Consider the following 56067-nt stretch of genomic DNA (forward strand, 5'->3'; position numbering starts at 1 on the left):
TGGCTAGACCTTGAAAATTTGGAGGACCGCATGCGCTTGACCACGCGAAGCCGGTATGGAACGCGATTGCTGCTCGATATTGCCTTGAATCAGGACAGAGGTTGGGTCAATACGACGGATATTGCCAGGCGTCAGAAAATTTCACAGAAATACATCGAAAAATTGATCACGGGTCTGCGGCGTGGCGGGCTCATCGAGAGCAAGCGCGGTCCTTTTGGCGGTCACAAGCTGGCCAAGCCTGCCATGGACATCACTGTCGGGGACGTGGTGCGCTCCCTTGAAGAAAAAGTGGCCCTGACCCAGTGTGCCGAAGGGGAGCCCATCTGCGGGGAGTGTTCCCTGGCTGGCGAATGCGTGACGCAGTTTGTCTGGATCGAAGCCAGCAATGTGCTCATGCAGACTCTTGACTCCTACCGCCTAGGGGAACTGGTCGCCCGCAAGGGATAGGACCTTACGTTTGTCGTGTTTGCGGCCGCAAGCTTTCCCGGTTGGGTGGCTTGCGGCCGTTTTTTTATTTTCCGGTTTTGAGCAGGATGAGTTCGCCAGGGCTTCTCTTGGGCACAAAATGGGTACCGGCTTCGTCCCGGTAGTATTTGATGGAGCCGTCCGCCGGCAGATCCACGATGCGAACGTCCTCGGCGGGTTTGCCCAGGGCCAGCACTAGGCTGATTTCTAGTTCCGGAGCCAGAGCGAAATGGGCGCGCAGCTTTTCCCGGTCCATGGCGCCGACCATGCAGCCGCCGAGTCCCTTTTCCACCGCTCCCAGCAGCATGGTCTGGCCCATGATGCCCAGATCGAACTTAGCGAAATCCCAATCCGTGGCCGTGTTGAGCATGACTATGTATGCCGCGGGGCGCTCCGTCGGCGCGGGTCCACCCCAGTCCTTCAGATAGGCGGCCCATTTCAGGCAGCCGAAGATGGCGTCGTTATCCTGCGGCGAAGTGCTCAGAATGAAGCGCAGGGGCTGTTTGTTGGCGGCCGAGGGGCAGATTCGGGCCAGGTCCACGAGTTCTTCGAGGGTGGACATGGGGATGGCGACGGAGTTGTCGAATCTGCGATAGCTGCGGTTTTTGAGGGCAAGATCCTTGAGCATGCGGGCCTCCTTTTGGGATGTAAGAAAGATGAATAGGTTTTATTTTTCGGAGGGCGGCGGGTCGGTCCGGAGGCATGGCCGGGCCGGAACTCCCTCGCCGGCCTCGTAGAGCCGCATCATTGCGTGCTCGGGCACGATACGGCGCTTCGGCCGGGGGAGCAATGATGCGGCAAACGATGCCTGGCTCAGTCAGACAGCCGACCCGCCCCTGCCCCCGGACCGATCCGCCTTGAGCTTCGCGCGGAGGAACTTTTTTTGCCTTTGTTTGAGTTCTCTTCAAAAAAGTCGCGAAGGAACCTCGGCGTCATTCCCGCGAAGGCGGGAATCCATTCTTTTCAAATGGTTAAAGACATGGCCTCTCTTCTTCAAGGGGATGACGCTTTTTTACCGTGACGCCTATGTATCGTAGATACCCTCGAAACGCGCTTTGTATGCCTGAAACGTACCTTCCTCGATGGCCTTCCTGGCGTCTGTGACCACGGTCAGGAAGAATGCCAGGTTGTGGATGGTGTTGAGGCGATATGACAGGATTTCCTGGGCCTGGTAAAGGTGGCGCAGGTAGGCCTTGCTGAAGTTGCGGCAGGTGTAGCAGGAGCATTCGGGATCAAGGGCGCTGTCGTCCTCGGTGTACTGGGCGCGCTTGATGTTGACCTTCCCCTGCGAGGTGAAGAGGGTGCCGTTGCGGGCGTTGCGGGTGGGCATGACGCAATCGAACATGTCGATGCCGGCGTCGATGCCGCGCACGATGTCCAGCGGAGTGCCCACGCCCATGAGGTAGCGCGGTTTGTCCGCCGGCAGGAACGGGGCGCTGTGGTAAAGGATGTCCAACATTTCCGGCTTGGACTCGCCGACGCTAAGCCCCCCCAGCGCGTAGCCGTCGAAGGGGATGTCGATAAGCTGGCGGATGCTTTCCTCGCGCAGGTCCTTGAAGAATCCTCCCTGACCGATGCCGAAGAGGAGCTGGTCTCCGCTGCCCTGGGGATAGGCTTCGCGGCAACGCCTTGCCCAGCGCGTGGTCAGCCCCAGGGATTTTTTGGTGTACTCGTAGTCCGCCCCGTAGGGGACGCATTCGTCGAGAACCATCATGATGTCCGAGCCCAGGTTTTTCTGGATGGAGATGGCCTTTTCGGGCGAGAAAAAATGCTTGGAGCCGTCGATGTGCGAGGAGAAAGCCACGCCGTCCTCGGAGAGCTTGCGCAGGCCCGAGAGGCTAAAAACCTGGAAGCCGCCGGAGTCGGTCAGGATGGGCCGGTCCCAGTTCATGAATTTGTGCAGCCCGCCGCGCCTAGCGATCATCTCGTCGCCGGGGCGCATGCACAGGTGGTAGGTGTTGCCGAGGATGATGCGCGCGCCGAGGTCTTTTAGATCCTGGGGGCAGACCGCCTTGACCGTGCCCTGTGTGCCCACGGGCATGAAAATGGGGGTAGGGATGACGCCGTGGGCGGTGTGCAGTTCGCCGGTGCGGGCTTTGCCGTCGGTGCTGTGTAGAGTGAATTTTCCGATATGCATGTTCACGCTTTGTGTTACGTTACGGGTGAAGCGGAGCGGGAAACAACCCCGGTCCGCGGACAAAGGTCGGCGAGTTCGCAGGCATCGCAGAGGGGTTTGCGGGCAGCACAGACCTCACGGCCAAAAAGGACCAGGTAGTGGTTGACCGCTCCCCAGCTTTCCTGCGGGAAAAGTTTGAGCAGATCCTGTTCGACCTTGTCCGGGTTGGTTTGCCGGGTCAACCCGAGACGAAAGCTGATCCGCTTGACATGGGTGTCCACGGCGATGCCCGCGTGCACGCCGTAAGCGTTGGACAGGACCACGTTGGCCGTCTTGCGGGCCACACCGGCCAGGGTCAGCATTTCTTCCATGGTCCTCGGCACCTGACCGCCGAAGTGGGTCACGATGCGCACTGCCGAGGCGTGCAGGTTTTTGGCCTTGTTGCGGAAAAACCCGGTGGAGCGGATTACGCTCTCGATCTGAGCGGGATCGGCCGTGGCCATCTGCTCCACGGTTCTCCAGGTGGCAAAGAGCTTTGGTGTGACCATGTTGACACGCGCATCCGTGCATTGGGCCGACAGGATCGTGGCCACGAGCAGCTCCCATGGCGTGGACCAGGAAAGCTCGGTCCGGGGCCTGGGATACCGCCGGGCCAGTCGCTCGCGAACGGCCCGGGCTCGTGCGGTGATGGATGAAACTCTCATGCGATGCTCCACGTGCAGACGTGTCTGAAGACGCCGAGCCTTGCCTGACAGTTTTTTTTCGCAACCTCAAGTTTTTTGCATGGAGGTAAAAATGGGACAGATTCTGGTCTACATGACGTTTCCGGATCAAAAGACCGCCACGCGGATAGGGCGGGCCTTGCTCGAAAAGCGCCTGGTCGCCTGCGTCAACATCCTGCCGCAGGTCCAGTCCATGTATTGGTGGGAAGACGAGATCCAGCACGAGACCGAGGTGATCGTGCTGGCCAAGACGGCCCAGACCCTGTTCGAGCCGCTCAAAACTTGCGTTCTCGGCCTGCATCCTTATGAAGTACCTTGTATAGTGGCATTGGCGCTGGGCCATGGCCACGAGCCTTTTTTGCAGTGGGTTGACAAACAGACCCGTGACCGTTTGGAGAAATGCCCCCAAAATGAGTTGACTGGGTTAAAAAAACGTTCATAGCAATGCGCAACGCATAATTGAGGAGGCTACCCCTTTTCGTGAGGTTTCATATACTGACTTTTGGATGCCAGATGAATGTGGCGGACGCCGACTGGTTGACCCAATCTTTGGTCTCCAGAGGCTGGACCGAGGCGGGCGAATCCGACGCCCAGGTTTTCGTGGTCACGACGTGCAGCGTGCGGGAAAAGCCCGAACAGAAAGTGTATTCCCTGCTCGGCCGGCTGAAGAGCTACGCCGACCGGAGTCCGGATGTTTTCGTGGCCGTGGGCGGCTGCGTGGCTCAGCAGATCGGCGAGGAATTCTGGAACCGTTTTCCTTTCGTTCGCCTGGTTTTCGGCACCGACGGAACGGCCATGGTGCCCCAGGCTCTGGAGCGGCTGGCCAACGACCCTGCGCTACGGATAAGCCTGCTTGATTTTCTGGACCATTATCCCGAACGCGAACAGCCCGAAGGCGGTACTGTCCAGGCTCAGGCCTTTGTGAACATCATGCAGGGGTGCGATAATTTTTGCGCCTACTGCATCGTGCCTTTCACCAGGGGACGGCAGAAATCGCGCAGCTCGGACGCCGTGGTGGCCGAATGCGAGGCCCTGGTGCGTCGTGGCGCGCGCGAACTGACCCTTTTGGGGCAGAACGTGAACAGCTACGGCCAGGACAAGCATGGCGACGGAACATCCTTTGCGTCGCTCCTGGAGCGGATATCCGCCATTCCCGGCCTCATGCGCCTCAAATTCACGACATCGCATCCCAAGGACATCGCCCCGGAGGTTGTGACCGCATTCGGCAAACTGCCCAATCTTTGCCCGCAGCTGCATCTGCCCGTGCAGTCCGGGTCCGACGCAGTCCTGAAGGCCATGGGGCGCAAATACACACGGGCGCGTTACCTGGACACGATCCGCGAGCTGCGCCGGGTTTGCCCGCAAATTACCCTGACCACGGACATCATTGTCGGTTTTCCGGGCGAGACTCTTCAGGATTTTGAAGATACTCTGGAACTTATGCGTGAAGTGCGGTACGAATCCAGCTTCTCCTTCAAGTATTCGGACCGGCCGGGGGTGCGCGCCGAAAAGATGGATTTCAAGGTGCCCGAAGAAGAGAAGTCGCGGCGTCTCGCGGTGCTGCAGGAGATGCAGGACCGAATCACCGTCGAGGAGTTGGCCGCGCAGGTGGGGTCGATGGCCGAAGTGCTGGTCGAAGGGCCGAGCAAGATGCAGGACAGTGAGTATATTTTTTGGAGAGGCCGTGACGGGGGCGGACGGATTGTCAATTTCTCATCGCCCATACCTTGCCTGACTGGCAGAATGGTTCGCGTGCGCATCGTGGACGCGAAGAAACACTCCCTCGTGGGAGAGATTCGAGGTGAACCGTGGTAGACATGATGGTTTTCGGATTGGCACTGGACGAGGATTCGCAGATGCCCATCCTTATTTTAAAGGACACATCGGAAGATATCATTTTTCCCATCTGGATCGGCGCCATGGAGGCCATGTCCATTTCCATGGCCCTGAACAAGGTCGCCGTACCCAGACCCATGACTCACGACTTGATTTTGACCATACTGGAGAAGATGGAAACCCGGCTGGTCGCGGTGGAGATCATCTCCATCCACGAAGGCACCTATTATGCCGAACTTGTGTTGCAAGGCGAGACCGGCGAGCGCCGCGTCGATTGCCGTCCTTCGGATTCCATCGCCCTGGCCCTCAGAGCCCAGGTGCCCATCCGTGTTTCGGAGGAAGTCATCGCTTTGAACAAGACGTTGCAGAAAGGCGTTTTTCAGGAGGTTGTCACGGGCGAGGACAGCGACAAGTGGACGGACATCCTCTCCAAGTACAGCCTGGACGATCTCAAGTACAAGATGTGACGCGGCTGTGATCGATCTGCATACCCATTCGAGCTTTAGCGACGGGGAACTGATCCCGGCTGAATTGGCGCGTCGGGCCAAGGTGGCCGGGTACCGGGCCATAGCCATCACCGACCACGCCGACGCCTCCAATATGGATTTTGCGTTGCCGCGCGTGGCCGCCATGGCGAAGGAGTATTCCATCTACATGGATATCGTCATTGTGGCGGGGGTCGAGCTGACGCACGTGCCGTCCGCCCTCATGGAGCAGGAGGTGCGCCGCGCCCGCGCTCTGGGCGCGGGAATTGTCGTGGCCCATGGAGAGACCATTGTCGAACCGGTGGAGGCAGGTACGAACCTTGCGGCCATCATGGCCGGCGTGGACGTGCTGGCCCATCCCGGGCTGATCACGGAAGAAGAGGTTCGGCTGGCGGCTGAAAAGGGCGTGCGGCTTGAAATCACGACCCGGGCCGGACACGGATACACCAATGGGCACGTCCTGGCCCTGGCCCGTGCGCATGGCGCCAAACTGGTTGTCAATAACGATGCCCATTCTTCGCGGGATCTGACCTGCGCGGAGCTGCGCCGCAAGATCGCGCTCGGGTGCGGCATGACCCCCGAAGAATATCGGCAGGCGGACGCAGAGGCCTGGGCTCTTGTGTCCCGGAGCCTTTGCCTGTAGTGAACCGAAAATTTGTTGTGCCCTATATAATCTCGTAGTGTAAAAGGTGACAGATATGGAAGCAGTAGCTCAAACGGGCGTTGTTGAGCAGATGAATGTTACGCAGCCGATCGATTCCATTCAATCTCTTGGCGCCGCCACGCAGCTCGGCGGTATGTCGCAGATGGGATTCTGGGACATGATTTCTAACGCGACCGTGGTTGTGCAGGGTGTCATGACCCTCTTGGCCATCATGTCGCTTATCAGCTGGTCGATCATTTTTTTCAAGATAATCCAGATCAATGTCGGGCGGCGTAAAGCCCTCCGCGAACGGGCGCTGTTCCAGAACGCCACGAATCTGGCCGACGGAGTGCAGACCTTGCGCGAGCAGGGCAACTCGGCCCTGTACCCCATAGCCAAGCGGGGCTTGCAGGAGTTTCGCCGCCTGGAGCAATCCGTCATTCATCCCAACCTGAAGTTCCGCGTCGCCGGCGACAACCTGCGCCGGGTGCTCGAACAAGGGGTGAGCGAAGGGCTTGGAGAAATGTCCAGGTCTTTGTCCTTTTTGGCGACATGTGCCAATGCGGCCCCGTTTATCGGTCTTTTCGGTACTGTCTGGGGCATCATGAACTCGTTTCATGCCATCGGACAGATGAAAACGGCGGCTCTGGCCGCAGTCGCGCCCGGTATTTCCGAGGCCCTTGTAGCCACTGCCATCGGTCTGGCCGTGGCCATTCCGGCGACCATCGCTTACAATACCTTTCTGGGCATGATCACCACCGTGCATACGGAGATGGAGTGCTTCGCCAGCGAATTTTTGAATCGCGCCCAGCTTGAACTCCCATGGATGAACAAGCGGAGTGAATAAATCATGCAGGTAAATTCAGGAAAAGGCTTTCTGGCGGAGATCAACGTCACGCCTTTTGTGGACGTCATGCTGGTGCTGCTCATCATTTTCATGGTGACTGCGCCCATGCTGACCCAGGGTGTTGAAGTCGACCTGCCTGAAACCAAGGCTGTTGAGACCCTGCCTGAGGACAGCGACACTGTGGTGTTGCACGTGCTCAAAGACGGGACCATCAAGCTCGACAAGTATGAGGTCAAGGTCGATGAACTGGGCAACTATCTCAAAAGAATGGAATTTGAGAAAGGGAAACTGCTTTATCTGCAGGCCGACAAGGATGTGGCGTACGGCGTTGTCGTCAAGGTGATGGCGGAAGTCAGGGCCGCAGGCGTGCAAAAGCTGGGAGTCGTGGCAGAACCTGAGGAAGAGAACCCCTAGGATAAGGCGTTTTTGTGTTTAATTCGCTACGTCATTTGAGTTGGGTTTTCTCCATTGTGCTGCATTTGGTCGTGCTGCTCGGCGGAGCCTATGTGTCCACGGACACCCATATTAAACTTAATCTGAACAAAAGAATGTACGAGGTCGACCTGGTCGGCCCTCCGAATAAAGGCAAGCCGGGGGCCAAGAGCGCGCGCAAAAAGGCCCCCGAAGTCGCCGAGGCTCCTCAAAAACCCGAAGCCAAGGATGCCAAGACCGTAAAGGCTCCGGATGAGCCCAAAAAGCCGGAGAAGAAAGCTGCCCCAAGCGAGACAGCCAAGGCGATTCCTTCAGACACGGTGAACGCCACCAAGGTGGCCGAGGCCAAGCCCGAGGAGCCGAAGAAGCCGGAGCCGAAGAAGGAAGAGCCCAAAAAGGAAGAGCCGAAGAAGGAAGAACCCAAGAAGACCGCCAAGGAAGAACCGAAAAGCGAGCCGAAAGCCGAGAAGAAGCCGACCAAGGAAGAAATCCTGGCGCAGGCTCTGGGCGAGGCGACCAAGGTCGCCAAGTCTTCTACCAAGAGCGGGGCGGACGGAGCGGCGAAAGGCACTGCCACGAGCGGCTCCAAGGATGCCTTGGCCGATGCTCTGGCAGATCTTGGGCGCGAAGTCTCGGGGCGCGGCACGCGCGGGGACGGGACCGCCGAGGATGGCGATGGCGAAGGAGTGTCTTCGGGCAGTCTGGATCAATACTATGCCACGCAGGTCATTCGGGCCATTCGCCAGAATTGGAGATTTCCGCGTCTGTCGAACGTTGTGCTGGCCACGACCGTTGAGCTCAAGGTGAACAAGGCCGGTGATATTCTGAGCTCGCGTATGCTGAACGGGTCCGGGCGGTCCGATTTTGACGCGTCGGTCATGCGCGCTATCGAGGATACCAAGAAATTGCCTCCTTTGCCTGAAACATTGGACGCGACTCTGGCCATAACATTTTATAATACGGAAAATTGAGCAGGAGCCTGTCTTGATAAAAAAAATCCTTCTCATTCTGCTGGCGCTGCTGGCGTTCTCCGCGTCTGCCCTGGCCGCCGGAGTGCTGAACATCGACATTTATGGACCGGGACAGTCCCGGGTCAATCTTTTCGTGGCCGAGGCGCTGTCCAAGGACGGTTCGGGCCCGGTGGGAGCCATCCCCGGCAACGCGCCGTCGGAATTGCAGCAGCGCATTCATGCCAACTGCGCCTTTTTGCCATTTTTCAACATGCTCTCCGGAAAGGATATCGTCGGTGGCCCCAATCCCGGCGGCTATGTGGCGCAGAGCATCGACTTCAACAAGTTTCAGCTCGCGCGCACCGACGTGCTGGTCACGGCTGCCTGGGCGCCCCGCCCTGGCGGAGTCGGCGAGGTGGAGCTGCGCGCCTATGAGGTCTACACGGGCCGCCTGATTGTGGGCAAAGGCTATGGCGTAGCGAACAATCAACAGATTCCCGAGGTGGCGGCGCGGTTTTGCGCGGACCTGATGGAGGCTTTGACCGGGCAGGGGGATTTCTTCCGTTCGAACATCGCCTTCGTCAAGAAGGAAGGGCAGCGCAAGCAGGTTTACATGGCCACGGCCCAGGGCCTCAATCTGCAGAAGATCACCAACCTGGACGGGATCGCGGTCAGTCCTGCCTGGTCCCACGACGGTCAAAAGCTGGTTTTTGTCTTTCTGGACAAGAAGTATCACAATCTGTGCGTCTGGGATCGACAGACCAGAACCCTGGATAAAAAGAGGCTCCCCGGAAATACCCTTATCGCGCCTGCCTTCACCAAGACCGGCAATGTGGCGATCAGTCTCGACATGCGCGGAAATCCGGACATTTACGAGCTGAATTCCGAATACAAGGTCGTGCGTCCTCTCGAGGAGAACTGGGGTATTGACATCGGGCCGGATTTTGATCGGTCTGGCGAGAAAATGGTGTTTGTTTCCAATAGGTTAGGAAATCCGCATGTATTTTTGAAAAATATGGTCACAGGACAGAGCAAACGCATCTCCCTGACTGGAAAATACAATACCGGTCCAAGCATCAGTCCCGACGGTTCTCAGGTTGTTTTTGCCCAGATGGTGAACGGAAATCATAAATTATTTCTGGTGGATTTGGCTTCCGGGCACGAGCGCCAGTTGACATTTGGCCCCGGTAGTGATGAAGATCCCACTTGGTCTCCTGATGGTTATTTCATAGCTTTTGCGTCAAACAGATCCGGCCCGAGCAAGATCTACCTGACGACCAAACATGGAGACGAACCTATTTTGATTCCAACCGGACCAGGGGAAGCTACTTCTCCGGCCTGGGGGAAATTATAGTGGCTGAGGCGTGTTTTTTTTTCGTTAATGGAGGAAGTTATGAAGAAGTTAGGCGTTTTTGGATTGATCGTTTTGGTTTTTTGTTTGGCCATGGCTGGCGGTTGCTCCAAAAAAGTGAGCTCCACCCCTGCTGGCGCGACTGCTGCTGGCGCTGGAGACGGTTCCGGTGCACAGGGTGGTTTGACCGCAGAGCAGCTCGAAGCGCAGCGCCTTGCTGAATTGCAGCGTCAGGCTATCGAAAAGATTGGTGCAGACAAGATTTATTTTGCTTTTGATTCTAACGAGTTGACTCAGGAATCCCGCCAGGTTTTGACGGATAAGGCCGAGCTGTTGAAGGCCAATCCTGCACTGTCCCTGCTGATCGAAGGACATTGCGACGAACGCGGAACCAACGAGTACAACTTGGCTCTTGGCGAGCGCAGAGCCCGTGCTGCGTATGAATTCCTGGTCCTGCTGGGAATTGATTCGTCCAAGTTGCAGATCATCAGCTACGGCGAAGAATACCCCGCTGTTCAGGGTTCCAACGAAGACGCTTGGGGCAAGAACAGACGCGACGAATTCAAAGCCAGTGCTAACTAGTTTTAATTGAATTCTAAAGGTTGGGGCAATCCCACCCTTTTTTAAGCCCCGGTTCGCCGGGGCTTTTTTCGTGGTGCGCCCGGGAGGGCGCCTGATGAGTTGGAGCTTTGGGAGTGATGGGAGCTATGGGAGTGATGGGAGCTATGGGAGTGATGGGAGCTAGGAGCTATGAGAGTGATGGGAGGCATGGGACGTATGGTGCCGATCAAGAATGGCCATCCTCAATCCATGGGTCTCAGAAGCCATATACGCCTCATCGAACCCATGACTCCCATCAGTTCCATTCTTCCCATTCTCTTTAGTCCAGCCTGACCTTCCAGCGTTTTTCAAGCACATCCTGAGGCAGTTCCCAGATGTGTTCGTGCAGTTTTTTCATACGCTGTCCGTCATACAGGAGTTCTTTCTTTTCTTTCTTGCTGAGCGCCTGGGGGCCGTTGTCCATGGCTTTATCCAGGATGCCGTCGCGGCGTCGTTCTATATCCGGGGACAGGGCGCGTGATCCGCGCAGCAGGCTGAGGTGCAATGTGTTGACTCTCGGAACCACGGCCGCTCTCAGAAATCCCTCCTCGGGTGGAATGCCGAAACTGGTTCTGTCTTCGGCGATGCTCTGCATATAGTTTCCTATATCCTCGTATTCGCGAGGCAGCCGGACTTCTTCCGGCGTCGTGAAGATCCGCATGCTGCGGAAAATTCGGCCAAGTTCGGCCCGGCTGGTGAGCATGGAGACCGGAATGGAGAGCAGCAGGGAAATGACCAGTGGCGAACTCCACCAGAAAAAGACCCGGTTGATCTGAAACATGGCCACTCCCCAGATAAGGCCTAGCAGCGTTCCGCCGCCGTGGAAGCGCAGGGCGTCCCAGAAGCGCGTGCCTTCGTCGTCGCGCTGCTGTGTGCCCCAGCCGATGCCCATGCCCATGAGGGTCAGGAAAACGTACTTGCTGTGAAAGAGCATTCGCACCGGGGCCAGCAAGGTGGACAGGACGACCTCTGTCAGGATGCTCCCGCACAGGGCGAAAAATCCGCCGAACTGTTTGCGACGCCCTTTGATGAGAGCCAGGAGCAGGGCGCAGACCTTGGGCAGGAAAAGAATCACGGCCGTGCCCGCCAAGAGCAGCAGTGCCGGCGTGGGATCCCAGACGGGCCAGACGGGGAAGAGGGATTTGGAGGGCGTGAAGTAGTCGGGCTGGACCATGGCCTCGGTCACTGCCGCCGCAGTAGCCAGGGCCAGGAACAGAAACCAGAGCAGGGCCGAGCCGTACGCCATGACCCCGTTCAGAAAGAGGGCGCGGTGACCGGGAAAGATGCCGCGGGTGAAGACCAGCCGCAGATGCTGCAGGTTGCCCTGGCACCAGCGGCGATCGCGCTTGAGTTCCGTCAGCAGATTGGGCGGAACCTCCTCGTAGCTGCCCTCAAGATCATAGGCCAGCCAGACCGAGTATCCGGCACGGCGCATGAGGGCGGATTCCACAAAGTCATGGGAAAGGATGTCGCCGCCCAGCGGCGGTTTGCCCGGCAAGCGCGTCAGGGCGCAATGCTTCATGAAGGGCTTGACCCGGATAATGGCGTTGTGTCCCCAGAACTGCGCGTCTCCCAAAAACCAGTGGTGCAGGCCTGCCGCGTACATGGGCCCATAGGCCCTGTTGGCGAACTGCTGGGCGCGGGCGATGAGGGTCTCGCGACCTGTGCAGGCCGGAGCTGTCTGCAGGATGCCGACGTTGCGCCTGCGTTCCATGATGCGCACCATGCGGATGAGCGTTTCGCCGGACATGACGGAGTCGGCGTCAAAGACGATCATGTAGGTGTAATGGGCGCCGTAGCGGCGGCAGAAATCGGCGACGTTGCCGCTTTTGCGTTTCAGATTGACGCGCCGACGACGGTAGAAAATGTGACCATGCGCGGAGAGGTCATCGCATAGCCTGCTCCAGGCCGCCTGTTCCTGCACCCAGCGGTCCGGATCGTTCGAATCGCTCAGGATGTGAATGTCGAACCTGTCCGCCGCGCCAAGCCTGACCAGGGAGCGCCAGACGGCCTGGATGCCGGCCATGATCCGTTCCGGGTCCTCGTTGCAGACGGGGAAGAGGATGGCGGTCTTGACGTGAGCGCGGATGGGCGCGTCGAGTTCCCCGCGCGAGCGTGTCACGGCGAAGCGGTCGTCTTTTTTGAGCAGGGTCCAGAATCCGGCCAGGGCAGTCCAGAAACCGAGCGAGATCCAGATGAAAAGCACGCAATAGACAAAGATGATGCTCGCTTCGAGATAGGTGGTGCCCCGGTGCGGGAGGAGCGAACCCATGACGCTGGCGGCAACCAGGGCCGGAGTCAGGACCAGGATCAGGAGAAGAAGTCTGCGACGGCTGGCGATCTTGCGCCAGGGTTCGTTCAAAAATTCTCGTTTCATGAAGTTCCTTGGTGAAGCGGCCGGACCATGGCGACTTAAGGCATGGCGCGGCTTTATGAAAGTCCGGGCAATCCGCCTGGCGAGTGTTATAAAAAAACGAAGTTGCGTAAACCGTTGCTAGCGCAAGGTCGCGTCGAGAATATAGAGTCCTGCGAGCAGGAGCGCGTACTGAAAAATATCGATCAGGCGCGTGTTGAAAAAGTACGCGGTCATGCTCCAAAGAGGCCGCCCAAGGCGCAAAAACACGCGCACCCAGGGCCGCCTGTCCATCTCTTCGGGTTTCATGTGCATGCGTTGCAGTGGTGGTCCCGGCACCACGAAAAGAGGAATCGGCTGTTCGGCCAGGAGCTCCCGGAGGATGGTCATGGCTCTGGCTTCGGCCTGGGACGGGTTGTTGCCGGGGTCTTCCGCCAGCGCGGTCAGCGTCATCAGGGCCAGTTCGTGGCGGCTTTTCTCCGGCAACGGAAGATGCCGCAGATAGGCCGCGATCCTGCGGCCCGCTGCTTCCAGCCTGGTCTCGAGGATCGTGGCCGCTGTCTCGACTGGAGGGCGGAAGACGCCTGAATTGCAGGCGTCGTACGGCAGAGGAGGCTCCGTGGTTTTGTTTTTCATCAGAGTTTGATGGCGTAGGTCCATGTTTCGGTCAGCGGGGTTACGCCGTGTTGCAGGATTGCCCGCATTTCGATGCTTGGCCTTTTGTCCGGCAGGACCATGGAAAGGGCGGAAGCCGAATCGGGTTCGATTTCAAATACCAGACGCCAGCTGTCGGTGACAGGATTTTTATAGACGCGTTTTTCCAGAAGCTTGCCGCCCATTCCGACCCAGACGTTGGCGTCCAGGGCCGCGTCGTCCGGCAGATCCTCAAGCTTGCCGCCCTTGAACTCAAGCACGAACAGTCTGGAGTTGGCCGTTTTTCCTTTTCCGGTGCGCGTGAAGATGACCTGCCCCTCGGGAGAGGTCACGCGTTTGGGCGGCGCCCAGCGAAGCCTGTAGTCAAAGGCGATGGGTTGCCCCGGCTGCGGAGTTGAGTCGGGAGTCCAGAAGGTGACGATGTTGTCGTGAATCTCCTCCGGTGAGGGAATCTGCACCAGATGAAGTTTGCCTGGTCCCCAGTCGCCCTTGGGTTCGATCCAGGCGCTGGGTCTGGCCTCGTATTTGGCCTCAAGGTCGAGGTAGTTCGCATAATCCGTGTCGCGCTGCATGAGGCCCATGCCACGAATGTTGGGTGCGCTGAAGACATTGACGGACAGGGATTTGGGGTTTTGCAGCGGCCGCCATATCCATTCGTTGTTGTCGAACGCAGCCATGAGGCCGTCGGAGTCATGGACTTCGGGTCTGAAGTCGTCGCTCACGCGAGGATTGGAGTTCTCCCCGAAGATGAACATGCTGGTCAGGGGCGCGATCCCCAGCTTGGCCACCGGTTCGCGTAAAAAGAGAATGGACTCGACGTCGAGCACGGTTTCCGCCCCGGTCGTGATTTCGAAACGATAGGCTCCGGCTACGCGGCGGGAGTCCAGCAGCGCGTAGACGGTGATGGACTTGTCCTTCTTGCCGGGTTTTACGATCCAGAATTCCTTGAAAAAAGGAAACTCCTCGCCGGAAGGCTCCGCCGTGTCGATGGCCAGTCCACGGGCGGACAGGCCGTAGTTCTGCCCCTTGCCCACGGCCCTGAAATAGCTGGCCCCAAGAAAGACCAGAAACTCATCCAGATAGTTCTTGGTATTGATGGCGGTGTGGATGCGAAATCCGGCATATCCCATTTCCGTCGGGATCTGCGCGGCAAAGTTGTTCTTTCCGTAATCGAAAGCCCCGGTATCAAAGGCCAGGCGGGTGGGGACATTCTTTTCCACCACGTTGACGGCTATGGTGCGGTCATAGAACAGCCCCGGATGGAAGAATTGCAGTTCAAAGGGCAGCTTGTCCGCGCGCCACAGGCTCTTTTCCGGGACAAAGCGAATGTCCCGCCATTGGTCGTACGAGATGGTCTTAAGGACCTCGGGCACCTGTCCGGCGTTGTCTTCATACGGCTTGGCCGCGAGCGCTTGCGCCATGGTCGCGACATCCTGCAGCCCAAAGCCTGGCGCCTGGGTCTGGGCCTGGGTCTGGGCGTGGGACAGAACGGTGGATAAAAAGAGGAAAAGTCCGGCCATAAAGCCGAACAATCCGTTATGTCTGAACATGCTTGGTTCTCCTGCTGGGAAATGTTGCCCATCACGGGTCGGGCAATTTTCGGTATTTCCACTTGTGCTTTTCGTTGACGCTCGTCAAGAGCTAAGAAATATCTCGCCAGCCCTTGACATCCGTGGCTTGCGCCATTCGTTTCGCTGTACTTTACACGAAAAAGGGCGTGCCTCAAGCACGAGAAGTTTGGAGCGGGAAGAGAGGCCCGGCCGGAAACGTGTCGGAGGGATTGATTCCGGCCAGGCCGAGGGGTTTTATGATTGCTGTCTGCGGTGATCGACTCGCCCTTTGGCGATGAGCTCTTCGAGGTTGAATTTTCTGACCCGGTAACCCATCTGGCGGGGCGTGAGGTTCAGTTCCCGGGCGGCCTTGTACTGAATCCAGGCGTTTCGTTTGAGCGCCGCCAGGACTTCCCGGCGTTCGGTTTCCTTGAGCGGCTGGCAATAATCTTCCTGCTCGGGATGAGCGGGCGGTTCTGGAGCGTGCCTGGCCGGTCCGGGCCGGTGTGTTTCAGGCGTGAGGAACCCGCGCACCAGCTCCGCTTCCACCGGCTTGTCGTCGGTCAGGATGACCAGCCGCTCCACCAGGTTTTCCAATTCGCGCACGTTGCCGGGCCAGTCATAGGCCAGCAGCAGGTCGAGGGCGCCCGTGGTCAGGGTCAGGCTGCGGCCGTATTCGCGTTCCATCTCCTTTTGAAAATGATTGAGGAGGCGCGGAATATCTTCCTTGCGCTCCCGGACCGCCGGCACATGCACAGGGAAGACGTTCAGGCGGTAGTACAGGTCTTCGCGGAAAAGCCCGTGGCCGACGAGGGCTTCCAATTCGCGGTTGGTGGCGCTGATGATGCGCACATCGACTTTGCGCGTCTTGTTGCTGCCGATGCGTTCGAACTCTCGTTCCTGGAGCACGCGCAGCAGCTTGGATTGCAGAGTGAGGGGCAACTCCCCGATTTCATCAAGAAAAATCGTGCCCAGGTGCGCATCTTCAAAACGGCCCGGTTTCGTGCTGTTGGCTCCGGTGAAAGCCCCTTTCTCGTAGCCGAAGAGTTCGGCTTCAAGCAGATTTTCAGGGATGGCGGCGCAGTTGACCTTGATGAAGGGGTGGGTCTTGCGGTCCGACAGCTCATGAATGATCCGCCCGATGAGGGTCTTGCCCGTTCCCGATTCCCCGAGGAGCAGCACCGTGGCTTTGGTGATGGCGACTTTGGCTACGTATTGTTCCACTTCCAGCATGGCCTGGCTCTTGCCGACGATGTAGGGGCCGTGGTTCTCCCGGGCGATCTGGTATTTGAGGGAGGTGTTCTCCTGCTTGAGAGCGGCCTCTCTTTTTTTTACTTTTTCGTTAAGACTTAAGAATTGAGAAATGAGGGTGGCCACCACGGTCAGAAACTCCGTGTCGGCATCGAGTTGTTCCTGACCCGTGAAGACGCGGTCCACGTTCATGACCCCGATGGGACTGCCGTGCAGCAGAATGGGCACGCCTACAAACGATATGCGCTCCTGGCTGATGCGCCGCGTGCCGGTCTTGTCCAGAAAGAGGGGCTCAAGGGAGATGTCCGGGACCACGTATGGCTTGGCCGTGCGAAAAATGATTCCCGTGATGCCTTCGTCCATGCGATAGACGCCGCGCTGCTTTTCCAGGGCCGAGAGGCCGTAGGAAGTGGAGATGGCCAGACGGCCCGAGAGGGGGTCGTACAGGGTGACCGTGGCCCTGCGCATGCTCATGGTGTCGGACAGGATTTTCAGAATTGATTCCAGAGCGCTTTCCAGGTCCAGGGCCTGATCGATGACCTTGCTGATGGCCAGCAGGACGCGCAATTCTGTGGAACAGGTTGAGGTGCTCATGGAGGCTGTCAAGCAACAAGGATGCCGCAATGGTCAACGCAAACGAAGCTATGGTCTGTCCAAGACTTTGTTGCCAAATGGAAAGATAAAATATTTTAATATTAGATGGTTAAAGCGTAAACTGGGGGGCTGGAAGATTGGGCTGCATGGAAAGAATTTTTCTGAATCGATGGCTGTGCTCCATCATAATTTACTTTTTTGTAATTTCATTCCGAATTGTTGGTGGTTAATTTGGGATGGTTTAAACAAAATTGATTAATTTTTCTTCGTGGCATCTGCAGAGCCGGCCCCTTGGCATTGCGCAGGTTCGATATCGCGCAGCAATTTTGTGGCGGCAGTGTGGTCGAGGTCGTTTCGCAGCGTGTCCAGGCAAGCGGCTATGGCCGCAAGCTTGGGTTGGTCATGGGTAAAGCTCGGGTTCGCATGAGCATTGTCGACGGCAGCAAGCACGTCGCGGATGGTGATGTTGGCGCTGTCGCGGGCTGGCTGCAGTTGGGGCGTTTCGTCCCCTTCGGGCTGAACACGGTGCAGGAGGTGCGTGTGAACCAGCATGTTGATCATTTCGGAGGTTTCACTGCGGGACATGTCAAACTCCGAGGCAATGATTTCTTCGCTTAAGCTCGGTTCATCGCGGTGAAAGCGCTGCACGATCTCATGGCAGATCGCCAGCGCCAGCAGCCTGGTTTGCGCCATGCTCCGCTCGCGCCATTTCGGCTCTGCCGCGACGGTGTCTGAATGGGGAAAGAAGTGGGCGATCTCGGCCCCGAAGAGAACGATATGCCAGCTCAGTTGCAGCCAGATCAAAAAGAGGGGCAGGGCCGCGAAGCTGCCGTAAATGGCATTGTAGCTGGCCACGTTGATTTGAAAAGCGATGTAGCTGACTTGCAGGAGCTGGTACGCCGATCCTGCCAGGATGCCGGCCAGCAGTGCGCCTGCGAACTGGACACGGGTATTGGGCATGATCAGGTAGAGGAGGGTGAAGAGGGCCCAGAGCAGCAGGTAGGGGGCGAAGCCCAGGCCCAGGGAGACTGCCGGGTCGAGCATGCCGGGCATGCCGACTTGGTTGGAAATGGCCCGCACCTGGGATGCGATGAAGACCGTGGCGCTGCCGGACAAGATCAGGAGCAGGGGGGCGATGAGCATGATGGCCAGGTAGTCGCTCAGCCTGCGCGACATCGAGCGCGAGGGGACAGCCCATATTCGATTGAAATTTTGTTCGATTCTGCCAAGAACCTTGATCACGGACCAGAACAGGATGATGACGCCGATGCCGGCGATGAGCCCTCCCTTTGTGTTGTCGAGCATGTTGCGGGCGAAGGCGATGACCTGCAGGACCACCTCCTGCTGCGCGGCAAAATTGCGGAGCAGTTCTTTTTCAAGCAGCTGTTCAAGTCCGAAGCCTTTGGCGATGCCAAAAGCCATGGCCGCGAGCGGCACCAGAGACAGGAGGGTGTAGAAGGTCAGGGCGGATGCCTGCAGGGAACCCTGGCGGTTTTGAAAATCCCGGGTCGCGAAGAGGAGGGTCCGCAGCAGGCGGATCACGAACCACGGAGCAGGCGTGTCTTCGCGCCGGGCATGCACGATGGACCTCGTCACGAAGTGCTCGCCCCTGGCCAAAAGGTTGTTGAAATATTCCATGGGCGCAAGTCCGGTTTGTTTCAGGTTTGGCGATCAATACCAACCCTGTGGCCACAACGGGCCGTAGTGTCAACCGGGCAGCAAGGAATGAAGCGTCATCAGGGATGATTTCGCTTCCCTCCCCCCCCCTCCAAAAAAAACCAAGGCCTTGCGCGGGGCAAGGCCTTGGTGATGCAGGGATGGTGAGTTAATATTAGCCGAGAATGGCTTTCAAGTCTTCGTCCGGGGTGGTCAGGGGCTTGATATCGAAGTTTTCGACCAGCACGTTCAGCACCGTCGGGGTGATGAAGGCGGGCAGGGTGGGCCCGAGGCGGATACCCTTGATGCCGAGGCTTAAGAGGGTCAGCAGGATGGCCACGGCTTTCTGCTCGTACCAGGACAGCACCATCGAAAGGGGCAGGTCGTTCACGCCGCAGCCGAAAGCTCCGGCCAGGGCCGAGGCGATCTGGATGGCGGAGTAGGCGTCGTTGCACTGGCCGATGTCCAGAAGGCGCGGGATGCCGCCGATGTCGCCGAGCTTCTTGTCGAAGAAGCGAAACTTGCCGCAGGCCAGGGTCAGCACGATGCAATCCTGAGGAACCTTTTCCACGAATTCCGTGTAGTAGTTGCGGCCTGGCTTGGCCCCGTCGCAACCCGCCACGAGGAAGAAGTGGCGGATGTCGCCGCTCTTGACCGCCGCGATGACCTTGTCGGCAACGCCGAGGACCGCATTGCGGGCAAAGCCGGTCAAAACGCTGCCCTTGTCCTCATCGGCCGCGAATCCGGGCATCTCAAGGGCCTTTTCAATGACCGTGGAGAAGTCCTTGCCCACGTGGGTCACGCCGGGCCAGCCGACCAGGCCGGTGGTGAAGATGTTGCCCTTGTAGGACTCGACCGGCTTCTGGATGCAGTTGGTGGTCATCAGGATCGCACCGGGAAATTCGGAAAATTCCTTTTGCTGGTTCTGCCAGGCGGTACCGTAATGACCATGGAAGTGCGGGTGTTTTTTGAGTTCCGGGTAGCCGTGGCAGGGCAGCATCTCGCCGTGGGTGTAGATGCTTATGCCCTTGCCGGCGGTCTGCTCCAGGAGCAGCCCCAAGTCTTTCAGATCATGGCCGGAAACCAGGATGGCCTTGCCCTTCTTTGGTCCGAGGGGAACTTCCGTGGGTACGGGGTGGCCGTAGGTGCCGGTGTTGCCGCCGTCGAGGAGTTCCATGGCCTTGAGGTTGATCTGGCCACACTCCATGCACAGACCGACAAGCTCGTCCACGCCCAGGTTTTCGAGGCTCTTGACCAGAGCGCGCTGCACGAATTCGTATACGCTCTCGTCTTCATGACCGAGAATGGCCGCGTGGTCGGCGTAGGCTGCCACGCCTTTGAGCCCGTAGATAAGAATCTGCTTCAGGGAGCGCAGGTCTTCATGGGCTTCCAGCGCCTCGGAGATGCCGTGCTGCTCGCCCTGGGCGACCAAGCCTTCCAGGGTGGCGGCCGGGGTGAAGGTGGCGGCGGGGTTGTCCACGGTCAGGCCGGCCCGGAGCTTGATGGCTTCACGGTGGGCTACGGCTTCATTGATGAGCACCTGAAAACGTGCCGGGTCGAAATCCACATTGGTCAGGGTCGAGAACACGCCTTCATTGATGAAGCGGTTCACGGCCGCATCGGACACGCCTTTGGCCCGGGCCTGCGCCGTGACCAGGGAGAGCCCTTGCAAGGCGTAGATGAGAAGATCCTGCAGGGCTGCGACGTCGGGCTGCTTGCCGCATACGCCGACCTTGGTGCATCCGGTTCCTTTGGCGGTCTGTTCACACTGATTGCAAAACATGAGGGGTAGCCTCCATTGTTGGGGGGGTGTTGTCGTTTCCGTTGAGAAGGGGTTTACGGGGAAGGATGCGCAGAAGCTTTGACGCAGATCAAAAAATGTGACTTTTTCGGGCGCGATGACCGTGGTCTTTGTGAATGATTGCTCTATCTTGACAAAGGCGTCACGGCGGAACAGATGATTCTGACACGGTCATAAACGATAATGGAGTGCCCATGGACCCGATGAATTTCAATTTCCTGTGTTCCGAACCGGCCGCGCCTGTTGGCCGCAGCGTCGGGATTATCGGTGCGGGCCCTTCGGGTCTGGCCGCCACGGGCTATCTGTCCTGTCTTGGGTACCAGGTCGAGGTTTACGACAAGTTGCCCAAGCCGGGAGGTCTCATGCTTTTCGGTATTCCCGGCTACCGCATCCCCAAGGAGCGCATAGATCTGGGCGCGCGCAATCTTGAGAGAAAGGCGGGGGTCATCTTTCACACCCACACCAAGATCTGTTGCAGCGGACCCTTGCATGACGAGGAGGGGGACCATTTCTGCCGCGAGATTCTGGGCTTCGGCGACATGGTCAAAAAGCACGACGCCATCATGATCTGCACGGGCTCTTGGCGTTCACGCAAGCTCGGCATTCCAGGCGAGACACTGCCCGGCGTTTTCTCGGGCCTTGAATTTCTTTTCCCTATCCGCGCCGTCAAATACAGCGCGCCCAACGTGAAGCTGCCCGATGTCGCGGGCAAGACCGTGGCCGTCATCGGCGCGGGGCATTCGGCCGTGGACGTGGCCCACAGCGCGGTGCATCTCGGAGCAGCCAAGGTCTATCATATCTATCGGCGCACCAGCCGCGAAGCGCCGTGCGGAGCCTTCGAGATCGAGCAGCTGCGGCAGATGGGCGTGGAGTGGCTGGATCGCACCACGCCGCTTCGGGTCCTGGGCGGAGGCACGGTCGAGGGGCTGGAGATTTCCCGTCCCGGTCAGAACGGGACGGAGGTTTCGGTCCTGCCCGTGGATCTGGTGGTTGCCGCCATCGGCGAGACGGCCACACCGCCGTTCGCCAAGGAGCTTGGCCTTGAGGACGTGCGCAAGGGCGAGGTGCGTTGGCTGCACATGACCGCCATCGAGAACGTGTTCGTGGCCGGCGACGCCTTGAGCGGCCCGAGCAAGATCGGCAAGGCGGTCTACAGCGGCCTGCGCGCGGCCCGTTCCTTGGCCAACTGGCTGGATCTCAAAGCCCAGGACAGGCTCGACGCCTATGACTACAACGACCTCGTGACCAACGAGGCCGGATTCGGGAGGCAGGCATGAGCGGCCAGAAGACCCTGTACATCGACTACAGCCTGTGCATCGGCTGCGAGACCTGCGAATACGTGTGCCGCTTCACCAACGACACCTCGCGCATCCACATGACCCGGACCATCGACGGGGTCATGGTGCCGCTGTATTGCCAGCACTGCGAAAACCCCAAGTGCGCCAACGCCTGCCCGCGCGGGGCGCTCAAAAGGGACAAGGACGGGGCGATCATCCTGCAGTCCATGCTCTGCCGGGGCTGCCAGACCAAGAACTGCATCCTGGCCTGTCCGCATAGCGCCATGTTTGAGACCGATCGCGGGGTCATGGTCGCCAAGTGCGACATGTGCGCCCAGCGCCGCCAGGTGGGCATGGGACCGGCCTGTGTGGAGATGTGCCCGTGCGCGGCCATTCGCTACGTGGACCGCGATGAGATCCCTGCTCTGGAAACGGAGAAATCGAAACTGGCGCATCAGAAAGTGCTTGATCATCTGAAGCTGCCGGGAAAAGAATAGGGCCTGGCGTGGAAGGGGCAGACAGAGGCTGGAAGAGATTCCGGCCTTTTCTTTTTTTGCAAAGTTTCCATGATGTTGCCCCGCTACCAATGAAAACCGTGCCGGGTTTTGATGTTCTGAATGTGGCATTCATTATGCTTGGCTACTCCGTCAATCAGTCCAGACCTTGATTTTTAAGACATTTCGACTTTTTTTTGCACAGCCTGTCCTGCACAAGTGCTCAGGTGTACTGCACCCCACGCGCGCGCTCTTTTCTGATCAAAGGGCGAGTCTCAACAGTTCATGATTTTTTGCGAGGAATCCCGTGCGTTTCACCCTGCCGTCACCTGCCGTGTTCCAACGTCTGATCCAATCGGCATTTCTGATTTTTTGCCTGTATTCGGGCTGGAAATTCTACCACTTCGTGCAGTGGATGACAGGCCACAGCGAAATCCCGGTAACCAGGCCTGCCTCCGTCGAAGCCTTTCTGCCCATCGCGGCCCTGATGGGTCTGCGGCGCCTGCTCGAAAGCGGGGTGTGGGATGTGGTCCATCCCGCGGGGCTGGCCATTTTCCTCGCGGCGCTGGGCATGGCCCTGCTCCTGCGCAAGGGTTTTTGCGGCTACGTCTGTCCGGTGGGCCTTGCATCCGGGCTGCTCAACCGTCTGGGCCGGAAGCTGAGGCTCTCCAGGGTTCCCGGCCCGCGCGTCGATGCGCTGCTGCACGCTCCCAAATATGCGCTGCTGGCCTTTTTTCTGTACACGGTTTTCGTGGGCATGGATTTACGGGCCGTGGAGCAGTTCGCTTCCAATCCGTACAATTTCGTGGCCGACGCCCGCATGCTGCACTTTTTTCTCGATCCTTCGTCGCTGACCCTGATGGTCCTGGCCGGACTGGCCGTGCTCGGAGTCCTTCTGCGCAGCGCGTGGTGCCGCTATCTCTGCCCCTACGGAGCGCTGCTGGGCCTCTTGAGTTGGGGCAGCCCCGTGCGCATCCGCCGCGACAAGGACGCCTGCGTGCAGTGCGGCCGCTGCAGCGCGTCCTGTCCCGGCGGCATCCCGGTGCACCTGAGGGACGACGTGCGCAGCCCGGAATGCGTGGGCTGCATGCGCTGCCAGTCCGTCTGTCCGGTGCCCGGCTGCGTGACCCTGCGCGCCTGGGGCAGAGACGTGCCGTTCTGGAGCATTGGACTGGGATGCGTGGCCTTGCTCCTCGCGGTTTGGCTGTTGGCCGATTCCCAGGGATTGTGGCATCAGAATCTGCCCGAAAACATGCTGCGCATGCTGTATCGCCAGGCCTTCTAGAAAATGCGGATCAGCCTTTCATTCCTTTTTTCACCGACTTGACGAGTCGGCCAAAGGCCTTGTCTTTCTTTCGTTTGTCCAGCGACGACATCTCGTTGAATTCCGCTTCCTTCTTGAGTTTGAGGTAGCTTGCATAGCGCTCCTCCTCAAGGTCGCCGCGTTCGATGGCGGCCCTGACGGCGCAGCCGGGCTCGTGCCGGTGCGTGCAGTCGGCATACCGGCAGTCCGAGGCCAGGGCGGCCATCTCCCCGAAACCCATGTCGACGCAGTCCCCCGCCCCGAGGATGCCCAGCTCCCGCATGCCGGGCGTGTCGATGAGCATGGCCCCGGATTCAAGCAGGATGAGCTGGCGGCGGGTGGTCGTGTGGGTGCCTTCGCCCGTGGCGCTGACGGCCCGGGTCGCATAGGCGTCCAGGCCCATGAGGCGGTTGACGAGCGTCGTCTTGCCCACGCCCGAGGAGCCGAGCAGGCAGCAGGTCTTTCCGGGGGCAAGGGCGCCCCGGAGTTCGCCAAGTCCGGCGCCGGTCACGCTGCTCAGGGCGATGATCCGGGCCGTGGTCACGGAGGCGATGATCGCAAGCCGGTGTTCGAGCTCCTCTTCCGTCAGCAGGTCCGTTTTGGTCAGGAGGACAATCGGTTCCACCTGTCCGTCCGCGGCCATGATCAGGTACCGCTCCAGCCGGTTGGGATTGAAGTCGAAATGGCCCGACTGGACAATGAAGGCCATGTCGACGTTGGCGGCGATCATCTGCTCATTGGCCCTGCCGCCCGCAGCCCTGCGCCGAAGGAAGGTCTTGCGCGGGAAGACCTGGTGGATGATGGCGGCTCTGCCCTGGTCGTAATACTGCGCCGCGACCCAGTCCCCGACGCTAGGCAGATCCGTCGTCCTCTCGCTCTGGTATAAGAGCTTCCCGGACAGCTCCGCCGGTACGTCGCCGGACTCGTTTCTGAGGCAATACGAGCTGCGGTCGACCGCGCAGACGCGGGCGATGGCGCAGCCCTCGGGCTGTGATTCAGGGGCATGGGCCGCAAACCATGGGTCGAAGCCGAGGCGTTCCGGGATCATGGCAGGTCTCACCAGTTTTGTTTTTCACAGATCAGGCCGTGAGTGGCGAAATAGCGGCCCCCTTCCATGTCCATCATGACCATGTCGGTCTTGGCGTGCTCGTTGTCGCTCTCCAGCCATTCGGCCCAGGCCTGCTTATGGCAGCCCATGTCGAAAGCCTCGCGCAGGGTCAGCCCCGTGCATTGCAGCCACATCTCCCGCCACCACTGCAGGGTGAAGAAGTTCATGCCGTCCACCCAGTAGGGGCGCAGGTCGTCCGGCACGGCGTCGAAGGCGCGGCGCAGGCCGGGGACGCCGACCGCAAGCAGGCCTCCGGGTCTGAGCAGGGGAAGCAGGTGCGTGGTCAAGAAAGCCGAGTCCGCGGCGAAGTAGTGCCAGGCATCGATACTGACCACAATGTCGAAGGACTCCGGCTCGAAGGGCAGGGCGCGGGCCTCGCAGTGCACGGCCGTGACCCGGCCCGAGAGGCCGGCCTCGGCGAAGCGCCGGGCGTTGTCTTCGGCCGGGATCCACAGGTCGGCGGCGGTCACGGTGCAGCCATAGCCTTTGGCCAGGGCCATGGAGGTCAGACCCATGCCGCAGCCAAGGTCCAGCACGCGGGCATTGGCCGGCAGGTCGATCCTGGTGAGCAGTTCGTCCAGGATGCGCAGGCAGTTGGGCCCCATCATGGTCTGGAGCTGGAAATGGCGGGAAAAAAGTGTGGTCGAGTCAAAGGTCATGATCGCATCTCCGTGTTTGTTTGATCGGGGAGTATACGACTGCGATGCGTCCGTCCCGCCCCTGGACGGTTATGAAACAAAAAAGCGCCATGGGACGGTCCCATGGCGCTGCGTTCACCTTCCGGTGCTCCGTGCGCGGAGAATTTTGGCGATGGTCTTGGGGGACAGGTAGAACTGTTCCGCCAGTTCCCGCACTCCCGTGCCCCGGGCGTGCCGGGCATGGATCTCGCGGTTTCTGGCCGTTATGTTCGCGCGTGTCTGCGTCTCTTCTCCCCAGGCTTTTTTGCGGTCATCCCGGCGCGGGATGTACACGCACTGCCCATCGATATACTTCTGCACGGCCTCCAGAATGGTCTTCGGCAAAACTTCCGTGGCGTTGGTGTAGCCCATGATGCTCCTCCTCGTGATGAATCAATTGAGGACGGGGCAGGGGCCACGGCCCGGCTAGATCACCGGGCGTCGCCCCTGCGGAGCGTGCCGACAAAATCCAATGATGCGCTGAACATCCAATCTCCGGGGTTGAGGGTTATTGATGGGCCTCGTGTTTCAGGCAGGATCCCGCATAGCGCGGGGAGGGGAGGTTGTCACCTCCCGAGGGCGAGTCGTCCGGGCCGTCGGGAAGCCGCTGGAATGCCTGGGCGGGGATCCGGTTGATCCGCACTCCTAAATGCTTTGACCATCCTTCTCGCCGACCAGCAGGAAATGCTTCGGCAATTCGTCAAATACATTCACGTTCTTGAAACCGGCATTGAGCAGTTGTTCCATGACCTGTTCAGGCGCGCATCTGATTTCCGTTGGCGGACCCTCGGCCATGCTCTGCTTTTTCCAATCGACGATGAAAACGGTCCCGCTGGGCTTCAATGTTCTGAACGCCTCCGCAAGTAGCAGGGTCGGGTTGTCCAGTTCATGATGAAGATTGATCGTAAACACGACGTCGGCGATTTCGTCGTCCAGGGGAATCGAGTTCTCCTCGCTTTGGACCGGGATGATTCCTGGAAAATTTGGAACGATGTTTTCATGCATCCAGTTGAGCATCACCTCGGACACATCGCAGGCATACATTTTAGAAGGCTTGGCGTGCTGAAGAAAGGCCACGCTGAAAAAGGCCGTTCCTGCGCCTATTTCGAGAAGCACGTCTGCTTTGGGTCTGTTCAGCTTGTTCCAGATATAGGCTGGCGGGATGTCCTGGAGCCGCAAAGGGTTGTTCAGTTTTTCCAGTTTTTTGGGATCGAATTTTTTTTCGTGCACTAGATTTCCTTACGTCTCAAAATTAAATTTAGCCCGTGGAGATATCCAGCCACTATGAAGCTGCAGCGGATAGTGGTCAGGAACTGCTACTGGTTGGACGACCCGTGCTCTTGGACCATCCGGATACTGTCCCAATGTTGATGCCCCCACGTGATAACCTGCTTCGCAGTCTCAAGAAGCGCTCCCGGGGGAAAGTGGGAATATTGAGTGCCATACCGTATTTGGTTCGGGTATTTTGAGGCCCCGCGAGATTCTCCTTCAAGGACTTGTCCCACCGTTCCCGAAGTTCCAGATTGAATGGGCTTGCCGCGAATATCCGTAGCACGGACCCAATGAGTTTCTTCATGTATGACAAATGGAACTTCGCAGTCGCAGAAGTCCTTGAGCAATAACGACAAGTTGTGAGAGCGTTTCCGAATGGTCTCCGGCGGAAAGCCGGCCCGCTCGAGAAGAGCCTTCATCGCGATCTCACATGCAAGGAGACTGAGGTAGGAAACTGCTTGAAAAGAATCAAAGTCTCCATCAGAATCTCGGAGCACGGCATCAGCGGCCGATACCAGCTTCTCGCTCAAATCCATATTGTAAACTGTCATTGCGTTGCTCGATTTACCAGCCCAACAGTTCTATTATCCAAGCCTCACCAAGCCGACATTCCATCGTTATTGATGCATCGTCTTCAAATCAATGCGCAGGAACAGCCTTGATCTTAACGTTCAGCGCAGTCAGTATTTTGCTTACGGTTTCGTAGCGGGGCTTGGAGCCAGGGCGCAGAGCCTTGTACAGGCTCTCACGGCCAAGTCCGGAGTCTTGCGCCAACTTGGTCATGCCGCGCGCGCGGGCCACGTCCGCGACGGCTCGCAGGAACATGTCCGGGTCCGGGTCTTCCATCGCGGCGGTGAGATATTCCGCGATGACCTCTTCGTTGTCGAGATAATCCACCACGTCGAAGCGCTCGAATTTTGTCATATCCATATTATTTCTCCATCAATTTTCGGGCTCGGAGGATATCCTTGCCTTGAGTAGACTTTTCCCCGCCAGCCAGCAGGAAGACGACTGTCTCCCCATTCCGGGTGAAGTACAAACGGTATCCCGGTCCGTGATGCACGCGCAATTCGAATAGCCCGCCGCCAAGGGTTTTGTAGTCTCCAAGGTTGCCTAGCTCGACATTCCGGATGCGGTTGAAAATGCGGGCCTGCGCAGCCTTGTCACGCAGGGATCGCAACCACGAGTCAAACAGGGAGGATCGGTACACCGTGTTCATGCTTATATGTGTATTCATTTGGATACAGATGGTCAAGCCTTCTTGGCTTTCTCTGACCAATTATTCGGAGGAGCATTTTCCCCCGGAATGGGTGATTGGGGTCATTTGAATAGCGGTCGAATGGAGAAGGGGTTCGCGGCTCTGGGCGGAGAAAATGAGGCTCGAGTGGAAGGGTTCAAGGCGGCGCGACCGACTCATCGGGCGCGCCGTCTTGAAGTGGTGTAAAGGCAGGGACGTTGCCTTCTCTATTTGCCGAGCGTCCCCATGATCCCGCGCACTGCCGCGGGCAGGTCGGCGGGGAGGACGATGATTTTGGAGTTGTTGTTCTCGGCCATCTTGCGCATGGCGTCCACGTAGCGCTGGCCCAGCAGGAAGACCAGCGGCAGTTCGCCGCCCTTGGTGGCTTCGGCCACCTTGACGATGGCCTCCCGGTCCGCTTCGGCCAGCACGACCTTGGCCTCGGCGTCGCGGCGGGATGCTTCCAGGCGACCGTCGGCCTGCAGGATGGCCGCCGACTTGTCGCCCTCGGCCCTGGTCACGGTGGCGCGCCGGGCGCGTTCGGCCGCGGCCTGTTCTTCCATGGCGTGCTGCATGGTGTCGGAGGGGTTGATGTCCTGGATTTCCACGGTCTTGAGCATGATGCCCCAGTCCGAGATATCATCGGAGATGGTTTCTTTAAGTCTGGCTTTGATCCTGTCCCGGGAGGACAGGGCGTCGTCGAGGTCCATTTCACCGACAATGGACCTGAGCGAGGTCTGCACCAGAGTCTGGATGGCCATGCGGTAGTCTTCCACCCCGTAGACTGCTTTTTCCGGGGACACGATGTTGATGTAGGCCACGGCGTTGGTGATGATGACCGCGTTGTCGCGGGTGATGACCTCCTGCGAGGGGATGTCCATGACGATGTCCTTAGTCGTCACCTTGTAGGCCACGGTGTCCATGTAAGGAATGATGATGTTCAAGCCCGGGGCCAGGGTGCTGTGGTACTTGCCCAGGCGCTGGACGACGAACTTGAAGCCCTGGGGCACGATGCGCACGCCCATGCTGATGGTGATGATGACCAAGAGAAGCAGGAAAGCGACTACGATAAGTCCTGGACTGAACATAATGATCTCCTAGAGGGCTTGTTTGTTGTTTTTCGGGGCGACCACAAGTGTGTTGCCCGATACGTCGCGGATCTGGACCCGGTCTCCCAGTTGCACGGGTTCGTCACAGATGAAGGACCACTCGTCGGAGCCGAGCAGGGGTTTGGAGAAGCGCACGACGCCGCGCCGATCGCCCTCTGGCGTGCGGATGACCTGGCCGGTTTCGCCCAGCAGTGCCTCGCGGGACATGCCGGCGCGGGTTTTGTCCAGCATGCGCGGCTTCATGACCACAAACCAGAACGTGGCCAAAAGTGCGGAGAATATGGCCCAGAGCAACAGTTGCATGGTCAGGCTCAAGGCCGGGGCAAGCCAGACCAGACCGCCCACGGCCAGCGCGGCCAGTCCGAACCAGACAATGGTGAAACTTGGAATGAAAATCTCGGCGATGATGAGGATCATGCCGAAAACAAGCCAATGCCAATACTGTAGGTCCATGAGTTCTCCCGCAAAAGTGATTCGTTTCCGCCTGCCTGAGTGCTAGCAGGGTCCGGGAAGCAAATCCAGCACCATGTTCAACTTTCGCTTGGGCACGGGATGTCGGAGGCGGCCAACAATCCCTTATGACTTCATGTTGACAAATCCCGCTCTTTTCGCATAGCCGTTTCGCAGCTTCACGAATAGGTTCTCTCAGCGGAACGGGTTGTTCATTATTTCGGTATTTCCAATCGTTCAGCGCATTTTCATCGTCAACCGGAATCATCCATGGCAGGCAAGGACAACAGTTCCGAAACATTGGCCAAAGGCCTCTGGATTCTAGATATTTTCGGCGATGACGACGTCGGTTACACTCTCGCCCAGATTTCCCGCCGCACGGGCATCAACAAGACTTCCATATACAGATACGTCAATACGTTTTGCGATCTCGGCTTTTTGAAGCGCGACGATCGCACCGGCCTGTACAGGCTTGGGGTGCGCATGCTGGCCCTGGCCCATGCCATGCTTGAGAAAAGCGAGCTGGAGCGCGCCGTCAAGACCCAGGTCGACGCGGCCCATGAGCGCCACGGCGTGCATGTCGACGTAGGCCTTTTGTCCGGAGATTCCATCTATCTGATTTATCGTCGCGAATCCCAGGACACCAAGGCTTTCCGCTCGTTCAGCTATGGCTCCGAGCCGTATTATCTGGCTGCCGGCAAGGCGGCCATGGCCTTCATGAGCGATGAAGAGCTTGCCGCTTTTGTCTCGCGTCTCTCCTTGACCCCTAAGACCGACAAGACAATCACTTCCGCGCCGGAGCTGCTGGCGGATCTGCATCAGTCCGTGGAGCGCGGCTATACACGCAACCGTGAAGAGTTCGTGCCCGGGCTCATCGCCATCGGCGCGCCGCTGTACAGCCTGCGCACCGGCAAGGTCGTGGGCGGGGTGAGCTTCGACTCCTCCACGGACCGTTTTTCCATGGAAGAGTTCGAGACGCGTTTCGCCGGCTATCTGGTTGAGCTGGCCAAGAAAATTTCCGCAGTGGTGTCTTGGTAGATTACAGAGTATCACTGCTCCGGAGCCTTTGCGGGCTCCACCCTGGACGAGGAAAAAGGGAAGCCGGAAGCGTTGGGTTTCCGGGTTCATGGCAGGCTTCGTCGCGTTTGCGCGAAGCCAAACGGCAGCCGGTGATACGGGGCGCGGCGCGCGACGTAGTCTCCGGGATTCAACGTTCACCTTGGAGGATTTTTTGATGAAACGACTAGGAGTCCTGTGCATGGTTTTGGCCATGGTTTGCGGCTTCGCCGGCATGTCTTTGGCTGCCGACGAGACTGTGAAGATTGGCGTGTTTCTGCCCCTGACCGGTCAGAATGCCTTTGGCGGCCAGCTGGAATTGGAAGGCGTGCAGATGGCCCACAAGGAAATGGGCGAGGTTCTCGGCAAGAAGGTCGAGCTGTTCGTAGTTGACAACAAGTCCGACAAGGTCGAGTCCGCAAACGCGGTCAAGCGCCTGATCGAAAAGGAAAAAGTCCAGGCCATCATCGGCACCTACGGTTCTTCCCTGGCCATGGCCGGTGGTGAAGTTTCCGAAAAGGCCGGTATCCCGCAGGTCGGCACCAGCTGCACCAACCCGCTCGTCACCCAGGGCAAGAAGTACATCTTCCGCGTGTGCTTCATCGACCCCTTCCAGGGCGCCGGCGCAGCCACCTATGCCTATCGCGATCTGGGCCTGAAAAAAGCCGCTCTGCTCATCGACGTGGCCAACGACTACTCCGTCGGCCTGGCCAGCTTCTTCAACAAGTCCTTCACCAAGCTGGGCGGCGAAATTGTCGCCACCCTGAACTATCAGTCCGGCGACCAGGATTTCACTGCCCAGTTGCAGGAAATCATGAGCAAGCAGCCTGACGTTTTGTTCATTCCCTCCTACTTCGCCGAAGGCGCCATCATCATGAAGCAGGTCCAGGAACTGGGCGGAACCTTCAAGATCATGGGCGGCGACGCCATGGACAATCCGGAGATCACCGCCATCGGCGGCTCTGCCGTGGAAGGTTTCATGCACACCACCTTCCCCTACGATCCGTCCATGCCCGACATGAACCCCGTGGCTCAGAAGTTCACCGACGAGTGGAAGAAGATCAATCCCGACAGTGACCCCAACGTCAACGCCGCCCTGGGCTATGACGCCTACATGATCATCATGGACGCCATCACCCGCGCCGGTTCCGCCGAACCGCAGGCCATCACCGACGCCCTGGCCGCTACCAAGGGCTTTGTCGGCGTGACGGGCACCACGACCATCAACGAGACCCACGACGCTGAAAAGCCGGTTGGCCTGGTCATGATCAAGGACGGCAAGAAGACCTACATCGGTGCCATCACTCCCGAACTCTAATTCTCTGAATGAGCGCTTTTTTGGCGTGAGCGGCAGGGGGGAACCCCTGCCGCCGTATTCAGACAAGGATCGTCCATGAATCTGGCAACATTCATCCAGCACTTCCTGAACAGCCTGACCCTGGGCAGCCTCTACGCGCTTATCGCCATCGGCTACACCATGGTCTACGGCATTTTGCGACTCATCAATTTCGCGCATAGCGAAATTTTCATGCTCGGCGCCTACTTCGTTTTCTGGGGCATCACCCTTTTTCACATGCCCTGGGCCGTGGCCATGATCGTCTCGGTCATCAGCGTCGCGGGCATCGGTATCCTGGTCGACCGCATCGCCTACCGCCCGCTGCGCGATGCGCCCCGCATATCGGCCCTGATCAGCGCCATCGGCGTTTCCTTTTTTCTGCAGAACGTGGCCATCGTGTTCTTCCAGGCCATTCCCCGCCAGGTGTACCGCCCGGAATGGCTGGAGAAGCCCCTGCTCTGGGGCGACGTGCGCGTTCTGCCCCTGACCCTTTTCGTGCCGGTGCTTTCGTTCTTCCTGATGCTGGTCCTGGTCTACATCGTCTACCACACCAAGGCTGGGCTGGGCATGCGGGCCATCAGCAAGGATATCGAGACAAGTTATCTCATGGGCGTGCCTGTGAACAAGGTCATCGCCCTGACGTTCGGCATTGGCTCTGCCCTGGCTGCCGCCAGCGGCATCATGTGGGCCCTCCGGTATCCGCAATTGCAGCCCATCATGGGCGCCATCCCCGGATTCAAAGCCTTTATCGCGGCTGTTGTCGGCGGTATCGGCTCCATTCAGGGGGCCGTCATCGGTGGCCTGCTCCTTGGCTTCATCGAAATCATGACCGTGGCGTTTTTCCCGGATCTGGCAGGCTATCGTGATGCCTTCGCCTTCATCCTGCTCATTGGCATGCTGCTGATCAAGCCCACCGGCATCATGGGCGTCAAGACGGAGGACAAGGTCTGATGAACCGCAATACAACCATACTTCTCAATTTCGTGCTGGTGGGTTGCCTGGGACTTTTTCTGTGGTGGGCCGAAGGGAATCTGGACGGCTACAAGATCCAGATCCTGAACCTCATCGCCGTGAACATCATCCTGGCCCTGTCGCTGAACCTCATCTACGGCTTCACCGGCATGTTCAGCCTGGGCCATGCAGGCTTCATGGCTATCGGCGCCTACGTCTGCTCCATCCTGATCATGACTCCGGACCAGAAGGCCACGCTCTTCATACTGCAGGAGGCCTTTCCTCTGGTGCAGAACTCCCACGCCCCTTTTCTGGTGGCGGTGATCGCGGGCGGGCTCGTGGCGGCTCTGTTCGGTATTGTCATCGGCGCGCCCCTCCTGCGTCTGGGAGACGACTATCTGGGCATTGCGACCCTGGGTTTCGCGGAGATCGTGCGCGTCATCGGCAACAACATCCCGCGCGTGACCAATGGGGCGCTCGGCTTCAAGGGCATCCCGGATCACGCCAACCTGTGGTGGAATTTCGGCTGGTGTCTGCTGACCCTCTATTTTGTCATCCGCATCGTGAACAGCAACACGGGCAACGTCTTCAAGGCCATCCGCGACGACGAGACCGCAGCCAAGGCCATGGGCATCAACGTCTTTAAGATCAAGCTCTTGTCCTTCACCTTCGGTGCCTTTTTCGCAGGGGTGGGCGGGGCGCTGCTGGCGAGCCTTCTGACCACCATCGACCCCAAGATGTTCCTCTTCACCCTGACTTTTAGCGTGCTCATGATCGTGGTCACCGGCGGGCTTGGCTCCATCACCGGCTCTATCCTGGCGGGCACCGGCATCACCGTGGTGCTTGAATGGCTCCGGATCGTCGAGAATCCCATCACCATCGGGGATTGGAGCATGGATGGCATCCCCGGAATGCGCATGGTCGTCTTTTCCCTGGTGCTCATTCTGGTCATCCTTTTTCGCCGGGAAGGTATCATGGGCATGCGTGAAATCACCTGGGACGGCGTGGCCCGGTTCATGAAGAGAGGTAAGGCATGAGCACGATTCTCGAAACCAAAAATCTGACCATGCGTTTCGGCGGCCTTGTCGCCGTGTCGGAATTCAGTGCCTGCATCCCCCAGGGCAGCATCACCGGGCTTATCGGCCCCAACGGCGCGGGCAAGACTACCTGCTTCAACATGGTCACGGGCTTTTACCGGCCAACTGAAGGCCAGGTTTTCTTCGAGGGCAAGGAACTGACGGGAAAGTCCCCGCATCAGGTCTGCCGGGCCGGAATCGCCCGCACCTTCCAGAACATCCGCCTGTTCGGTAACGAAACTGCGCTTGAAAATGTCATGATCGGAAACTTCGTACGCCAGCGCACGGGCTGGATCCAGTCCGTGCTCATGACGCCCGCGTCCCTGCGCGAAGAGCGCGAGATCCGCAAGCGCTCCATGGAGCTTCTCGAAGTGGTCGGACTTGGGGACATCGCCGGGGAAAAGGCGAGCAGTCTGCCGTACGGCGCGCAGCGTCGTCTGGAGATCGCCCGCGCCCTGGCCACCTCGCCTCGCTTTTTGCTGCTCGACGAGCCTGCGGCAGGTATGAACCCCCAGGAATCCATGGAACTCATGGCTTTCATCCGCACTATCCGCACCCGTTTCGACCTGACCATCCTGCTCATCGAACACGACATGAAAGTGGTCATGGGCGTGTGCGAACATATGTGGGTTCTGGACTACGGAGTGACCATCGCCGAGGGCGACCCTGAATCCATTCAGTCCAACCCCAAGGTCATCGAAGCCTATCTGGGTGAGGAGTACGTGAAATATGCTTAAGATCAGTGACTTGCATGTATATTACGGGGGCATTCACGCCCTCAAGGGGATCTCGCTGGATGTGCCCACGGGCAAGATCGTGACCCTCATCGGGGCCAACGGCGCGGGCAAGAGCAGCACGCTCAGAGCCATCTCAGGGCTTATCAAGAACAAGAAAGGCACCATCACCTACAACGATCGCGATATCACCACCCTCGACCCGGTGGAGATCGTCAAAGGCGGAATCGTCATGGCCCCCGAAGGCCGGCGCATCTTCCCGCATCTTTCGGTGGCCGAGAACCTGTACCTGGGCGCTTTCAGCCGCAGCGACAAGGACGGGATCGAGCGCGACAAGGAGTGGGTCTTCGACCTCTTCCCGCGCATGCGCGAGCGTCAGAATCAGAAGGGCGGGACCCTGTCCGGCGGTGAACAGCAGATGCTGGCCGTGGGCCGGGCGCTGATGAGTGCGCCGGATGTGGTCATGCTCGACGAGCCGTCCCTGGGACTGGCTCCGCTGCTGGTCAAGGATGTCTTCGAGATCATCAAGGTCATAAATGCCCAGGGCAAGACCGTCGTTCTGGTTGAGCAGAACGCTTTCGCGGCCCTCAAGGTGGCCCACTACGCCTATGTGCTCGAAACCGGGGCCATCGTCCTGCAGGGCACGGGAGAAGAGCTGTTGAACGACGAGCGGGTCATCCAGGCCTACCTGGGCGGGTGAAGCCGGGAACGAAGTGCTGCGAATACGGTCCGGGCCGTCTTTGTATGGATATGTGAACGCCCTCCCTCTTTCTTGAGACGGAGGGCTTTTTCGTTCACTGTCCGGAGCGACCATATGAAGAAAAATCAGGTGAGTCCGGCTACATATGGGGTTAAATTGCACTTCTCATGGCGGGCGCAACCGGTTATGGGGAAGTTCTGACGCGTTGGGCGGAGCCGGTTCGCCGGCCCGGTGCGGGGAGTACCCGATGATCGAGGCGACTGCGGAACATCCATCGTCACGGTCCGCATTTTCACCAGTGTTACGGGAGACAATGGAATGTTCAGAATAATCAAGCGCGAGGAAATGGCCGGCGGAACGGTCGTGCTGAATGAGATCGAGGCGCCGCGCATCGCCGTCAAGGCCCGGCCCGGACAGTTTGTCATCTTGAAGGCCAACGAGGACGGTGAGCGCATCCCCCTGACCATGGCCGAGACCGATCCGGCCAAGGGCACGATCACGGTCATCTACATGGTGGTCGGCAAGAGCACGGAACTGTTTTCCCGGCTTCAGGTCGGGGACTCCTATCAGAACGTCATCGGCCCGCTGGGCCAGCCGACGCATATTGAGGGCGGCAAGAACGTCGTCTGCGTGGGCGGCGGGACAGGGGTGGCGGTGCTGCATCCCATCGCGCGCGGCATGAAGGACGCAGGGAGCACGGTGACCTCCATCATCGGAGCCCGCAACAAGGACCTGCTTATCCTGGAAGACAGGATGCGCCAGGCCTCTCATGAACTGCACATCTGCACCGATGACGGCTCCCACGGTCGCAAGGGGTTCGTGACCGAAGTGCTGCGGGAGCTCTTGGAGCAGGGCGGCGTAGACCAGGTTGTGGCCATCGGGCCCGTGCCGATGATGAAGTTCGTCTCTCTTCTGACCAAGGAATTTAATGTCCCGACGCTGGTCAGCCTCAACCCGATCATGATCGACGGCACCGGCATGTGCGGTGGATGCCGGGTCTCTGTCGGCGGCGAGACGAAGTTCGGCTGCGTGGACGGCCCTGAGTTCGATGGACACAAGGTGGATTTCGACGAACTGATCCTTCGCCTGCAAGCCTACACGGAACAGGAAAAGCTCAGTCATCACAAGTGCAAATGCAAAGGAGAACTGTAGATGGGGGCCGCGAACCAGAAGTCACGTCAGGCCATGCCCGAACAGGATCCTCACGTTCGGGCCAGAAATTTTGAAGAAGTGCCCTTGGGCTACACGCCGGAAATGGCCATCGCCGAGGCGAGCCGCTGCCTGCAGTGCAAGAATCCGCTCTGCGTGCAGGGGTGCCCTGTGGGCGTCGCCATTCCCGAGTTCATAAAGCATATCGCCGACGGAAAATTCGATCTGGCCATCGGCAAGATCTGGGAGCGCAACAGCCTCCCGGCGGTCTGCGGCAGGGTCTGTCCGCAGGAGGTCCAGTGCGAAGGCAACTGCATCCTTGGCCGCAAGGGCGAGGCCGTGGCCATCGGCAACCTGGAGCGGTTCGCTGCGGACTGGGAGCGGGCCAATCATGCCTGCGAATTGCCGTCCCGTGAAAAGGCCACGGGCAAGAAGGTGGCCGTGGTCGGTTCCGGCCCTTCCGGCCTGACCGTTGCCGGAGACCTGATTTTAAAAGGGCACGAGGTCACCATTTTCGAGGCCTTTCACAAGCCCGGCGGGGTGCTGGTTTACGGCATCCCCGAGTTCAGGCTGCCCAAGGAGATTGTCGCGTCCGAAGTGTCCTGTCTGCAGGCCCAGGGGGCCAGGATCGAGTGCGACGTGGTGGTGGGTCGCACCGAGACGGTGGACGAGCTTTTCGAGCAGGGCTTTGACGCGGTTTACCTGGGCGTGGGCGCTGGTCTGCCCCGGTTCATGAACATCCCCGGCGAAAACATGATCGGCGTGCTCTCGGCCAACGAATACCTGACCCGGGCCAATCTGATGAAGGCCTACCTTTTCCCGCAGGTGGACACGCCCATTCCCCACGGCCGCAATGTGGTCGTGCTTGGAGCCGGAAACGTGGCCATGGACAGCGCGCGCACGGCCATGCGCCTGGGCGCGGAGAAGGTCAGCATCGTCTATCGTCGCTCACGGGCGGAGATGCCGGCCCGAAGCGCGGAAATCCACCACGCCGAGGAAGAGGGCCTCCATTTCGAGTTGCTGTCCAACCCGGTGCGCTATCTGGGTGACGAGAAGGGTCGCCTGACCGGGATCGAGTGCGTGCGCATGGAACTTGGCGAACCTGATGCATCCGGACGCAGGCGCCCGGTGGTTGTTCCGGGTTCGGAGTTTGTCATCGAGTGCGATCTGGCCATCGTGGCCATAGGTTCGGGGGCCAACCCGCTGCTGACCCGCTCGACCCCCGACCTGCCTCTGGGCAAATCGGGATACATCATGGCCAACCCGGAGACCGGCAAGACCGGGAAAAAAGCCGTGTGGGCCGGAGGCGACATCGTCACCGGAGCGGCCACGGTCATCCTGGCCATGGGCGCGGGCAGAAAGGCCGCCGACTCGATCCATGAATACCTGACCTGGGGCTGGTAGAAACTGTTTTCTTAAAGAAGACCGTCATCTCGATGACAAAACGCTGCCCCGGGCAGGCGCCACGGCGGATGTATCCGATCTGTGGACGCTTGACCGGGGCAGCGTTGTTTCAATTTTCGTTCGTCATCCGCTACGCGAGGGCCTCTGCCTGATCCTTTTTTCTGCGCATCATGATCCTGCTGCCCAAAGCCGTATCCCTCTTGAAGGAGATGGCTTTCAAGCACCCGAAAAGACAGAAATAAATATGCCTTGAACAAGCCGCCCTAGACGGAAATGGCTTGTCGCGGCAGTTCGCGACTTTTTGCAGCGCCTCCAAGTATAGCGCAGTCAGGATTTCTGTCTTTTTCAGCTGAACAATTTTCATTTTTACGATAGAAATGCAGTATAATGGTGATGAATATTCATTTCAAAGAAAACTTCTTATTCTGAAAACGGTTTGTGTCCGATAAATCGGACATATTTTGACAAAGATAGAGCTCTTTTTTTTATGTATTACAAAATTAATTTCAGTAGTATGTGTTAATTGTTATTTAAAACATAAAGATTATATTTTTTTTAAACCCAATCTTTCAAGATTAAGCTAAAAAAAATTGTAATCAAAATAATTATACGTTTTGATAAATTTATCACGAGCGTGATTGGTTGTGCGAACAGTTTAAGAAATAGTTTTTTTCGTTCATTTATGAAAAAAAAAGATAATTTATTCATAAATTCTTGCCGCACAGCTTCTCTGGGGGTAGTCGATTTCAAACTAATTTAACCGTTGGAGGGTATTTGGAATGTTGAAACTGAAGACCATTCTTGCGTTTGCGGTGGGTGCGGTTTTTCTTTGTGCTGTGTCCGCCATCGCTGCTCCCATCGTCATCAAATTCTCTCACGTTGTTGCCGAAGATACCCCCAAGGGGATCATGGCCAACAAATTCCGCGATCTTGTGGCTGAACGCCTTGGCGACAAGGTTGTGGTCGAAGTCTATCCCAACTCCCAGCTCTTCGGCGACGGCAAGGAACTCGAAGCCCTTCTTCTGGGCGACGTGCATCTGCTGGCCCCGGCCCTGTCCAAATTCCAGAAATACACCCCCTTGCTGCAGATCTACGACCTGCCCTTCCTGTTCAAGGACATGGCCGCTATTGATAAGTTTCAGCAGGGGCCCAATGGTCGCGCGCTGCTTACTTCCATGAAGGACAAGGGCATTGTCGGCCTGGATTATCTGCACAACGGCATGAAGCAGATTTCCGCCAACGATCCCATCCATGGTCCCGGCGATGCCAAGAACAAGAAATTCAGGATCATGACCTCCGACGTCCTGGCCGCCCAGTTTGAAGCCGTGGGCGCCATGCCGCTCAAGAAGCCCTTCGCCGAGGTCTTCACCCTGCTGCAGACCAAGGCCATCGACGGACAGGAAAATTCCTGGTCCAACATCTATTCCCAGAAGTTTTACGAAGTGCAGCCCTATATCACCGAGACCAATCACGGCATCCTGGACTATCTCGTCATCAGCTCCACGGAGTTTTGGGATGGCCTGCCGGCGGATGTGCGGCCCGTGCTTGAAGAATGTCTGAAAGAAGCCATCGTTGTCGGCAATGCCGCCGCCGCCCAGAAGGATTTGGACGACAAGCAGAAGATCATCGATTCCAAGCGCAGCGAAATCATTACGCTGACCGAAGAAGAACGCGCCGCCTGGGTCGAAGCCATGAAGCCGGTCTGGAAGCAGTTCGAGGATGCAGTGGGCAAGGAAAACCTCGAAGCAGCCATCGCCTCCAATAACTAGTCCCGTCAGATCATGAATACATTCATCAACAAAGTGGAGGAGGGGATTATTTCCCTCCTCCTTGCTTCCATGACGCTCCTTGTCTTCATGGAAGTGCTCATGCGGTACGGGTTCAACGTGGGCATCCACTGGTCCCAGGAATTAACCCTGCTCTTGTCGGGCTGGATGGTCATGTTCGGGGTTTCCTACGGCATCAAGGTCGGGTCGCATATCGGTGTCGACGCCTTGGTCAAGCTGTTCCCGGCGCATGTGCGCAAGGCCATCTCCATCGTGGCGATTTTGCTGTGTCTCACCTATTGCGGGCTTTTTCTGGTGGGCAGTTGGGCGTATCTCGGGAAGCTCAAAAGCATAGGCATCCACCTTGAGGACATTCCTGTTCCCAAATGGATCGCCAACAGCATCCTTTTTGGCGGCATGGTCATGCTCGCCATCCGGCTTCTGGATCTTCTCTGGGCGGTCATCCGGGGCCGGCAGGAAGGTTTCAAGCTTCTGGATGAGGCCAAGGAGAGCATGTATCTGGCGCAAAAAGAGGGTACTTCCCTGGATGGAGACGACGAATGACAACTGCGGCACTGTTCACCCTGCTCTTCCTCTTTATTGCCACGGGGATGCCCATCGCCATTGCGCTGGGCCTTTCGAGCATCACCACCATCCTGTTTTTTTCCAACGATTCTCTGGCATCCATTGCCCTCAAGCTGTTTGAATCGGTTTCCGAACACTATACCCTGCTGGCCATTCCGTTCTTCATTTTGTCCTCCCAGTTTTTGTCCACGGGAGGCGTGGCCAAGCGGCTTATCAACTTCGCCCTCGACTGCATCGGGCACGTCAAGGGCGGCCTGGCCATGGCCTCGGTCCTGGCCTGCATGCTCTTTGCCGCCGTGTCCGGATCTTCGCCGGCCACGGTGGCGGCCATCGGCAGCATCGTCATCGGCGGCATGGTCCGTTCGGGCTACCCCGAGAGCTTCGCGGCCGGTGTCATCTGCAACGCCGGGACGCTGGGCATCCTCATTCCGCCGTCCATCGTTATGCTCGTGTACGCGGCGGCTACCCAGGAATCGGCGGCACGGCTGTTCATGGCCGGTTTCATCCCCGGCATCTGCCTGGGGCTGCTCCTGATGATCGCCATCTACATCGTGGCTCGCATCAAGAATTATCCGGCCCTGGCCTGGCCCGGGTTCAAGCAGGTCTTCAAGTCCGGGTTCACGGCCATGGGCGGCCTCATGCTGGTCGTCATCGTGCTGGGCTCCATTTACGGCGGCATCTGCAGCCCCACGGAGGCAGCGGCCATTTCGGCCGTGTATGCCTACTGGATCGCCGTCTTCGTCTACCGCGACATGGGGCCGCTCAAGGAAGTCCCCCTGCGCAAGGTCGACGAGCCTCTGGCTTCGGCCCTGTTTCGCGGATTGTGGCAGACTCTCGTAGCCATCCCCAAATCCTGGTATCATCCGGAAGTGCGGCACGTCGTGCTCGATGCGGCCAAGGTCAGCATCATGCTGCTTTTCATCATCGGCAACGCCATGCTCTTCGCCCACGTGCTGACCACGGAGCGAATCCCCCATCTCATTGCCGAGACCATCGTCGGCTGGGGCTTGCCGGCCTGGGGTTTTCTTATCGTCGTCAACATCCTGCTTCTGATCGCCGGCAACTTCATGGAGCCTTCGGCCATCACCATGATCATGATCCCGATCCTCTTTCCCATCGCGGTCAAGCTCGGCATCGATCCCATTCATCTGGGCATCATCTGCGTGGTCAACATGGAGATCGGACTGATCACCCCGCCGGTGGGGCTCAATCTCTTTGTCACGGCGGGCATCACCAAACGCGACCTGACCTGGGTCGTGCGCGCGGCGACACCGTGGCTCATGATTCTGCTCTTCTTCCTGATCCTCGTCACCTACATCCCGCAGATATCCCTGTGGCTGCCCGAGTATATCGACAAGCTCAAAGGGTATTGACGGATTTGGTGGGCAAAACCGCATTGCAACCGGGCTTCGAGAGAGGCCCGGTTTTTTTATATGTTTCTGCCTGAATGAGGATTATGAATCAGATTTGTCAGGTGGCGTCGAATCATGCGGCCCGCGCAGCTTTTTCTGGCAGGCCGGGCAGATGCCTTCAAGGCGGATGTCGACATGGCGGATGTCGAGGGAGAGGTCGTCCAGGGCCTCGCGGTCCAGCGGCATGTGCGGGACATTCAGGCAAAGGTAACAGTCGCAGCGGGTGCAGTGGAAGTGCGGATGCTCGTCTTCATGGGCGCCCCGCAGGCAGAAGCGCTGGGATTTCTCGCCAAGCCCAAGCCGGTTCAAGACGTGGTGCTCCACCAGCAGATCCAGAATGCGGTACACCGTGACCCGGTTGATGTCCTTTTTGGCGCTGATCTTTTCCAGAACATCCTGTGCGCTGGACGGGTGCGCCGTGTTGCCTACGGCCATAAGCACCTGCACGCGGTGCTCGGTGATTTCAAGTCCAGCCTCTCTGAGCCTGCCAAGGGCCGCCTTTTCAGTCATGCGCGCCCTCATGTCCGCCGCCAAAGAGATTTGAAACCCCAGGCCAGAACGTATCCGATCGTGGCCACAGCGATGATGGACGCGCCTGAGGTCAGGTCCAGATGATAGGAGATCGCAAGCCCGCAGAGGCAGAAAAAGAGGCTCGCCAGGGTCGCAAGGGCCATGGTCTTCCAGAGGGAATTGGTGAACAGTTCGGCCAGCATGGGAGGGATGGTCAAGAGCGCGATGACCAGAATGAGCCCTGCGATCTGGATGACCATGACAACGGTCACGGCGGTCATGACCTGCATCAGCACGTAGAGCAGACGCACGGGAACGCCCGTTGAACGCGCGAATTCCATGTCGAAGGACAGGGACAGAAAGTCTTTGTACCAGAACAGAACCACGGCCAGGATGAAGACATCAAGCAGAAGCATGAGCCAGATGTCGCTTCTGGGAACTGCCAGGAGGCTGCCGAAGAGGTAGCTCATCAGGTCGACGTTGTAGCCCGGAGTCAGGTCCAGCAGGATGATTCCAAAGGCCATGCCCGCAGCCCACATGATGCCGATGATGCCATCGCTGCGTTCGCTGCGGCCAAAAGAGGCCAGGGCCATGATCAGAGCGGCCAGGACCGTGAAGCCCACGGCGCAGGGCAGCACCGGGAGGCCCAGGAAAAAGGCCAGGCCCACTCCGCCGTAGGCTGTGTGGGCCACGCCTCCGGCCATGAAGACCTGCCGGTTGACGACCACCAGCGAGCCGATGACGCCCAGGCCAGGCTTGCCAGCAGGCCCGCTATCAGGGCGTTCTGCATGAATTCCATGCCGAGAACAGAGCTCATACGGAACTCCTTGGCCCGGTCTGGCCGAAGATGGAGGACACGCCCTTGATGTACTCGTCCAGGGGGCAGGATGCGTCGTGAGTGCCGTAGATGAGTTCGAGCATGGCGGGGGTCAGCTCCCGGCTCCTGTTCTGGATGAGTTTGCGGTTGACCACGGCCACGCTTGAGATGCGCGTGGAGGCGGAGATGAGGTCGTGGCTGACCATGACGATGGTGATGGAGGAACTCAGCGCCGAGAGCAGGTCGAAAAGGCAGACCTTGCCCTGGGGGTCGATGTTTGAAGTGGGCTCGTCAAAGAGCAGCAGCGCCGGGTCCGAGACCAGGGCCCGGGCCACCAGGACGCGCTGCTTCTGCCCGCCGGAGAGGGCGTCGAAGCGGCGCGTGGCCAGATCGGCCATGTCCACCATGCGCAGGGTCTCCACTGCTTTTGCCTTGTCCCGGGCGTGGTAGCCGGGCCAGCGCGCAAGCGAGAGCAACCCGCCCTGGCGGCGCAGTCCCAGCAGGACCACTTCCTGCACCGTGACCGGAAAACTTGGCTGGATAAGCGCGTGTTGCGGCACATAGCCCACAGCGGGTCGCACGGAGAGCGGATCGGCCCCGAGCACGCGCACCGTCCCGGACTTGGGCGCGAGCAGTCCGAGGATAAGCTTGACCAGGGTGGTCTTGCCCCCGCCGTTGGGACCGATGACGGCCATGAAGTCGCCGCTTGAGATCTTCAGATCGACGCCCGAGAGCACTTCCCGTTCGTCGTAGGCGAAGCTGACGTCCTGAAGCTCGATGACCGGGACCCCGGTGCCGGGCAAGGGTTTGAAATGCGGCTCCGGTATGAGCGGATGGCCGTGTCCGGTGCAGGTGGGGCAGGAATGGTCGTGGGCGTGCATGCGGGTCCTGGTTTGTGTTGATGGGGGCCGTGCTTTACGGCTGCCCGGCGTCATGGTTTTTTTAAGGATTCTTTATTCCAGGGCGTCGGCAAAGGCGCGGGCCGCGCTGCGCAGGTTTTCGGCCCAATCCGCGGCCAGGGGGTCGAGGCGAACAATCCTGGCTCCGATCTGTTTGGCGATGACGGCGGCGCTTTTCTGCGAAAACTGGGGCTGAACAAAAACAACCTGCGCCCCCGATTCCTTGCCGGCGGCGATGATCCGCGCCAGATCCTTGGGGCTTGGCTCCTTGCCGTCCACCTCGATGGAAGCCTGGGTCAGACCATAGGCTTTGGCAAAATAGCCCCAGGAAGGATGGAAGACAAGAAACGTGCGCTTTTCCTGCGGCAGCGGCTGCAGAATGGAACGGATTTCCCGGTCCAGCGCGTCCAATTCCTGCTCAAAGGCGCGGGCATTGGCGGCGTAGAGGTCCGCCCGCTCAGGGTCGACAGTGGAGAGGCCGTCGCGGATGCTGGCTACCTGAATCTTGACCAGCGCCGGGTCGAGCCAGATGTGCGGGTCCAGCGTGCCGTGATCGCGGTCGTCGTGATCAGGGTTCCGGGCTTCATAGGCATCGTGCGGCTTACCCTCGTGTCCGTCCCCGGCGTGCTCTTCCCCATGGCCATGTTCTTCTTTCATGGGAATTTTGGTGATACCCTCGGCCGTGTGCACCACGGTCATTCCTGGGCTTGCGCTCGTGATCCGCTCAAGCCAAGTCTGATCGAAGCTGTCGCCGATGGTGAAATAGATGCTTGCCGTGGCCAGTTCGGCCATCTGTCTGGGACGTGGTTCGTAAGCGTGGGGATTGGCCCCGGGCTCGACCATGATCGAAACGGGAACCTCGCCGCCGCTGACCTTGTCGACGAAGTATTTTTGCGGGGTGATGGTCACGAAGGCGAGCGGCCCGGCCTGAGCCGAGGCTGAGATCACGCTCAAGAACAGTGTGAACAGGCAAAGAATTTTTCTCATTTTTCCTCCATGCTTTGGGAAGGAAATCTATGCAACAGGATTGCATGAAGTCAAGGACCATGCAGTAAGGTTGCGCACTTGTGCATCCACCGATCAGGCCGTAGGAGGAAAAGTGATCGCCGACCATGACTTTTGGAGGAAGCATGCTTGATTTTATCATCGATGAAACCCGCTGCATACAGTGCGGAGAATGCGCAGCCGACTGCCCCGTGTCGATCATCGACATGGATGGCGGCTTGCCGCGCATACCCGAGCACCGGGAATCGTATTGCATTGGTTGTCAGCACTGCCTGGCCGTCTGCCCCACAGCAGCCCTTTCCATTCTGGGCAAGGACCCGGATCAGAGCGCCCGGATTCTGCCGCCGTCCCCGGGTGCGCTGGAAAATCTGATCAAGAGCCGCCGGTCCGTGCGCCGTTTCAGCCCTGAGTGTGTTGACGGGAAGGTCCTGGACCGGCTCATGGATGTGGTCGCGCATGCGCCTACCGGCAAGAATCAGCGCAACCTTCGCTTCACCCTGGTCGATGACCGGGATGTGATGGAGGAAATCCGCGTCCGGACCATGGAAGGCATCCGCAAGGCCGTGGCGGATGACAGCCTGCCCGACGGCATGGAATTCTTCGCCAAGATGGTCGCCCCTTACGATCAGGGCCGGGACATCATCTACCGCAAGGCCCCGCACATGATCATCGCCTCCGCGCCCAGGGACTCGGCCGCTCCGGATGCGGACCCGTTCATCGCCCTGTCCTATTTCGAGCTCATGGCCCACAGTCTGGGGCTGGGCACGGTGTGGTGCGGTTTTGCGCGCTGGGCCCTGCAGAGCGTGGTTCCAGAGTTGGGCCGAGCCTTGGGCATCCCGGCCGATCACCGCTCCATGTACGCCATGATGTTCGGCTACCCGGCGGTTCAATACGCCCGGACCGTGCAACGCGACGTATCGGGCGTGTACAGGGTCTGCCTGGCCGATCTGGAGGGTGGACGGTGAAGAAGCATATCATGACCGTTCTGGGCGAGCGGGTGGTAGTGGCCGACGGGGCCATGGGCTCGCTGCTGTTTGATCGCGGCGTGGACAGCTCGTCCTGTTACGACGCCTTGAACCTGACCGAGCCGGCCCTGGTGCAGTCCATCCACAAGGCCTATGCGGACGCGGGCGCGGAGATCCTCGAGACCAACACCTTTGGGGCCAACAGGGTCAAGCTCGGGCGTTATGATCTGGCGCACACGACCCGCGAGATCAACCTGCGCGGCGCGGAACTGGCGCGCGGCGAGGCCGGGGCAGGGCGCTGGGTGGCCGGAGCCATGGGGCCCCTAGGCCGCATGGGCCTGGATGCGGTCAGCCAGGAGGAAATGGAGGATGTTTTCAGCCAGCAGGCCCTGGCGTTGGTGGAAGGGGGCGTTGATTTCATCATGCTTGAGACCTTTGCCAGCCTGTCCCTCCTTTTGACCGCCCTGCGCGGGGTCAAGGCATGCGTTTCCGTGCCCGTGGCCGCGCAGATGGTTTTTACCCAGCGCGGACGGACCCATTCCGGACACACGGCCCGTGAATGTTTCGATGCGCTGATCCGGGCCGGAGCCGACGTGGTGGGACTCAACTGCGGAATCGGACCCAAGAATGCCCTGGAGGTAGTGCAGGGACTGGGCCCCGTGACCGTTCCGCTCTCGGTGCTCCCTAACGCGGGATTTCCGGAGTCCTCGGGCGATCGGCTTATCTACGCTTCCTCGCCCGAGTATTTCGCTCGCCGCACGGCGGCTTGCGCGACCTATGGCGCGCGCCTTCTGGGTGGTTGCTGCGGCACCGCGCCGGAGCACATCGCGGCCCTGGTGCGCGCCCTGGACGCGGGTTCGCCGGAGGCGCGGATCATTTCCGTGTCGCCGGACGAGATCAAAACGCAGACGGCCGCGCCGACGCGCCTTTCCCGCCGCCTGGGCGAGGGCAAGGTCATCCTGGTGGAGCTCGACCCGCCCAAGCATCTGGATGTGGAGCCGGTCCTGGCGGCGGCCGAGGCCTTGAGCGCCGCGGGCGTGGACGCCATCACCATCGCCGAGAATCCGCTGGCCGTGCCGCGCCTGTCCAATATCGTGCTGGCAGGCATGGTCCGGGCCAGGACCGGGGTGGATGTGGTGGTGCACATGACGGGCCGCGACCGCAACCTGGTCGGCATGCAATCGACCATCATGGGGCTGGCCGCTTCAAAGCTGCACAACGTATTGGCCGTGACCGGGGACCCGCCCTCGGCCGGGAGCGCGGAGCGGGTCTCGGGTGTGTACGACCTGCGCTCTCTGGAGCTCATGGAACTCCTGGCCGGGTTCAATCAGGGACGCAACCACTATGGCGACTCCATGCGCCTGCCCGTCAATTTCTGCATTGGCGGCGCCTTCAACCCCAACACCCGCAACATGGCCCTGCAGGTCGGACGCATGGAGAAAAAGATGGCGGCCGGTGCGAGCTATTTCCTGACCCAGCCCGTCTATTCCAGGGCGCGCGTGGACGAGATCCTGGCAGCCACGAGGCACATAAAAGCGCCCATTGTGCTTGGCATCATGCCGCTGGCCAGCAGCCGCAACGCGGAGTTTCTGCACAACGAGTTTCCAGGCATCGAGATTCCGCTTGAAACCCGCGAGCGCATGGCCCGCGCCGGAGACCACGGCCAGGAGGAGGGCGTCGACATTGCCTGGGAACTTCTTGAATATGCCTGGTCGCATTTCGCCGGGGTCTACATCATCCCTCCCTTCAATCGCCACGGCATGGCCCTTGAACTGATGCGCCGCCTCGGGCGCTAAAAAAACGGCAGAGACATTACCCCGCCGTTTTTTTAGGAGTTTCAGGGAACTGTCTCAGCCTTGGGCGCTGTTGGCGCTGACATAGCGGTCCATGACCCATCCGCGCAGATCGTCTCCCTCCACTTCCACGTAGAGCCATCCGGGGGCACTGCCAAGAACCCGCAGGGTCGTGTAACGGTCGACCTGAGCGATGACCTCCTCGCTTGCTTCCGGGCCGTAGCGGACGTTCAGCAGGTCGATGATGACCTCCACCCGGTCCGGCCGGTTTGCGGCGTGGCTGCGGATCGGCTCCACGACCTGATAGCCCATGGGCACCCGGCGGTAATAGACGTCACCGAAGACATGGTAGGTGATGCCGGCCGAGAGGACCATGCGGCTGCCCAGCGGAATGTTCAGTACGACCAGCCCGAGCGGCGGGCGCACCAGGATGAAGCCGCTGTTCCAGGGGCGGTAGAACCTGCCGGAATAATAATGATATCTGTCCCGGCCATGCATGACGACCGCATGGCGCGAAGGGATCTTGTGGATCACGTGTTTGACGACTGCGGGCCGGTGGCGCGGGCCGTTGTCGTGGCGCACCTGCGGCGAGTGCCTGCGACTGTCTCCGCCTGTCCTGTAATCCTTGCGGTAATCGACCTGCGGCCGCCTCACATCGCGGCGGCCATCATGCCTGTCTGCGTCGCGGTTCAAAACAAGGCTGTTGTGCACGGAACTTTTCTGCCGGGGCTGCACGACATGATCAGCGCGGCGGTCTTTGTTTCGGCGCTGTACGGAAGAGTCATGCCTGGCCCGTTCCGGCTTCGGGTCCAGGCGCAGGAGATCGGCCGGGGGCGTCACCGTGCCAAGGTCTTTGGATGTCGGAATCCGGCCCAGTGAGCCAGGTCTGTCATTGACAGCGCGCTGCGCGGCGGAAGGCGCTTTGGGCCGGGTCTGGCCCTGATGGTCGATTTTCTCTTTTCGGCGCTGTGAATGCTCCTTATTTTTCCGGCCTTGCCTGTCATGGTCGCCGGCATCTTTGGTGGTCTCTATGACGGGGCGGCTCTGACCGTCCGCGCGGGAACCCCTTTTCCTGATTTCCTGTTCGGCAGGGTGCTGCGATTCCCGGGGCAATCCCTGTGCGCCCTGGACCGGCACGGCAAGAAAATGAAGGCAGAGCAGGGTCATAAGGAGCGGCAGTCGTGTATTTTTGAATAAGGCGTTCATGGTTTTCCTCCTGGGATTATTGGAGGATTCCATCGCAAGGGGCGTGCCAAGAGGCGGAAGCGACGTCTGGCGGGGAACGCGCCACCAGACGACGGCAATGACATGGGCGGCGGGTGTATAAAATTTATGCAGCGCGGGTGTGCCTGAGCATTCTTTTCACATCCGAAAAGAAGCCCTTATTCAAGCCCGAGACGCTTGAGCTTGTAGATGAGCCCGCGTCTGGTGATGCCGAGCAGCTGGGCCGCGTGGGTGCGGTTGCCTTTGGTGTGCTTGAGGGCGGCGGTGACGGCTTCGATTTCGTGCTGTTCGAGGGTCTTGGTCTGGGCCGGGGCATCTTGCTCCACGGGAATGCGGGATTCCGGCGCTGCCTTGCCGGCAGACTTGCGCACGGCCGGGGGCAGATGTTCGGGCAGGATGACGTCGGTCTGGCTCAGGAGCCGCACATGGGCCATGGCGTTGGCCAGTTCGCGCACGTTGCCCGGCCAGGGGTGGCTGATGAGGGTCTGCATGGCCGCGCGCGAGAGGCGCCGTGCTTCGGTTTTGTCCTTGTTCAGGAAGAGGCGTGCCAGGGGCGGGATGTCCTCGGGGCGCTCCCGCAGGGGCGGGATATCGATGGTGATGACGTTCAAGCGGTAATAGAGGTCCTGGCGAAAGCGGCCCTCGGCCACGTCGGTTTCCAGGTCATGGTTGGTGGCCGCGATGAGCCTGCAGTCGATGACGGTCTCCTTGTCCGAGCCCACCGGGGTAATGCGGCCCGTTTCCGTGGCCCGTAGCAGGGACGGCTGCAGTTCCAAGGGCATGTCGCCGATTTCGTCGAGAAAAAGAGTCCCCTCGTGGGCTTCGCGGAAATATCCCTTGCGTTTGGTCACGGCCCCGGTGAAGGCGCCTTTTTCATGTCCAAACAGCTCGCTGGCCAGCAGGGTCGGGGCGATGGCCGCGCAATTGACCGGAACCAGCGGCTTGGCGCTGCGGGCGCTGTGCCGATGAATGAACTGCGCCACGATCTCTTTCCCGCTGCCGCTCTCGCCGGTCAGCAGGATCGTGGCGTCGCTGGGGGCCACGCGGTAGGCGTCGCGCAGCACGGAGCGCATGGCCAGGCTTTCGGCCACGATGCCCGTCAGTGACGCGGCGGGGATCTCTCCTCCGGCGCCGGCGCCCACGCCCAAGGTGTCGCGCACGGCGGCGAGCAATTCGTCCAGATCCACGGGCTTGGCCAGGTAATCCACGGCCCCGAGCTTGAGGGCGTCCACGGCCTCGCGCACATCGGCATAGGCCGTGACCAGCAGAAAAGGCAGCTCCGGTTTTTCTGCCCGTACCCGGCGCAGCAAATCGAGCCCGCTCTCTGCCGGCATGCGCACATCGCTTACGACCATGTCCGGAGTCCGGCGGTCCATAAATTCCAGGGCGTCGGCCGCGCTCCCGGCTTCATGCACGTCAAATCCCGCATCGCGCAGCACGCGGGCGTAAAGTTCACGGTAGCGGATCTCGTCGTCGACAACCAGGATGGATCTGTTCATGAAGTCTCTCTTGCGGGTTTGATACCGGAAATGGTCATGGTCGTGCCTTGGCCCCGTATGGACCGGGCGCTTATCTTCCAACCATGAGCCTCGACCACGCGTTTGACAATGGCCAGTCCCAGTCCGTGCCCGGTGGCCGAGCCGCTGACGTAGGGCTTGAAGATGTCCGGGAGCAGTTCGGCGGGGATGCCGCGCCCCTGATCCTCCACGCAGAGTTCCATCCTGCGCCCCTGCCTGCCGAGCACTATTCGTACGGTCGTGCCTGCCGCCGAGGCGTGCAGGCTGTTTAAAAGCAGATTGACCAGCACCTGGCGCAGCATGACTTCGTCGGCGTAGATGCTGGTGGCCTTGACCTGGCTCAGAAGCTCGACTCCGCCGGCTTCGAAGTCGGGGCCGAGGATGTGGGCAACTTCATGGCAGAGTCTGTCGATGCGTACGGGCGCGAGGCTGGGCTTGCGCTGACGGGCGAAGTTCATAAAATTGCCCAGCCGCGACGAGGCCTTGTCCACCTCGTCCATGATGTATCCGAGCATGGCCCGGCTTTCGGCCGGGATATCGTGCCTGGCCTCGATCTGCTGGGCCATGCCCATGATGATGCCGAGCGGGTTCTTGGTCTCGTGGGCCAGCCCTGCGGCGGCCAGGCCGAGTTCTTCCAGATGGGCGCTGCGGATGCGCTCGGAGGCCAGTTCCCCGGCCAGGATGCGGCGGCGGATGCCCGTGATCCAGACGGCCGTGACGGCGAGGATGCAGACCAGGGCGGAGGCGAAGATGGGGGCCTGACGCTGCCAGAACCAGGAAGAGGTGAAATTTTCCGTGCTGCTGCGAAAACCCAGGTACATGACCGGGTTGCTGCGTGGCCACAGGCCAAGGCCGAGGTTGATCGATTCGAGCGCCTCGGTCCAGTTGGCGGGGATATGGGAGGGTTGCAGGGGGGACCACATGACAAACAGGTCGTCCGTTTGAATTTCGCCCCGGGTGCTGTTGGTCATCAGAAACTCCGGCATCGTCCCGGTCTGGACCAGACGACCGTGGCGGCCCTGGACCACGACAAAGAGGGTGCGCGAACCGCGGATGACGCTTGAGAGCACCGTCTCGATCTGTTTCCAGTCGGTCAGTTCTCCGTTGCTCATGGACGCGATGACCGCGTTCAGGGTGGCGAAGCTGTCCTGGGCGCGTTGGCGGCGCCAATCCATGGAGCGCTCGGAATATCCCTGCCAGGACCATAAGATCCAGACGCCAAGAGCCATGATCAGCCCCATGGCCGTCATGAGCGGGATGCGGTACAGGCGCGTGTCGTGTTTCATTTTTCCTCCTTGCCGGTTTATGACATAGCAAAGAGTGTGCTGAAGATCAGCCCAGCAGCATCCGGTCCGAAACTTCCGCGTCCGCCTGGCTCTGGAACTTGTCCAGCAGGTCCTCCACGGTCAGCCCCGCCTTTTCCTTTCCGCGCACGTCGAAGATGATGCGGCCCCGGTGCATCATGATCAGCCGGTTGCCGAGGGTCAGCGCCTGATGCATGTTGTGGGTGACCATGAGCGTGGTCAGGCCGTGCTCGGTGACGATGTTTCGGGTCAGCTCCAGGATCTGGCTTGCGGTCTTGGGATCAAGGGCCGCGGTATGTTCGTCCAAGAGCAGCAGTTCCGGTCGAACTAGAGTGGCCATGACCATGGTCAAGGCCTGGCGCTGTCCGCCGGAGAGGAGGCCCGCCCGGTCCTGGAGGCGGTCTTCAAGCCCAAGCCCAAGGGGGCGCAGGAGCAGGCGAAAGGCCTCCTTGTCGGCCGCCTTGACGCCCCGGGACAGGCCGCGCCGCTGTCCGCGTTTCTGGGCCAGGGCCAGGTTCTGGGCAATGGAGCCGCTCCCGCAGGTGCCCATCAACGGGTCCTGGAAGACCCGGCCGATGAAGCGGGCGCGCTTGTGTTCGGGCCAGCGGGTCACGTCGGTTTCGGCCATGGCGATGCTCCCGGAGTCCAGGGAGTGGGTTCCGGCCAGACAGGACAGAAAGGTCGATTTGCCCGCGCCGTTGGAGCCGATGATGGTGACGAAGTCGCCCTGCTCGATGTCGATGGACAGGTCCCGAAGGCTGTGCACTTCGTTCACGCTGCCGCGGTGAAAATACTTGTTGATGGCGTGGACGCGGATCATCGGGTGAACCTCTGCTTGAGCATGGGCGAGGTCAGGGCCACGATGACCAGAAAGGCGGTGATCAGATTCAGGTCGCTGGGGGTGAAGGAAAAGCTGCCGAGCCTGGATCCCAGCGCCAGGGCGATGGCGGTGCGGTAGAGGATGGAACCGACGATGACCGCGATGCAGGCCCTGGCGATGGTCGCCTTGCCGAAGACCGTTTCGCCGAGGATGACGGAGGCCAGTCCCGCGACAATGGTGCCCACGCCCATGTTCACGTCCGCCGCGCCCTGGTTCTGGGCGATGAGCGCACCGCTGAAGGCGACCAGAGCGTTGGAGAGGCCCACGCCGAAAATGATGACATTGTCCGTGTTCACGCCCTGCGAGGTGATCATCTGCCGGTTGTCGCCGGTGGCCAGCATGGCCTGCCCGTATTCGGTGTGCAGAAACCAGATCAGGCCGGTCGTGATGAGGGCTGCGACAACGAAAAAGAACACGGGGGTGAGCTGATAGAGTGGCAGTCCCAGATTCTCGAGGTCCGTCAGCACCGACGGCGTGCCGAGAAGCGCCACATTGGGACCGCCCATGATCCTGATATTGATGGAATAAAGTGAGATCATGGTCAGGATGGAGGCCAAGAGGTGCAGAATTTTGAGCTTGGTGTTCAGGATCGCGGTCACCGCTCCGGCCAGAAATCCTGCCATCGAGGCCAGCAAAAGGGCCAGGTACGGGCTGTGCCCGGCGGTGATGGTCACGGCGCTGACCGAAGCCCCCAGCGGCAGGCTGCCGTCCACGGTCAGATCCGGAAAGTCGAGGATGCGAAAGGTCAGGTACACCCCGAGGGCCATGATGCCGTATAAAAAACCCTGTTCCAGGGCTCCGAGAAAGGCGTAGAGGGTCATGTTGTGTTGGTGCTGGATGTGGATGGAAAAGGGCGTCGTCTGCCCGATGTGCGGGACATACATGGGGCCGGGGGGAAGGACAAGCCTGCGGCTGCGTCCCGGTCTCGGCCTGTGCAAGGCTCAGTCGTAGCGGGTACTGATCTTCATGAACTCATGCCGAGACTGTTCGAATGCGTCGACCACATCCGGGTCGAAATGGGAGCCGCGCCCATCCAGGATGATTTGACAGGCCTCTTCATGCGTCATGGCGTCCTTGTAGACGCGTTTTGTGACCAGCGCGTCATAGACGTCGGCCAGCGCCATGAGCCTGCCTCCAAGAGGGATGTCCTCTCCTTTGAGCCCCTGGGGATAACCGCTGCCGTCCCATTTTTCATGGTGGGAGAGGGCGATTTCCCGCGCCAGGCCGAGGAAGGAACGGTCGCCGCTGTCCGTGCTCTGGCGTTCCGCCTCGGCCAGGGTTTCGGCCCCAAGGACAGTGTGGCGCTGCATCTCCGTGAACTCTTCGCGGGTCAGCATGCCCGGCTTGAGCAGGATGCTGTCGGCGATGCCGACCTTGCCGATATCGTGCAGGGGGGCGGATTTGTAGAGCAGTTCGATGGTCTCCCGGTCGAGATGCTTTTTGAATTTTGTTTTCCTGGCCAGGACGCTGGCGAGAACGAGGATATACTCGCGAGTGCGCCGGATGTGCCCTCCGGTTTCGGGGTCGCGGGTTTCGGCCAGCGCGGTGAGGCTCATGATGGTGGCGTCTTGGGCGTGCAGCAGTTGTTGGCTGCGGATGCGCAGTTCACGCTCCTCCATGCCGTATTTGACGAGGCTTAAAAGAGCCATGTTGCCGAGCAGGATTATTTCCGTGGACAAGGGTGAAATCCAGTAGCCGGGTCCGTTCAGCAGCCAGAGGCTGGCGCTCCACACCCCGGTCGCTCCCAGGACCAGACCGGCCGCGCAGGCCAAGGGACCGGCGGACATCATCAGCAAGCTCGACAGGAGGCCGACTAGCACGATGGCGCATGCTTCCGCCCCGATGGCCCAGGCCGGGCGGATCAGGGTGTCTTTCTGGAGCAGGTTGTCGAGCAGGGTGGCGTGGACCTCTATGCCCGGAAAGACGCGGTCCACGGGGGTCGGATGATTGTCGCCAAGCCCTGAGGCGGTGGGGCCGACAATGGCCACGCGACCATGTAAATCGGGCAGGGGGGCGCTGAGGATATCGGTCGCGGAGTACGTGGTGAAGGTGCCGCTGGGGCCGCGATATCTGAGCAGCACATTGCCCTGGGCGTCGATGTGCGTACGCTTGCGTCCAAACTGCACGAAGCCGCCGTCGGCGTCCTGCCCCAGGCCAATGGCGGTTTCACCCCGGGTCATGACCGTGGCCAGGATCAGGCTTGGCAGCAGTTCGCCTGCGTGCAGCGCCATGAGCGGGGTCCGCCGGATGACTCCGTCGGAGTCGGGCAGGGCGTTGATGAAACCTGAATTTGTCGCGGCCGCGTTCAGGATCGTCAGGGGGCAGACGGCGTTCTCGGCCGCGTGCAGTGAAAACGCGGCAGATATGGTTTGTCCGGAGAGGATCGGATGAACGTTGCAGAAGGGTTCGTCGCTGCCGGTGGGGGTAAAGAGCAGTTTGTAACCCAGAACGGTCGGCATTTTTGCCAGCGCTTCTGCCAGCAGGTGGTCATGGTCCAGTCTGGTGCGAGGCAACCCTTCAAGATCAATTGAGAATCCCGTGTCTCGGCGCAGCTCTTCCTGGATCAGCAGCGGGGAGGTCCTGTCGCGTGCCGAGAGGATCAGGTCCAGGGTCACGATGTCTGCGCCGGCTTCATGCAGGCGGGTGATCAGGCGTGCCAGCACATGTCGCGGCCAGGGCCATTGCCCGAGATCGGCCAGGGATTTGTCGTCGATGGCGATGAGCACGGGCACAGGGCTCGGGGGGCGCTGACGGCTTTGGGACAGCAGTACATCGTAGACCTTGCGCTCGAAATGGACGAGCAATTCCGGGCGTGCGACATGCAGGATCACGATGCAGATCGTGATGACGCATCCGGTGCCCAGCAGGCGAAGAATGTCCCGGCGGCGGTATCTGTGTCGCTTCATGTGTTGATGCCTGGACGCGCGGGTGGTCAGCGGACCAGCACCTCCACGCGGCGGTTCCTCGGTTCGGGGGTATCGTCGGCGGTGGGGATGAGGAGGTTGCCCTCACCATGGGAAAAGACCTGCATGATGGACGGGTCGATACCTTCTTTGATCAGGATGTCCCGCGCGCCCTCCGCCCGTTCCAGGGAAAGGCGGGCGTTGTCCTCGCGCTGCCCGATCGTGTCCGAGTGGCCGTTGATGCGTACATCGCGGGAATTTCGGCGGGTGATGGCTTCAATGATCATGGGCGGAACGGGTTTCGATTCGGCGGTCAGTTCCGATCTGCCGAATTCAAAATAGAGCAGAAAGGTCTCGGGAGGAGTGGGCATGGCCTGAAGAACCGGACCGTACTCGCGTTCAATCTTTTTTTGGTCAAGGGTGCGCAGGGCGTCCGGCGTGGCCGAGGAGTCGCTGACCCGTGTGCTGTGCCCGGCGGCGGACAGATGTTGCGTTCCGGCCGGAGTGCTGACCTGGACCTGTCCTACCGAGCCGTCAAGGTCTTCGAGCAGGACCACGGTTGTACCTTTGGTTGCGCAGCCGGCAAAGGCCAGGCAAAGGATGAGCAGAAGAATGCGTGCGATCATTATTCCACCACCCGGACCAGAAAGCGCGTGCCGTGCACGGCGATGACCGCGTCCGGGGTTTCGATGTGAACTTTTTCGGGGGCAAGGCGGCCGATGACCCCGGACATATAGGCAAAAGAGCCTTTGAGCAGACGTATGGCGATGGAAAATTTTTCTTCCTGGGGCGCAAAGGCGAAGTCGCTCAGTTCGAGACGGCTGTTTGGACCAAGGGAGATGACCGTG

The 56067-nt window shown here is 59.7% G+C and carries 57 protein-coding genes (2 of these 57 cut by a window edge); 28 read left to right on the forward strand and 29 right to left on the reverse strand.

Annotated elements, in window-relative coordinates; translation table 11 throughout:
* Window positions 1–7, forward strand: the final stretch of a protein-coding gene (locus DBAC_RS02975) for a hybrid sensor histidine kinase/response regulator (RefSeq protein WP_012805783.1). Its footprint begins 1517 nt before the window's first position; the window shows 7 of its 1524 coding nt (coding positions 1518–1524); its start codon lies off the left edge, out of view; it ends in the stop codon at window positions 5–7.
* 23 nt (window positions 8–30) lie between these two features.
* Window positions 31–447 carry an RrF2 family transcriptional regulator gene (locus DBAC_RS02980; protein WP_012805784.1) on the forward strand — a complete coding sequence of 139 codons (417 nt, stop codon included), beginning with the start codon at window positions 31–33 and terminating at the stop codon, window positions 445–447.
* A 64-nt stretch (window positions 448–511) separates the two neighbouring features.
* On the opposite strand, the gene DBAC_RS02985 is transcribed toward DBAC_RS02980, so the two are convergent.
* The 3 genes from DBAC_RS02985 to nth form a co-directional block, all read right to left on the reverse strand.
* Entirely contained in the window at window positions 512–1093 is a 582-nt protein-coding gene (locus tag DBAC_RS02985; RefSeq protein WP_015772802.1) for a nitroreductase family protein, read from the reverse strand.
* A gap of 396 nt (window positions 1094–1489) precedes the next feature.
* A complete protein-coding gene (gene tgt / locus DBAC_RS02990) occupies window positions 1490–2602 on the reverse strand; it encodes a tRNA guanosine(34) transglycosylase Tgt (RefSeq protein ID WP_015772803.1) in 1113 nt (370 codons plus the stop codon).
* 14 nt (window positions 2603–2616) lie between these two features.
* Window positions 2617–3285, reverse strand: coding sequence for an endonuclease III (gene nth / locus DBAC_RS02995; protein WP_015772804.1), 669 nt, complete (start codon window positions 3283–3285; stop codon window positions 2617–2619).
* Window positions 3286–3376: 91 nt separating this feature from the next.
* Between nth and cutA the strand changes: the two genes are divergently transcribed.
* Genes cutA through pal form a run of 9 tightly spaced genes read left to right on the forward strand, consistent with a single transcriptional unit; the run spans window position 3377 to window position 10429 of the window.
* A complete protein-coding gene (gene cutA, locus DBAC_RS03000) occupies window positions 3377–3745 on the forward strand; it encodes a divalent-cation tolerance protein CutA (RefSeq protein WP_015772805.1) in 369 nt (122 codons plus the stop codon).
* A 38-nt stretch (window positions 3746–3783) separates the two neighbouring features.
* Complete coding sequence (gene miaB, locus DBAC_RS03005) at window positions 3784–5118, forward strand: tRNA (N6-isopentenyl adenosine(37)-C2)-methylthiotransferase MiaB (RefSeq protein ID WP_015772806.1); 1335 nt, start codon at window positions 3784–3786, stop codon at window positions 5116–5118.
* Window positions 5112–5606: a bifunctional nuclease family protein gene (locus DBAC_RS03010; protein WP_015772807.1), complete on the forward strand. Its 495-nt coding sequence runs from the start codon at window positions 5112–5114 to the stop codon at window positions 5604–5606. Before miaB ends, DBAC_RS03010 begins: the two co-directional genes overlap by 7 nt.
* 7 nt (window positions 5607–5613) lie before the next feature.
* Window positions 5614–6267: a histidinol phosphate phosphatase domain-containing protein gene (locus DBAC_RS03015; RefSeq protein ID WP_015772808.1), complete on the forward strand. Its 654-nt coding sequence runs from the start codon at window positions 5614–5616 to the stop codon at window positions 6265–6267.
* A gap of 55 nt (window positions 6268–6322) precedes the next feature.
* Window positions 6323–7114 (forward strand): MotA/TolQ/ExbB proton channel family protein, encoded by a 792-nt coding sequence (locus DBAC_RS03020; protein WP_015772809.1) that lies wholly within the window; start codon window positions 6323–6325, stop codon window positions 7112–7114.
* Between the two features lie 3 nt (window positions 7115–7117).
* On the forward strand, window positions 7118–7528 hold the full coding sequence (locus tag DBAC_RS03025) for an ExbD/TolR family protein (RefSeq protein WP_015772810.1): 411 nt from the start codon (window positions 7118–7120) through the stop codon (window positions 7526–7528).
* A gap of 14 nt (window positions 7529–7542) precedes the next feature.
* On the forward strand, window positions 7543–8517 hold the full coding sequence (gene tolA / locus DBAC_RS03030; RefSeq protein ID WP_015772811.1) for a cell envelope integrity protein TolA: 975 nt from the start codon (window positions 7543–7545) through the stop codon (window positions 8515–8517).
* 13 nt (window positions 8518–8530) lie between these two features.
* Entirely contained in the window at window positions 8531–9850 is a 1320-nt protein-coding gene (locus tag DBAC_RS03035; protein WP_015772812.1) for a PD40 domain-containing protein, read from the forward strand.
* Between the two features lie 39 nt (window positions 9851–9889).
* Window positions 9890–10429 (forward strand): peptidoglycan-associated lipoprotein Pal, encoded by a 540-nt coding sequence (pal, locus tag DBAC_RS03040; protein ID WP_015772813.1) that lies wholly within the window; start codon window positions 9890–9892, stop codon window positions 10427–10429.
* 298 nt (window positions 10430–10727) lie between these two features.
* Here pal and mdoH read toward each other — a convergent pair whose 3' ends face one another.
* From mdoH to DBAC_RS03060, 4 genes are all read right to left on the reverse strand, one after another.
* On the reverse strand, window positions 10728–12824 hold the full coding sequence (gene mdoH, locus DBAC_RS03045) for a glucans biosynthesis glucosyltransferase MdoH (protein ID WP_015772815.1): 2097 nt from the start codon (window positions 12822–12824) through the stop codon (window positions 10728–10730).
* Window positions 12825–12941: 117 nt separating this feature from the next.
* Complete coding sequence (locus DBAC_RS03050) at window positions 12942–13436, reverse strand: hypothetical protein (protein ID WP_015772816.1); 495 nt, start codon at window positions 13434–13436, stop codon at window positions 12942–12944.
* On the reverse strand, window positions 13436–15004 hold the full coding sequence (locus DBAC_RS03055) for an OpgD/OpgG family glucan biosynthesis protein (protein ID WP_015772817.1): 1569 nt from the start codon (window positions 15002–15004) through the stop codon (window positions 13436–13438). Before DBAC_RS03055 ends, DBAC_RS03050 begins: the two co-directional genes overlap by 1 nt.
* Window positions 15005–15259: 255 nt before the next feature.
* Window positions 15260–16849: a sigma-54-dependent Fis family transcriptional regulator gene (locus DBAC_RS03060; RefSeq protein WP_015772818.1), complete on the reverse strand. Its 1590-nt coding sequence runs from the start codon at window positions 16847–16849 to the stop codon at window positions 15260–15262.
* Between DBAC_RS03060 and DBAC_RS18685 the strand changes: the two genes are divergently transcribed.
* Complete coding sequence (locus tag DBAC_RS18685; protein WP_143890775.1) at window positions 16848–17108, forward strand: hypothetical protein; 261 nt, start codon at window positions 16848–16850, stop codon at window positions 17106–17108. The two genes, DBAC_RS03060 and DBAC_RS18685, sit on opposite strands and share 2 nt — an antisense overlap.
* On the opposite strand, the gene DBAC_RS03065 is transcribed toward DBAC_RS18685, so the two are convergent.
* Window positions 17105–18487: a YihY/virulence factor BrkB family protein gene (locus tag DBAC_RS03065; RefSeq protein WP_015772819.1), complete on the reverse strand. Its 1383-nt coding sequence runs from the start codon at window positions 18485–18487 to the stop codon at window positions 17105–17107. The genes DBAC_RS18685 and DBAC_RS03065 overlap by 4 nt on opposite strands.
* 193 nt (window positions 18488–18680) lie before the next feature.
* Window positions 18681–20288: a hydroxylamine reductase gene (gene hcp / locus DBAC_RS03070; RefSeq protein WP_015772820.1), complete on the reverse strand. Its 1608-nt coding sequence runs from the start codon at window positions 20286–20288 to the stop codon at window positions 18681–18683.
* Window positions 20289–20500: 212 nt separating this feature from the next.
* Between hcp and DBAC_RS03075 the strand changes: the two genes are divergently transcribed.
* The 3 genes from DBAC_RS03075 to DBAC_RS03085 all read left to right on the forward strand — a co-directional run bounded on the left by DBAC_RS03075 (window position 20501) and on the right by DBAC_RS03085 (window position 23362).
* Entirely contained in the window at window positions 20501–21583 is a 1083-nt protein-coding gene (locus tag DBAC_RS03075; RefSeq protein WP_015772821.1) for an FAD-dependent oxidoreductase, read from the forward strand.
* Window positions 21580–22080: a 4Fe-4S dicluster domain-containing protein gene (locus DBAC_RS03080; RefSeq protein WP_015772822.1), complete on the forward strand. Its 501-nt coding sequence runs from the start codon at window positions 21580–21582 to the stop codon at window positions 22078–22080. Before DBAC_RS03075 ends, DBAC_RS03080 begins: the two co-directional genes overlap by 4 nt.
* Window positions 22081–22384: 304 nt before the next feature.
* A complete protein-coding gene (locus DBAC_RS03085) occupies window positions 22385–23362 on the forward strand; it encodes a 4Fe-4S binding protein (RefSeq protein ID WP_015772823.1) in 978 nt (325 codons plus the stop codon).
* A 10-nt stretch (window positions 23363–23372) separates the two neighbouring features.
* Here DBAC_RS03085 and rsgA read toward each other — a convergent pair whose 3' ends face one another.
* The 8 genes from rsgA to DBAC_RS03130 all read right to left on the reverse strand — a co-directional run bounded on the left by rsgA (window position 23373) and on the right by DBAC_RS03130 (window position 29236).
* The gene (gene rsgA / locus DBAC_RS03090; protein ID WP_015772824.1) at window positions 23373–24428 is read right to left on the reverse strand and encodes a ribosome small subunit-dependent GTPase A; all 1056 of its coding nucleotides are present in this window, start codon (window positions 24426–24428) and stop codon (window positions 23373–23375) included.
* 8 nt (window positions 24429–24436) lie between these two features.
* Window positions 24437–25147: an SAM-dependent methyltransferase gene (locus tag DBAC_RS03095; protein WP_015772825.1), complete on the reverse strand. Its 711-nt coding sequence runs from the start codon at window positions 25145–25147 to the stop codon at window positions 24437–24439.
* Window positions 25148–25261: 114 nt separating this feature from the next.
* On the reverse strand, window positions 25262–25537 hold the full coding sequence (locus DBAC_RS03100) for a CD3324 family protein (RefSeq protein WP_015772826.1): 276 nt from the start codon (window positions 25535–25537) through the stop codon (window positions 25262–25264).
* Window positions 25538–25810: 273 nt separating this feature from the next.
* The gene (locus DBAC_RS03105) at window positions 25811–26395 is read right to left on the reverse strand and encodes a class I SAM-dependent methyltransferase (protein ID WP_015772828.1); all 585 of its coding nucleotides are present in this window, start codon (window positions 26393–26395) and stop codon (window positions 25811–25813) included.
* A 681-nt stretch (window positions 26396–27076) separates the two neighbouring features.
* Window positions 27077–27367 (reverse strand): addiction module antidote protein, encoded by a 291-nt coding sequence (locus DBAC_RS03115; RefSeq protein WP_015772830.1) that lies wholly within the window; start codon window positions 27365–27367, stop codon window positions 27077–27079.
* Between the two features lies 1 nt (window position 27368).
* Window positions 27369–27674, reverse strand: a complete 306-nt coding sequence (locus tag DBAC_RS03120; protein WP_228644927.1) for a type II toxin-antitoxin system RelE/ParE family toxin — start codon at window positions 27672–27674, stop codon at window positions 27369–27371.
* 227 nt (window positions 27675–27901) lie between these two features.
* Window positions 27902–28762, reverse strand: coding sequence for an SPFH domain-containing protein (locus tag DBAC_RS03125; protein WP_015772832.1), 861 nt, complete (start codon window positions 28760–28762; stop codon window positions 27902–27904).
* Window positions 28763–28771: 9 nt separating this feature from the next.
* A complete protein-coding gene (locus tag DBAC_RS03130) occupies window positions 28772–29236 on the reverse strand; it encodes an NfeD family protein (protein ID WP_015772833.1) in 465 nt (154 codons plus the stop codon).
* Between the two features lie 267 nt (window positions 29237–29503).
* Between DBAC_RS03130 and DBAC_RS03135 the strand changes: the two genes are divergently transcribed.
* The 11 genes from DBAC_RS03135 (at window position 29504) to DBAC_RS03190 (ending at window position 41363) form a co-directional block, all read left to right on the forward strand.
* The gene (locus DBAC_RS03135) at window positions 29504–30271 is read left to right on the forward strand and encodes an IclR family transcriptional regulator (RefSeq protein ID WP_015772834.1); all 768 of its coding nucleotides are present in this window, start codon (window positions 29504–29506) and stop codon (window positions 30269–30271) included.
* Between the two features lie 196 nt (window positions 30272–30467).
* A complete protein-coding gene (locus tag DBAC_RS03140; RefSeq protein ID WP_043810275.1) occupies window positions 30468–31607 on the forward strand; it encodes an ABC transporter substrate-binding protein in 1140 nt (379 codons plus the stop codon).
* A 75-nt stretch (window positions 31608–31682) separates the two neighbouring features.
* Window positions 31683–32576 carry a branched-chain amino acid ABC transporter permease gene (locus tag DBAC_RS03145; RefSeq protein WP_015772836.1) on the forward strand — a complete coding sequence of 298 codons (894 nt, stop codon included), beginning with the start codon at window positions 31683–31685 and terminating at the stop codon, window positions 32574–32576.
* Window positions 32576–33613, forward strand: coding sequence for a branched-chain amino acid ABC transporter permease (locus DBAC_RS03150; protein ID WP_015772837.1), 1038 nt, complete (start codon window positions 32576–32578; stop codon window positions 33611–33613). Before DBAC_RS03145 ends, DBAC_RS03150 begins: the two co-directional genes overlap by 1 nt.
* Window positions 33610–34389, forward strand: a complete 780-nt coding sequence (locus DBAC_RS03155) for an ABC transporter ATP-binding protein (RefSeq protein WP_015772838.1) — start codon at window positions 33610–33612, stop codon at window positions 34387–34389. The genes DBAC_RS03150 and DBAC_RS03155 overlap by 4 nt, the downstream gene beginning before the upstream one ends.
* Window positions 34382–35086, forward strand: a complete 705-nt coding sequence (locus DBAC_RS03160) for an ABC transporter ATP-binding protein (protein ID WP_015772839.1) — start codon at window positions 34382–34384, stop codon at window positions 35084–35086. Before DBAC_RS03155 ends, DBAC_RS03160 begins: the two co-directional genes overlap by 8 nt.
* Window positions 35087–35404: 318 nt before the next feature.
* Complete coding sequence (locus tag DBAC_RS03165) at window positions 35405–36238, forward strand: sulfide/dihydroorotate dehydrogenase-like FAD/NAD-binding protein (protein ID WP_015772840.1); 834 nt, start codon at window positions 35405–35407, stop codon at window positions 36236–36238.
* Complete coding sequence (gltA, locus tag DBAC_RS03170) at window positions 36239–37639, forward strand: NADPH-dependent glutamate synthase (RefSeq protein WP_015772841.1); 1401 nt, start codon at window positions 36239–36241, stop codon at window positions 37637–37639.
* Between the two features lie 779 nt (window positions 37640–38418).
* Window positions 38419–39408 (forward strand): TRAP transporter substrate-binding protein, encoded by a 990-nt coding sequence (locus DBAC_RS03180; RefSeq protein ID WP_015772842.1) that lies wholly within the window; start codon window positions 38419–38421, stop codon window positions 39406–39408.
* Window positions 39409–39420: 12 nt separating this feature from the next.
* Window positions 39421–39969: a TRAP transporter small permease gene (locus DBAC_RS03185; protein ID WP_015772843.1), complete on the forward strand. Its 549-nt coding sequence runs from the start codon at window positions 39421–39423 to the stop codon at window positions 39967–39969.
* Window positions 39966–41363 carry a TRAP transporter large permease gene (locus tag DBAC_RS03190; RefSeq protein WP_015772844.1) on the forward strand — a complete coding sequence of 466 codons (1398 nt, stop codon included), beginning with the start codon at window positions 39966–39968 and terminating at the stop codon, window positions 41361–41363. Before DBAC_RS03185 ends, DBAC_RS03190 begins: the two co-directional genes overlap by 4 nt.
* 81 nt (window positions 41364–41444) lie before the next feature.
* Here the strand turns inward: DBAC_RS03190 and DBAC_RS03195 are convergent, their stop codons facing one another.
* From DBAC_RS03195 to DBAC_RS03210, 4 genes are all read right to left on the reverse strand, one after another.
* Window positions 41445–41912 carry a Fur family transcriptional regulator gene (locus tag DBAC_RS03195; protein ID WP_015772845.1) on the reverse strand — a complete coding sequence of 156 codons (468 nt, stop codon included), beginning with the start codon at window positions 41910–41912 and terminating at the stop codon, window positions 41445–41447.
* A gap of 8 nt (window positions 41913–41920) precedes the next feature.
* A complete protein-coding gene (locus DBAC_RS03200) occupies window positions 41921–42640 on the reverse strand; it encodes a metal ABC transporter permease (RefSeq protein ID WP_323740357.1) in 720 nt (239 codons plus the stop codon).
* Window positions 42641–42725: 85 nt separating this feature from the next.
* On the reverse strand, window positions 42726–43610 hold the full coding sequence (locus tag DBAC_RS03205) for a metal ABC transporter ATP-binding protein (protein WP_015772846.1): 885 nt from the start codon (window positions 43608–43610) through the stop codon (window positions 42726–42728).
* A 72-nt stretch (window positions 43611–43682) separates the two neighbouring features.
* Window positions 43683–44615: a metal ABC transporter solute-binding protein, Zn/Mn family gene (locus tag DBAC_RS03210; protein WP_015772847.1), complete on the reverse strand. Its 933-nt coding sequence runs from the start codon at window positions 44613–44615 to the stop codon at window positions 43683–43685.
* A gap of 143 nt (window positions 44616–44758) precedes the next feature.
* Between DBAC_RS03210 and DBAC_RS03215 the strand changes: the two genes are divergently transcribed.
* Window positions 44759–45598, forward strand: a complete 840-nt coding sequence (locus DBAC_RS03215) for a nitroreductase family protein (protein ID WP_015772848.1) — start codon at window positions 44759–44761, stop codon at window positions 45596–45598.
* On the forward strand, window positions 45595–47394 hold the full coding sequence (locus DBAC_RS03220) for a bifunctional homocysteine S-methyltransferase/methylenetetrahydrofolate reductase (RefSeq protein ID WP_015772849.1): 1800 nt from the start codon (window positions 45595–45597) through the stop codon (window positions 47392–47394). Before DBAC_RS03215 ends, DBAC_RS03220 begins: the two co-directional genes overlap by 4 nt.
* A gap of 54 nt (window positions 47395–47448) precedes the next feature.
* On the opposite strand, the gene DBAC_RS17580 is transcribed toward DBAC_RS03220, so the two are convergent.
* The 8 genes from DBAC_RS17580 to DBAC_RS03260 form a co-directional block, all read right to left on the reverse strand.
* On the reverse strand, window positions 47449–48597 hold the full coding sequence (locus DBAC_RS17580) for a DUF6515 family protein (protein ID WP_015772850.1): 1149 nt from the start codon (window positions 48595–48597) through the stop codon (window positions 47449–47451).
* A gap of 176 nt (window positions 48598–48773) precedes the next feature.
* Window positions 48774–50114, reverse strand: a complete 1341-nt coding sequence (locus DBAC_RS03230) for a sigma-54-dependent transcriptional regulator (RefSeq protein WP_015772851.1) — start codon at window positions 50112–50114, stop codon at window positions 48774–48776.
* A complete protein-coding gene (locus DBAC_RS03235) occupies window positions 50111–51418 on the reverse strand; it encodes a sensor histidine kinase (RefSeq protein ID WP_015772852.1) in 1308 nt (435 codons plus the stop codon). Before DBAC_RS03235 ends, DBAC_RS03230 begins: the two co-directional genes overlap by 4 nt.
* 46 nt (window positions 51419–51464) lie before the next feature.
* A complete protein-coding gene (locus DBAC_RS03240; protein ID WP_015772853.1) occupies window positions 51465–52256 on the reverse strand; it encodes an ABC transporter ATP-binding protein in 792 nt (263 codons plus the stop codon).
* A complete protein-coding gene (locus DBAC_RS03245) occupies window positions 52253–53137 on the reverse strand; it encodes an ABC transporter permease (protein WP_043811593.1) in 885 nt (294 codons plus the stop codon). Before DBAC_RS03245 ends, DBAC_RS03240 begins: the two co-directional genes overlap by 4 nt.
* A gap of 120 nt (window positions 53138–53257) precedes the next feature.
* Entirely contained in the window at window positions 53258–55222 is a 1965-nt protein-coding gene (locus DBAC_RS03250; RefSeq protein ID WP_015772855.1) for a CHASE2 domain-containing protein, read from the reverse strand.
* 26 nt (window positions 55223–55248) lie between these two features.
* On the reverse strand, window positions 55249–55845 hold the full coding sequence (locus DBAC_RS03255) for an OmpA family protein (RefSeq protein ID WP_015772856.1): 597 nt from the start codon (window positions 55843–55845) through the stop codon (window positions 55249–55251).
* Window positions 55845–56067, reverse strand: partial view of a FecR family protein gene (locus DBAC_RS03260; RefSeq protein ID WP_015772857.1) — the 3' portion only. 218 nt of this gene lie beyond the right edge of the window; only the last 223 of its 441 coding nucleotides appear in the window; the start codon falls outside the window, past its right edge; it ends in the stop codon at window positions 55845–55847. The genes DBAC_RS03255 and DBAC_RS03260 overlap by 1 nt, the downstream gene beginning before the upstream one ends.

This window comes from Desulfomicrobium baculatum DSM 4028 (assembly GCF_000023225.1).
GTDB lineage: Bacteria > Desulfobacterota > Desulfovibrionia > Desulfovibrionales > Desulfomicrobiaceae > Desulfomicrobium > Desulfomicrobium baculatum.

Bases quoted from the DNA above. Each gene is read 5' to 3' on its own strand.
- DBAC_RS03055 (WP_015772817.1), bottom strand. From the start codon at position 15,004: ATGTTCAGACATAACGGATTGTTCGGCTTTATGGCCGGACTTTTCCTC.
- DBAC_RS03020 (WP_015772809.1), top strand. From the start codon at position 6,323: ATGGAAGCAGTAGCTCAAACGGGCGTTGTTGAGCAGATGAATGTTACG.
- DBAC_RS03120 (WP_228644927.1), bottom strand. From the start codon at position 27,674: ATGAATACACATATAAGCATGAACACGGTGTACCGATCCTCCCTGTTT.
- DBAC_RS03235 (WP_015772852.1), bottom strand. From the start codon at position 51,418: ATGAAACACGACACGCGCCTGTACCGCATCCCGCTCATGACGGCCATG.
- DBAC_RS03135 (WP_015772834.1), top strand. From the start codon at position 29,504: ATGGCAGGCAAGGACAACAGTTCCGAAACATTGGCCAAAGGCCTCTGG.
- DBAC_RS03100 (WP_015772826.1), bottom strand. From the start codon at position 25,537: ATGGGCTACACCAACGCCACGGAAGTTTTGCCGAAGACCATTCTGGAG.
- mdoH (WP_015772815.1), bottom strand. From the start codon at position 12,824: ATGAAACGAGAATTTTTGAACGAACCCTGGCGCAAGATCGCCAGCCGT.
- DBAC_RS02980 (WP_012805784.1), top strand. From the start codon at position 31: ATGCGCTTGACCACGCGAAGCCGGTATGGAACGCGATTGCTGCTCGAT.
- DBAC_RS02985 (WP_015772802.1), bottom strand. From the start codon at position 1,093: ATGCTCAAGGATCTTGCCCTCAAAAACCGCAGCTATCGCAGATTCGAC.
- DBAC_RS03095 (WP_015772825.1), bottom strand. From the start codon at position 25,147: ATGACCTTTGACTCGACCACACTTTTTTCCCGCCATTTCCAGCTCCAG.
- DBAC_RS03230 (WP_015772851.1), bottom strand. From the start codon at position 50,114: ATGAACAGATCCATCCTGGTTGTCGACGACGAGATCCGCTACCGTGAA.
- DBAC_RS03065 (WP_015772819.1), bottom strand. From the start codon at position 18,487: ATGGAATATTTCAACAACCTTTTGGCCAGGGGCGAGCACTTCGTGACG.
- DBAC_RS03130 (WP_015772833.1), bottom strand. From the start codon at position 29,236: ATGGACCTACAGTATTGGCATTGGCTTGTTTTCGGCATGATCCTCATC.
- hcp (WP_015772820.1), bottom strand. From the start codon at position 20,288: ATGTTTTGCAATCAGTGTGAACAGACCGCCAAAGGAACCGGATGCACC.
- DBAC_RS03140 (WP_043810275.1), top strand. From the start codon at position 30,468: ATGAAACGACTAGGAGTCCTGTGCATGGTTTTGGCCATGGTTTGCGGC.
- DBAC_RS03075 (WP_015772821.1), top strand. From the start codon at position 20,501: ATGGACCCGATGAATTTCAATTTCCTGTGTTCCGAACCGGCCGCGCCT.
- DBAC_RS03245 (WP_043811593.1), bottom strand. From the start codon at position 53,137: ATGACCCTCTACGCCTTTCTCGGAGCCCTGGAACAGGGTTTTTTATAC.
- tgt (WP_015772803.1), bottom strand. From the start codon at position 2,602: ATGCATATCGGAAAATTCACTCTACACAGCACCGACGGCAAAGCCCGC.
- nth (WP_015772804.1), bottom strand. From the start codon at position 3,285: ATGAGAGTTTCATCCATCACCGCACGAGCCCGGGCCGTTCGCGAGCGA.
- cutA (WP_015772805.1), top strand. From the start codon at position 3,377: ATGGGACAGATTCTGGTCTACATGACGTTTCCGGATCAAAAGACCGCC.
- DBAC_RS03210 (WP_015772847.1), bottom strand. From the start codon at position 44,615: ATGAGAAAAATTCTTTGCCTGTTCACACTGTTCTTGAGCGTGATCTCA.
- gltA (WP_015772841.1), top strand. From the start codon at position 36,239: ATGGGGGCCGCGAACCAGAAGTCACGTCAGGCCATGCCCGAACAGGAT.
- DBAC_RS17580 (WP_015772850.1), bottom strand. From the start codon at position 48,597: ATGAACGCCTTATTCAAAAATACACGACTGCCGCTCCTTATGACCCTG.
- DBAC_RS03155 (WP_015772838.1), top strand. From the start codon at position 33,610: ATGAGCACGATTCTCGAAACCAAAAATCTGACCATGCGTTTCGGCGGC.
- DBAC_RS03195 (WP_015772845.1), bottom strand. From the start codon at position 41,912: ATGACTGAAAAGGCGGCCCTTGGCAGGCTCAGAGAGGCTGGACTTGAA.
- DBAC_RS03160 (WP_015772839.1), top strand. From the start codon at position 34,382: ATGCTTAAGATCAGTGACTTGCATGTATATTACGGGGGCATTCACGCC.
- DBAC_RS03060 (WP_015772818.1), bottom strand. From the start codon at position 16,849: ATGAGCACCTCAACCTGTTCCACAGAATTGCGCGTCCTGCTGGCCATC.
- DBAC_RS18685 (WP_143890775.1), top strand. From the start codon at position 16,848: ATGGAGGCTGTCAAGCAACAAGGATGCCGCAATGGTCAACGCAAACGA.
- rsgA (WP_015772824.1), bottom strand. From the start codon at position 24,428: ATGATCCCGGAACGCCTCGGCTTCGACCCATGGTTTGCGGCCCATGCC.
- DBAC_RS03255 (WP_015772856.1), bottom strand. From the start codon at position 55,845: ATGATCGCACGCATTCTTCTGCTCATCCTTTGCCTGGCCTTTGCCGGC.
- DBAC_RS03115 (WP_015772830.1), bottom strand. From the start codon at position 27,367: ATGGATATGACAAAATTCGAGCGCTTCGACGTGGTGGATTATCTCGAC.
- DBAC_RS03215 (WP_015772848.1), top strand. From the start codon at position 44,759: ATGCTTGATTTTATCATCGATGAAACCCGCTGCATACAGTGCGGAGAA.
- pal (WP_015772813.1), top strand. From the start codon at position 9,890: ATGAAGAAGTTAGGCGTTTTTGGATTGATCGTTTTGGTTTTTTGTTTG.
- DBAC_RS03145 (WP_015772836.1), top strand. From the start codon at position 31,683: ATGAATCTGGCAACATTCATCCAGCACTTCCTGAACAGCCTGACCCTG.
- DBAC_RS03150 (WP_015772837.1), top strand. From the start codon at position 32,576: ATGAACCGCAATACAACCATACTTCTCAATTTCGTGCTGGTGGGTTGC.
- DBAC_RS03050 (WP_015772816.1), bottom strand. From the start codon at position 13,436: ATGAAAAACAAAACCACGGAGCCTCCTCTGCCGTACGACGCCTGCAAT.
- DBAC_RS03250 (WP_015772855.1), bottom strand. From the start codon at position 55,222: ATGAAGCGACACAGATACCGCCGCCGGGACATTCTTCGCCTGCTGGGC.
- DBAC_RS03205 (WP_015772846.1), bottom strand. From the start codon at position 43,610: ATGCACGCCCACGACCATTCCTGCCCCACCTGCACCGGACACGGCCAT.
- DBAC_RS03190 (WP_015772844.1), top strand. From the start codon at position 39,966: ATGACAACTGCGGCACTGTTCACCCTGCTCTTCCTCTTTATTGCCACG.
- DBAC_RS03165 (WP_015772840.1), top strand. From the start codon at position 35,405: ATGTTCAGAATAATCAAGCGCGAGGAAATGGCCGGCGGAACGGTCGTG.
- DBAC_RS03080 (WP_015772822.1), top strand. From the start codon at position 21,580: ATGAGCGGCCAGAAGACCCTGTACATCGACTACAGCCTGTGCATCGGC.
- DBAC_RS03185 (WP_015772843.1), top strand. From the start codon at position 39,421: ATGAATACATTCATCAACAAAGTGGAGGAGGGGATTATTTCCCTCCTC.
- DBAC_RS03240 (WP_015772853.1), bottom strand. From the start codon at position 52,256: ATGATCCGCGTCCACGCCATCAACAAGTATTTTCACCGCGGCAGCGTG.
- DBAC_RS03025 (WP_015772810.1), top strand. From the start codon at position 7,118: ATGCAGGTAAATTCAGGAAAAGGCTTTCTGGCGGAGATCAACGTCACG.
- DBAC_RS03180 (WP_015772842.1), top strand. From the start codon at position 38,419: ATGTTGAAACTGAAGACCATTCTTGCGTTTGCGGTGGGTGCGGTTTTT.
- DBAC_RS03125 (WP_015772832.1), bottom strand. From the start codon at position 28,762: ATGTTCAGTCCAGGACTTATCGTAGTCGCTTTCCTGCTTCTCTTGGTC.